The following is a 57671-nucleotide window of genomic DNA, read 5'->3' as shown; positions in this document are numbered from 1 at the left end:
TCCTCGACCACGCAAATGACGCTGTGGTCGCGGCGCTGATCCTCGCAAATCGCGCACGGGCTGTGCTCACACACGTTGCCGCAGATTTCACAGAACGTCACGTGTTCCTGCACGTCGCTAATGGCGTCGATAAGCCGCGTTGACTCGTCACCCGACGTGGACATCAAATAGAACGCGATACGCTGCGCGCCTTTCGGTCCAATGCCGGGCAGCGCCGCGAACGCATCGATGAGGCGCTGTACCGCGCCGTCGTACGCCATGACCATATGTCCTCGTTTCGTTGCGGAATCGATTACCGCATGGATTATTGATGATGGGAATTGGTGGCCCGATTAATCGAGACGCGCCTTCTTGTTGCGCTCGTTTTTCGGATTGTGCGGATCGTTCGCCGCGAACGACTCGACTTTTTTCACATCGAACGCGCGTTTGAAATCGTCGATATTCATCATATTCGACTCTTCAATCGTGCGGTCGCTCATCGAATAGTCGTTCGGGTCGTCAGGAACGTCGTCTTGCGCAGCCGGTTCGGGCTGGGCCTCGTTCGGCTCGCTCGACTGTGCGGCGCGGTAGGACGGCCTGCTCGACTGTGCCGGACCGTTCGCGGAATCCTTGACTTCCGCCGCCGCGTACGGATCGGACGGCGGCTCGGCCGGAGACGTGACGTCGGCGGAGCCGAAAGTGGTGGCGTTCGCGGCGGACATCTGCATGGCCCACGGATCCTCGACGTCGGCCAACGATGCGGGGGCCGGCGTCGAAGCGGCCGCGGGAGCCGGGGACGCGGGAGCTTGCGCCGGGGACGCCGGCTTGTCCTGCGCGGCATTCGGCTGGCTAGCGGCATCCTTGTGCTGCTCGGATGCCTTGCCGGGCATGCTCATGCCGATGTGGACGCCCGGAATATCCAAGGCGTTGATGCTCTGCTTGGAGATCTGCGAACGGATTTCCTGTTGCTCGGAAGCGGGCAACGCACTCCAAGCCGGAGCCTGCGCGCCATCGGCCATCTTCTTGGTCGGGGCGAGCTGAACGTGGGCACCGAACACTTCACGCACCTTGGCGCGCACAATGTCCACGACGCTCGTGGTGCCATTCACGGATTCCTTGGCCACGGCAAGCGCGAACGCGTATTTGCTCAGCGGCTTGTCGAACTTGATCCACAGTTTGCCCGTCTGCATCTGCTCGTTGAGCACAAGGTTGATGCGCGGAACTTTGGTGCGGTTCACATACTCGGCCACATCGTGCGGCAACGCCGCCACGAGACGGTCCCAACGTTCGTCGGGGCTTTGCGTGGACGGGATGATGCCAAGCGCCGACGATTCCGGCGTCTGGCCAAAGGTCGGGAAACCACCCGAAGCGGGCCGTTGTTGAGGCGCGGCAGCTGGAGCCGATGCGGACTGAGCCGGGGCAGGCTGGGCTGGCGCTGGCTGTGCAGGGGCCGGAGCTGGAGCAGCAGCGGAAACAGGCGGCATCTGGGCCGCGGCGGGCTTGGCGGCGGTCTGAACCGGCGCGGATTTCGCAGGAACTTGCTGAGGCGCAACGGTTGGCTGGCTTTCAGCAGCCTTGTGCTGTGCGTTCGCGTTGCCTTGAGCCGCCGGCTGACGCGCGGAGCGGTAGTGCGACACGGGTGCCGCATTGCTGGCGCCGCCGTTCGTGCCGTCTGCGGCACCACTGGCAACCATGGGTTTCAGCTCACGCACGGCCATAAGCTGCGCGGCCAACAGTTCAAGACGCATACGCGGAGAAACGGCGCCGGCCATGTGTACAAGCGTGGCGTCCATCGTCTCGGCCATCGTCGTCAGCGTGCGCAAGTCCAGCTGCTGTTGCTGGCGGCGCAACAAGTCCACCTGCTCTTCGGCATCCTCGCCCAATACGGATTCCGCGGCGTCGCCGCCCAACGCGAGCACGAGCAGATCGCGCGTGCGCGCGAGCAGGTCTTCCACAAAGTGGCGCGGATCATAGCCGCCCACAATCACGTTCTGTACTACGCCATACAGTTTCGCGCCGTCACGGTCGATAATCGCGTCAATCGCGTCGCTAATCAGCGCGTCCGGCGTGAAGCCGAGCAATGCGACCGCCGCATCATACTGGATTTCGCCGTCCACGGCGCCCACCATGAGCTGGTCGAGAATGGAGAGCGTGTCTCGCACGGAACCGCCGCCCGCGCGCATGACGAGCCGCAGCACGCCCGGCTCGGCAGTAATCTCCTCTTTCTCGCACACGTCTTCAATGAACGGTCCCATGATTTCTGGCGGCACAAGACGGAACGGATAATGGTAGGTACGTGAACGGATCGTGCCGATCACCTTGTCGGGCTCGGTCGTCGCGAAAATGAACATCACATGTTCCGGCGGCTCTTCCACAATCTTGAGCAGCGCATTGAAGCCCTGTTGCGTAACCATGTGGGCCTCGTCGAGAATGAAAATCTTGTAGCGATCGCGCGCGGGGGCGAAACTCGCCTGCTCGCGCAACTCGCGAGCATCGTCGACACCGTTGTGGCTGGCGGCGTCGATCTCCACCACGTCCACGGATCCCGGGCCACCGGTGGCCAGATCACGACAGCTGTCGCACACGCCGCACGGATGCGCCGTAGGGCCCTGCTCACAGTTGATGCAGCGCGCCAAGATACGTGCGGAACTGGTTTTGCCGCACCCGCGCGGACCCGAAAACAGGTACGCGTGGGTGAGCTTGTGATTGTCAAGTGCGCGCATCAGCGGCACCGTTACCTGATCTTGTCCAATGACGCCTTCAAATGTGTCTGGCCTGTATCTGCGGTACAACGCCTGTGCCATTCGCACTTCTCCTCAAAGAATGGTGAAAAGTCACCTATCCATACATCTGTTCATCGTGATCACTCAATTTTGTGCGATGCGTCAGACTCGTCGGATGCGCCGAATTGGCCCGACTCGTCAAGCCGCTTGGCTTCCTCAAGCTCTTCACTCACAAAATTGCCCGTCACGGGGTTTCGGCCGTCGCGTTCAATAATGGCGACCACTTGCGCATCCTGCGACTCCTGGTCGAACGACTTCTGCACCGCCGGCGGAACCAGCAGCCTCAAGTTCTCAGGAGAGGCAGATACCTCTACAGGTAATGTACCAACATATTCGCCGTCTGCCGACAGGATCGGCGGTTCGGCGCCTTCTCCCGAATACGACAGTTCCACACGGCGGATACGTTGCCAGCCGAAGCATGGCGTGGAGAGCAACTTGCCCTTGTACAAGCGGCTCACGGCTTTGGCAAGCTCGGGCAGCTTCGGGATATAGCGCATCCACACCATGTCGAGCATGCCGTCCGCAAAGCGCGAGTACGGGGAAATTTCAATGCCACCGCCAATATGACGCGAGTTCGCAATAGTCAACATCGAAGAGAGGATGTCGTATTCCTCCACCACGCCGTCAGACAGCTCGACTTTCACATGGTATCCATACTTTTTAAAGTGCGTAATCTCATGCAGCACGCCAGCGAAGTAGCGTACGGAACCGCCCGGCAAATGCGAGTGCGTCGCATAGTCGTTCACGCACGCGTCGATGCCGCAAGACAGCATGCCCGCAAAATAGCGGTCGATGGGGCGCGGCTTCTGCAATGCGTCTCTCGTGGACGTGTCCACGGCCGTGGAGTCCGAGCCTGGCACGGACGTGACATGTCCCAGATCCACTTCCACCTGGCATCCGCACACAATGGCGCCCACAATGCCTTCCACAGCCGTTTCCAAACGGTTGACGGGCAGCTTGAGGCCGCGCGCGAAATCGTTGCCCGAGCCCATGGCCACAATGCCCAGGGGCTTGTCCGTGCCGCCTACGGCGTTGACGCCGAGCGAGATCATGCCGTCGCCGCCCACGACCACGAGATAGTCATATTCGTCGCGCCACGTGCGGGCGTTGTTCAGTGAGTCTTCGTAGCTGGTTCCTGTAAGGTCTATGGCCGTAAAGCCATGGCCCTCACCCGCCTGCTGAAGTAGTTCGAGTACTTTCGCGCTATTCTTCGCTCCTGCGCCTTTTGCTGCCGACGGGTTACCGATAACCGCCACGATTAAGTGCTCACGTTTCATAATCTTCACGATAATCGCACTAGTCACCCAAATGCTAGAGCCAGCGAACAAGGTGTGACGCACCCCACATGCCCCTTATGCGGCACATGGAACGGGCCCGGCTCGCGAGCGCACGGTTACGCGCGAAACCAGCGGCACACGCGTTCGTACGGTAACGGCCACCTGCACCTCGTCGTTTTCGACAGCGCAATCGTCGAGTTGCGCCTGGTTGTCGCTGGCGATTTGCGCAGCCAGCGAGCACGCGTCCGCGCTGGCATTCATCTGCACGCTTGCGCCCGCGAGCGCCGCGATATCGGCCGCCGTATGCGCCTGCGCTTTGCTGATCAGTACATTGCCGACGGCCGCGATGATCGTGAGCAGCGTGATGATGCCGACTACCAGCCCTACCGCCACTATGCTCGCGCTGCCGCGGTCCGCCGATTTTGCGAGATTCCCGAGTTTGGCGTTCATGGCCGCACTCCCGTCGCCGATCCCGTGACTGAGGACGGCAGTACGCTCCATGGGTCGCAGGTTACGGGGCACTGCGTGGTCACGGTGAACTGCCGTCCGGATTGGTGAACAGTGACGCCGGCCCCGGCTCCCGCAGTGGCGTGCACCATGCCTGTGGCGTCCACATGGGCGTCGTGTACCACGAGCATGCGCGCCACGTTGGCTGCCGCATCCTGACATACGATCGTCCGATTGCTTATGTGCGCCATATACAGCACGAGCGAGGCGACAATAATGACGGCGGGCATGATGACGGCGAATTCGGCCGTAACCGCGCCACGGTCGGCGGCGTACGAGACGCCACAACGCGTATTGCCGGCCATGCGCCCGGCTGTTTCGTGGTATCGGCACCAGTACCGGCGTCGCACTGTTCGCAGCATCATCTACCCCACTTGCAGCGCGTTTTGCACAATGTTCGTAAGCAGTGTGCGCACGGTATCCGATTTGAGCAGCGAGACGAGCACTGCGGCGAATCCTGTGGCCGCCACGAGTACGACGGCGTATTCGGCCGTGGCCGCGCCGCGCTCAGGGGTTTCGGCAAGTGCGCGCATGCGTAGGTCAAGGCGTATGGCCGCCTGGCGCATGCGCTCGCGCAGTGAATGGGGACGGTCTGCCATGAGGTTGCGGTCGATCATGGCGTGTGCAGTGTTCATAGCGATCTCCTTGTCGTTGTGGTCCGATCCTTGGTAGCGCCGGGCCCAAGTCCCGGTGCTTCCACTTTCTTCGCCGCCGCTTTGCCACGCCACTTTCGCGGGGCCTTGTGGTCGGACGGAGGTATGTCGAGATGCCAATGTGCACGGATGGTTCCGAATTCGGTGGAAATGTGGATTGCGGCGGAGTTATGCACATGCCACCGTGGTTGTACACATACTTCGGGTGCACAAGTGAGTACATGGTGTGTGCGAAAGTTATGCACATTTACATGCCCATGGCAAAGGACGCGATGGTCGGAATAACCGCGATGCATAGAAAGGCCGGCAAAAAGCACAGGCCCGTGGGAAGCAGGAGTTTGACCGAGAGTTTTTGCGCACGCTGTTCAATACGCGTACGCTCCGTGGATTCAAGTTGTTCCATGGCCGCGCGCAATGGCGCGGCGGCGCGGATTCCACGTTCCCATGACTCACGCAACGTGGCGCCAACCAGACGCAGGATCCGCTGCGCATGGTCGATATCGGCGGCCGAATACGGCGCCCCGTTTATCAGTTCCGCAAGATGATCGCACGGCAGGCACCACGCGTCTGACCAGGATGACGCGCATACAAGTTGCCGCGCCGCATAGGCGAGGCCTGTTCCGACACCGCCGCCCAGTACTTCCCCCACGCACTGGAGCGCTCGCGGAATCGCGGCGCCCTGTTCCAGCGCTACCAACAGCAATTCGAGGACGAGTGCAGCGTCAGGGCGCCAATTATCCCCCGCATGACGGTCGCGGCCTTGTCCCACCGATTCCAGCCGCGACGCAAGCGGCACGGGTGCAAGCCACAGCCATACGGCCACTCCCGCGCACAGCGCCGCCACGATCACCCATGCCATGTGCATCACGGAGAGCCATCCCGGTCAAGCAGCAGTTTCATCCACCACAATCCGAGCGCGTAACTGCCCACGCCCAGCAACAGACACAGCAGTCCTTGCATGGAACCGACAAGGAACCAAACGGGATTGGCGCCCAACAATTCGCCCAGCAACAGCGTGACGGCGGGCAGTGCGCACAACATATGCACGGTGGCTTTCGGTACGGCGAATGCCGTTCTTGTCAGATCTTCGCTTAATTTGAGCCGCAGGCACGCACGACGCACGGCTTCCACGCAATCGACCGTACGGCAACCCAATACACTGCTTAACGCATAGGCAGCCGCAAGGCCATGCGCGACTTGCGCAACCTGGCGCACGGAATCATGGTCCGCCGCACATCCGGCAATGGCCTCCCGCAAACGGCCCGCATCCAGGCGGCCCGCGCTGTCCGTAATGGAAACAATCGAGCCATGCGCAGGGATCTGCCGCATGATTGCAGACCGCAACGTCATGCCCGACTGCAGGGATGCGGCAATCGAGGCGAGCGCCACACTTAATCCGACGCCCGGCTCCGCACGGCGTGAACGGAAACTATTACTAAACCGCGCCCGGCGCCGCTCCAGTGGAATGGGACGGTCGGGACTCCACCACGCCAATCCCAGTGCCAACGCTAGCAACAGGACACTTACAACCGCGCTTATCTCTGCACCCCCAGACGCACCCACAACCGCACTCACCGCAGCCACCGTTCACAAAAGGCGCGCCACCGCTCATGCATATGGTCGCATACCGCCGCTTCACCCGAGCCGTTCCACACGGCCAGCGGTGCGCCCGCCAACCCTTCCCCGTTCAGCGAGAGCGTGCCGATTTCGGCGATGTAGCGTTGCGAACCGTTGCGCCGCAACATGACGAGCACATCGAAAGCACGGGATGCCAACAGCGCTGTGGCACGCGGCTCAAGCCCGGCCAGCAGGCCCAGCGCCATCAAGCGCGCGGGCACATGGGCCACACCATTGGCATGGATTGTTGTCATGCCGCCCGCATGTCCCGAATTGGACGCGCGCAGCAGGTCCACAATTTCTTCGCCACGGCATTCGCCCACCACAATACGGTCGGGCCGCATGCGCAAGGTGGCTTTCACGAGCTGCGCGAGACTAATGGCGCCCGCGCCTTCCACATTGGCCTGCCGCGTAAGCATCGACACCATGTTGCCGTGGTGCACGGCTCCAAGTTCGCGCACTTCCTCCACCACCACAATGCGCTCGCGCACGGAACACTCCTGCAGCAGCGCCTTGAGCAAGGTGGTTTTGCCGGCGCCCGTGCCGCCCACAATAAGCATGTTGGCACGTTTGGCCACCATATGCCGCAACAGGTCTTCCCATGCGGGCGGACATAAACCGTGGCGCACCAAATGGTCAAGTCGTGAGGCGCGCCGGTCGGGCAAACGGATCGAGATCGCCGCACCTTGCGAGACGATCGGCGCAACCACGGCGTGAATGCGCGTGCCGTCGGGAGCGGAAGCGTCCGCAATGGGTGCGGCTTCATCGAGGCGGCACCCCAATTGTGCGCACAGGCGCACGGCGTATTCACGTAATACGGCTGCGGGCCGCAACGGAATGTCGATATGGGCGCGCTCCATGCCGCGCCCGCAATCAACCCACACTTCCCCGCCGCAGGTCACAGCCACATCAGTAACGGCGGGATCGGCCGCCACGGCGGCCAGCGGACCGAACAACAGGTCGTCCGTAACAACCCCGCAACCAAATGTTTCATGTGAAACATTCATCATGACGTTTCCCGCACTTCCCGTTGCGACATCGCCCGCGAAGACTCGAACGCGTCCATTACCAGCGACGCCAGCCGTTTCACGCCTCCGCGTACCTTGCGCGGTACCGAACCAAGTCCCATACCTTCCAACACGTCGCTACATAGCCTGTTGTCCGCACGAATCGGCCCGCATACATCGCAGCCCATATACCGTTCCGCACGCGCCACCGACAGCACGCCGCGCCCGCGCGCCGATCCCGTGGGCTCCACACCCGCCACGGCAGCGATTCCTCCCCGAAACTCCTCGGCCCCGCGCAGCCACGCCACATGCGCTTTGGCGCGCGCCAGCCCAAGTACGGAAAGTTCGAGAAACACCACATGATGCGCGGCCATAAGCAGCGGTACGGTTTTTACAACGCTGCCGCGGCCCGCGTCCACCACCACAACATTGCCGTCGTCCGCGAGCGCCCGCACTGCGGCTTGCACATCCCACCATTGCGGATGCGGCTCCCTCCATGGCGCAAATGACAGTATGGCCACATCCTGCCATTGCGGCAGTTCCGCGTACAGCGCCCGCCCGTCCAGGGATCCGAGCGGCGCCTGCACTTCATGCCAGCGCTTGCCGCCCTCGCGTTCCAGTCCCAGCAGCACGTCCATGCCGCCACCACTCGCGCAAACGTCGGCGTCGACTAGCGAAATATGACGTTCATCATGTCTCAATTCCAGCGCGAGTTCGCGCGCCAACAACGCCACTGCCGTACTTGCGCCAATCCCTCCGCTCGCGGACGAGCATACGATGACATTCGACCGTTCTGCGGAAGAGTCAGCCGCGCCCGTCACCGACCCCTCCCCCCAAAACGGCCGCACCTCTGCCGGCTCCACCACTACCCGCTTCCGCTCCGCCCACACGAGCCACAGCCGGCACGCGGTCGAGCGTCACCGTGTCGTCATTGACGGACGGCACAAAAAATTGTTGCGGATCGTAAGCCTCACGCGGTACCGCGGACGCCTGCCGCGTTGTTGCATCATTCATAGTCCGATTCAATCGGACCGCACCCCGCTCGGGCAATCCGAGAACATGCGTGTGGTCAACCGGTCCCGAATATGCGAAACCGGTGGAAAACCTTCCCAGTCTTCCACCGGCACCGCTCTGCAGAAGAGCCACAGAGTCGCAGAGTTAGTGTTGTTGAGCTATTAAGCGACCGCTACTCGAGCTTTCCCTGCCGCCACAAATGGGCGGCTTGCTTAAGATCCTTGGCCGTGGCGTGCAAATTCGCGCCCGTATGCAACAGCCGGGCCACTTGCGTGCTCGAAGCTTTCGAATGGCGCGCTTGCACACGCAAACCGAGCACCACAACCTCAATGAACGTGGCCGCACGCGTCAGCGCAACAGCGAAATCCCCCGTAAACGCGCCCGAAAGAATCGAATCGGCCGTGCGCGCGATGTCGGATTCCGTAGGCGCGGCATCCACGCCCACAATCGCGGACGCGCTCGTGGCCACGGGCTCCCCGAGCCGCCACAGGCGCGTCACGCTTTCCTTCTGCCTGCGCATCCACGTACGCAGCATGTACAAGCGCCACAAGGTGCCCGGCAAGGTATCGGGCTGCGCATCGCTCCATAGTTCCGCGACCACATCCACGCCCTCACGATCCACAATCGTCAGCGTGCGCTCCACCACGCGCGCATCGGTCGCATGATGCACGCGATCAAGCAACGCGGCGGCCGTGGCATGGCTGATTTCACTAAGCTGCTGCGGATCCATGCCGCCCACAATGTTGTCGGCAATGGCCGCATCCAGCTGCCCCGGGCGAGACGGCCGCGGCGAACCCGTATGACTGAACGCCGAACCGCTCGACACAATGGAACCGGAACCAACGCGCATGTTAGTAGACAATAGGCTGCACTTTCTGAATATCGATAATCTTCGTCGTGCCCGCGTCCTGTACCACGCTTATGGCCAACGCCGTTCCCGTCGGCATGTAAGGCGACTTGCGCTTGAGCATCTTCTCCAGCGTGGAAGACGAGCACATCGATTGCATTTTAGCGAACATACCACCAATGACGGGCCGGTGCATGCAAATCAGCGCCGTCTGCTCGCCTTGCGCCGTGGCGTCGAGCAGCGTACGGAAATCATGCCACGTGCGCTCGCTGTTGTCCGCAAACGCGTCTTCGGTCATCGATTCGAGATATTCCATGGGCCGCTGCGTTTGCCAGGCGAGCATTTGCACGGTTTGCTGGCACCTGAGCCACGGCGAAGTGATCAGGCGCACGGGATTGAAGCACGCCAATTCCCTATCCAGCGCGTATGCGTGCGCGGCGCCTTTGGGCGTAATCGGACGATTCTCATCGGTGCCGTCCCAGCTTTTGCGCGACTCGGCTTTCGCATGGCGCACGAGCAGCAGCGTTTGCGCGCGGCCCGCACCCTCCTCCAGACGGTCGACGAATGCGGCCAGCACGTCGCGATCGGTGGCGTGCGTCAGGCGTTTGCGCGCCTGCGTGATCGGCAGCCACTCCACATGGTCGATCTCGCCAATATCCGCACGGTGCACGGGACCGAACGGATCGGTCAAATGGCGCGCGTCATTGCGATTGACGACGGTTGCCATCCAATATTTCACCTGCTTGACGGGTTCCGCGGGATCCGACTTGTGCCGCGACTTCTTGCCTTCCGCATTCAGTGGGTACTCGACTTCCATCAAATACGGTCCCAGCTGTACGGATTTGCCGGTTTCCTCACCAATCTCGCGTACGGCGGCGTGACGGAACGACTCATTATTTTCCAGCTTGCCTTTCGGCCAGCTCCAGTCGTCATATTTCGGCCGGTGCACCACGCACAATTCGATGGCGGACATGGGATCCGCCCCGTAATCCGACTCCGCTTTCCAGCGGTACACAATACCGCCGGCCGCTTGCACAATGCGTTTCTCTTTACCCGACATAACCCCTCACCGAGCGTTGATTGTTGCGTTCACTTACAGTTCGAGGTGAGCCGGACTTTCCCGACCCACCTCGACTGGTCACGTCAGTTCGCGTGCGGACGACGCATGTGACGACGGATCAGATATTCCTGGCAGTCCACCAGCGGACGACCTTCCTCATCCTTGGAATGGTGCACATACGTGCCGTCGGGCTGCATGTGCCAGGATGCGGTGGAGTCGGCCATCTGCAGATCCAGATAGTCCAGCAGTTCCTCGATTTCGTCAGGCGACGTGATGCGCACGAGCGCTTCAACTCGACGGTCGAGATTGCGGTGCATAAGATCGGCCGAACCGATCCACACTTCCGGTCCCGAAATCGGGCCTTCGCCGATCTGCGGGCCGTCGGAATTCGCGAACGCGTACACGCGGCTGTGCTCAAGGAAACGTCCCAAAATGGAACGTACGCGAATATTCTCGCTCAATCCCGGCACTCCCGGCTTCAGCGCGCACAATCCGCGCACCACAAGATCGATCTTGACACCGGCCTGGCTGGCGCGATACAGCGCGTCAATCGTCTTTTCGTCGATAATCGCGTTGACCTTGATCTTGATCCACGCTTCCTTGCCGGCGCGCGCCGCGTCTTCCTCGCGCTTGATGCGCTGGATAAGGCCCGTACGCACGGTACGCGGGGCGACAAGCAGGCGATGGAAGCTCGACTTCGGCGCGTAGCCCGACAGCTGGTTGAACAGGCGCGTCATGTCCTGGCCGACTACGGGATCGCAGGTGAGCAGGCCCAAATCCGTGTACTGGCGCGCGGTCTTCGGGTTGTAGTTGCCCGTTCCCACGTGGCAGTAGCGGCGCAGGCCGTCGTTCTCCTGACGGACCACGAGCGAAAGCTTGCAGTGCGTCTTCAAACCCACAATGCCGTACACGACGTGCACGCCGGCGCGTTCAAGCTTGCGCGCCCATGCAATGTTCGCGTCCTCGTCGAAACGCGCCTTGAGCTCCACAAGGGCGAGCACCTGCTTGCCCGCGTGGGCGGCGTCGATCAGCGCGTCAATAATCGGCGAATCGCTTGACGTACGGTACAGCGTCTGCTTGATGGCCAGCACCTTCGGATCGGCCGCGGCCTGTGCGAGGAACGCCTGGACCGAAGTCGAGAACGAATCGTACGGATGATGCAGCAGAATATCGTGCTCGCGAATCGCGGCGAAAATATCTTGCGCGCGGCTTGTCTCCACCTCGGCAATCTGACGGTTCGTCGTCGGCACGAACGGACGGAACTTGAGGTCAGGACGGTCGATGCTGTTCAATTCGAACAGTACCGTCGCATCCAACGGTTCCGGAAGACGGTACACTTCATCATTGCTGACGCGCAGCTGGTCGGCGAGCAGCTGGGACAGGAACGGGCTCGTCGAATCAGACAATTCGAGGCGGATCGGCGGTCCGAAACGGCGGCGCAACAGTTCCTTCTCGATTGCGTTGAGCAGATTCTCGGCGTCGTCCTCTTCCACATCGATATCTTCGTTGCGGGTAACGCGGAACGAACGGGCTTCCTTGATGATCATTCCCGGGAACAGCGACTCAAGATGGGCGATAATCAGGTTCTCCATCGTGATGAAGCCGTAACGGACATCGCTTGCCTCGTCTTCGGTCATATCCTCGACGGGAACAAGGCGGTTCATGTTGTCCGGAATCTTCACGCGCGCGAAATGGGACTTGCCACTGGTCGGATTCTCCACGAGCACGGCAAGATTCAGCGAGTTTCCGGAAATGTACGGGAACGGGTGGGCAGGATCAAGCGCCAACGGCGTCAGCACGGGGAAAACCTGCTGACGGTAGTAGCGCGATAGGCGCTCCTGCTCCGCCACGGACAGCTTGTCCCAGTCGAGCAGCTGAATGTTCTCCTTGGCCAAATCGGGCAGAATATGGTCAATGATGTAGTGCGCGTGGTCGTCCTGCATCTTGTGGGCTTCTTCGGTGATCGCGCGCATTTCCTGGCGCGGGCTCAGTCCGGCCGCCGTGGTGACGGCGATGCCCGAGTCGATGCGGCGCTTGAGGCCCGCCACGCGGACCATGAAGAATTCATCCAAGTTGCTGGCGAAAATAGCCGCGAAATTGGCACGCTCAAGAATCGGAACATCATCGTCCTGGGCGAGCTCCAGCACTCGCTCGTTGAACTTGAGCCAGCTCAGTTCGCGGTCGAAAAAGCGGTCCGGAGGAAGCGGACGCGCGTCTGGTTGCGCATCATTTTTCTCCGGCTTGTCGGTCTCGGCAATATGCTCGGCAATCATGCTGCGGAGCACAGCCTTGGAAGGTGCGTCAAATTTTTGTGTCATACCTCAATACTGTAGGTGTTTTCTAGGTTTGAGCCTACCGGAAAGCCCAATTTTTTGCGGTATTTCCATAATTTTTGCGACATATCGACGAAATAGTTCTGTAGAGGTCTGTGGAGGTTCGCGGGCGTTGTGCATTCCGCTGACCATTACGCTCCAACCGAACGCGCGATATTTGGGCAACACGCCCAAGAGTTCCAAATTTATGTGCAAATGAACACTTCACGATCGATTTGACACGACGAATGCATCAATTTCTTGTGCATTTAGGGGGTGTTCGACACAAAGAATACAAGATGTGAACATTTCTCAAAAAATGGGCGAACCGAGTAGCGCAATGCAGATGAAGCGAGCATAATGGCAACTACAAGGACAACTGAACAGGCAGACCCACAAAAGTATATGGTCAGTAAGATTATTACGTTGAGCGGGTACTGGAAAGACTTACCGTTACAACGAAGGAGTTGTGCAGAGATTCTGCCGCTGTTGAACTTGATAGGAGCCCGCTTCGGCGGGCTTCTTTTTTTGTTTGATTTTGGTACTTTTCCATGACGAGAGAGAAGCATCCCAATAAGCACACCGCTTAGAGAACTTCCTACCCGCATGGAACGGCGTCACGTAAAGTGAACCGTATGACCAAACGAACCAAGCGCCATATGAGTAAGCGCGCCCAGGCTCGTGCCCAGGAAGAAGCACAGTGGCGCGAAGAGAGCGAAAAGGATTACGCGGATTCCAATATTGACGCGCCTCCGCAAACACGCGAGCAGCTCTTGCATGACGCCAGCGTATTCGAGGGAACCGCTGACCGCACCGACATGCACGCCTCGCCATCCGACTTCGAGGACGGAGAGATCCCGGAAAATGGCGAAACCTCCCAAGACTCGCAAGAAACCATCGAAGAGCTCGACGCCGGCGAAACAGACACTCCCACCAGCCCGCTTGAATTCAACGAGCAGCGTGCCGAAGCCGACTTGCATGAGCATCTTTCGCGCGACAAAGACCTCAACATTGACGAAGAGGTGCGCGAGGCGCAGGCCTACTATTCTCAGCTGCTCAACCACGACGGTCAGCTCGACACCACAGTCCTCGACGCGCACAAGAACGAGACGATCGGCCTGTTTGGTTCCCACAAGCAAACCATCGCGCAGGAATACCACCTCACGCGCCGCAGCAAAATCAAGCGTTTGCGCCAAATCGTCAAAATCGCCATGCACTATGACGCCCTCAAGGGCCTGACTCCCGTCTCGCTGCGCCTTATGTTTGAAGCGCTTGGCCCAACCTTCGTCAAGGCCGGCCAAATCCTTTCGATGCGTTCGGAAATCCTGCCGCAGCCGTTCTGCGACGAGCTCGCCAAACTGCGTTCCGACGCCGATCCCATGCCTTACAACGTGGTTATCGAAACGCTTGAAAAGGAATACGGGCGCGACATTGACGAGATCTTCGAGCATATCGACACCACGCCGCTCGGTTCCGCTTCCCTCGCCCAAGTGCACCGCGCCACGCTCAAAACGGGCGAGGACGTGGCCGTCAAGGTCCAGCGCCCGGGTGTGCGCATCACGATGGCCGAAGACGTCTCGATCATGCGCTCGATCGCCAAAGGCGCCACGAAAGTCATCCACAGCTCGCAAATCGTCGACTTCCAGGGCGTCGTGGACGAGCTTTGGGAAACCTTCGACGAGGAGACGAACTTCCTGAGCGAGGCGCGCAATCTGTGCGAATTCAAGCGGTTCTGCAACGGTTTCGCCTATATGGACTGCCCCACGCCCTTCGTCGAATTGTGCACACCGCACGTCGTCGTCATGGAATATGTGGACGGCATTCCGATCGCGAAAACGCAGCGTCTGCGCGAAGCCGGCTACTCGATCAAGGAAATCGGCACGAAACTCGTCGACAATTACGCATCGCAAATTCTCGACGCCGGTTTCTTCCATGCCGACCCGCATCCCGGCAATATCATGATCCGCGGCGGCCAGATCATGCTGCTCGACCTCGGCATGACGGGCCGTCTCGACGCCTCCACGCGCCGAGCGCTTACGCAAATGCTGAGCGCCGTCGCCGCGCAGGACTCGCCAAAATTGGCGAACGCGCTGCTGCGATTCTCGAATACGCCCGCCGACCCCGACGATTATCCGGATCTGTTGGCCGATCTCGACGCGATCGTCAAAGAATACGGAACCGTCGATCTGTCGGACTTGAATATCGCCGATTTTCTGGGTGCGCTCACTTCTCTCGCGAGCCGTCACGGTATTGAAGTGCCCAGTTCGATCACTACTGTCGGACGCGCGCTCGTGACGCTGGAAGGCCTGCTCGACGAATTCATTCCCGACGTCAATATGATCACGATTATCAGCCGCCATATTATGGGTTCGAAATCGGCGAAAACGGTGGTCAAATCGGAACTCAAGTCGCTCGCGATGGAGAGTCACGAGGCGCTGCACAGCGGACTGCGGTCCGTTCATGAAGTGGAAGTCGCGTTGCGCATGCTGACGCGCGGCCAGTTGCGTGTGAGTACGGAATTGGTCGGTTCGGAACAGCCGTTGCATACGTTGAGTGACATGGTCAATCGACTGACGATGGCGCTGATTGTGGTCGGCCTGTTCGTGGGATCGTCGATTGTGTATTACGCGGGCATGAAACCGATTATTTTCGGCATTCCTGTGGTGGGATTCATGGGATATGTGGTCGCGTTCGTGCTGTCGGTGTGGATTGTGATCGACATTATGTCCAAGAATTACAAGGCCCGGAAGAAGGCGCGCGGAAAGTAACGCGCTTATGAATACGTGACGCAATTATGTAATCCGATTGTGTGATTCCACGCACGATATTTGATGAAACGCAATCTTCCGGTATACTGAAATACGCGCTGAACCGTGCATAGCCCCGGGCTCCATTTTTTGCCGCTGCGAGCGGCCTTTGCGCCGACATGGCGCTTTCGCGGTTTGGCGCTTTTTCATGCCATTTTTGCGCTAAGCCTCTTGCATATTCACAGCCATCCCCCAGCCGTTGTGGGTAGCGTTGGATGCAAATGAATTCGAGGAGGTGCCTCTTATGGCAAAATTCATGAAGAAACTGCTCATCGGCGGCGCACTGGCGGCCTGCGCAGGCCTGTGGGCCACGGCCCCTCGCAGCTTTGGCAACAAGCGCGAAAACTACGTGCCGACCATGCCGAATGTGATGTATGCGCATCGCGGCTTGCATGATGCCGGCAGCGGCTACAGCCCGCAATATGAAGAGGGCAATCGCGCTTACTGCGAGCTCGCCCGCAAGATGGCGATCAAGGCCGGTTTCGGCAGCGAGAAGGAGCCGGGCGTCATTGCCCCGGAAAACTCGCTGGCGGCGTTCGCGGCCGCGGCCGAGGCCGGTTTCGGTATGGAACTCGATTTGCAGCTCACAGCCGACGGCCAGGTGGTTGTGCTTCATGATCCGGACCTGCTGCGTGTGGCTGGGGATCCGCGCCGCGTCAAGGACCTTATGTATGACGACCTGACGCGCATCCCGCTGTTCCCGACGTGCGCTCCGGGCGCTTCGAAGGCTCCGCTGCGCGATGGCGCCGAGGAGAACCCGCCGCTCGTGGTCACGCCCGACGAGGCTCCGAAGGGTTACTACCAGCATGTGCCGCTGTTTGAGGACGTGCTCAAGGTGGTTGACGGCCGCGCGCCGATTATCGTGGAATTCAAGTTCGCTGACCTGAACCGTTGGGACGACCGCGACGACGAGCTCATGGAGAAGGCTTCCGACCTGCTGCAGGCCTACAACGGCCCGTATGTAGTCGAGTCGTTCAGCCCGATTGCCATGAACTGGTACAAGAACCACTATCCGAGCGTGTGCCGCGGCCAGCTCGCCATTGACCCATCGCAGCTCGCCAAGTCGAACCCCGTCGACGTGATCGCCGGTTCGCTGGGCCTCAACTGGCTTTCGCGCCCCGATTTCGTAGCCTACGATTGGCGCAACGGCAACCGCAACATCCTCAAGTACGAGCGCAAGCTCGGCGCGCTGTGCGTCGCCTGGACGATCCGCTCCGACGAAGAGCTCAGCAAGTCGCTTGGCAATTTCGACCGCTTCATTTTCGAAGGTTTCATTCCGTCGGTGACGCCGGACGAAATTACGACCGAGTGAGGCATGGTTACGGCCGGACTGCCGTTTGTCGATAATCGCAAGCGGTAGTCGTTGATAGAAAAGAGGTGGCGCATTCGCCGCCTCTTTTTTGTGCGTAAATATACGCAGATTACTTGTAAGTTGCGTAAATATACGCAGATTACTGTTTACCTGCACTTTTTAACCGTTAAATTTTGCGGTTTGCTTCTTAGCCGCGTAAATTTACGCGGTTTGCTGGTTATCTGCGGTTTTCGACCGTTAATATTTGCAGTTTGCTCATTAGCCGCGTAAATTTACGCGGATTACTCATAAACCTACGATTATTCACGTGAAAATCCGCAAATAACGCCTTAACCGCAACTTTCATTCGCGTTCCGCGGCGTGTCTCGACTAAAAACCGCAACTAACTAGTAATCTGACAAAATTCACGTGAATAATCGTCGTCTAACTAGTAAATTGCAGATTTTCACGCACAAAAAGTGCGGATAAGAAGGAAACCGCGGATTTTAACGGTCGAAAAATGCAAGTAAGACGTTATCTGCGTATTTTTACGCGGGTAAGGAGAAACCCGCAGATTTTCACGCACAAAAAGTGGGGATAAGGAGAAGCCCGCAGATTTTCACCCACAATATTGGGTCTTACTACACGAATGGCACCCGAATAAATATAAATACAAATAAATATAAAAAATAACGGACCAGCGCGGCGCAACCACGCTAATCCGTTATGTTCAAGCTATCCGTTATTCAGTAACCGACAACAATCAGTCGATGACACCGTACAGACGGTCGCCAGCGTCGCCGAGGCCCGGCACAATGTAGCTCTGCTCATTGAGGCCTTCATCGACACCGCACACCACGACCTTGAAGTCGATGGACGGATCGATGTTCTCTTCGACGTACTTGATGCCTTCCGGAGCAGCGATGATGCAGACCGCCGTCACGTTCTTGGCACCACGGTCGGCCAGGTAGTGCGTAGCAGCCACAAGCGTGCCGCCCGTTGCCAGCATCGGATCGATGAGGAAGCACTGGCGGCCCGTCAGATCGTCGGGAAGACGGTTCGCGTACGTGATCTGCTGGGTCGGGTGCTCTTCGTCGCGCTTCATGCCGAGGAAGCCCACTTCGGCTGCCGGCATCATGCGCATCATGCCGTCGAGCATGCCGAGGCCCGCACGCAGCACCGGCACGATAATCGGACGCGGCTTGGCGATGGCCTTGCCCACCATTGGGGCAACTGGCGTTTCGATCGGCTTGTCTACGACCTCGAGGTTACGCGTAGCTTCATAGGCCTCCAGCATAACGAGTTCGGAAACGAGGTTGCGGAAAGTGGTGGACGAGGTGTTCTTGTCGCGCAGAATCGTGAGCTTGTGCTCAACGAGCGGATGATCCAAAACTTGAAGTTCCATAGTTCCTAAGATTAGGCGGTCGACTAGAATTTGACATCCCCTTCTGCATTTTGCGACAGACACGCCGCGATTCGCGTCTCAAAATGCAGAAGAAAAAATTTGCCAAGCCCACCTTGCTAAGAGCAAACTATTCAGCATATCTTCAGATTCGCCTGATTAGACTGAGGCCAGCACAAACCAAGGAATAGTTCCTTTACATCCGCAAGAAACCGTTCCATAGACGTGACCGAAAGGGGTCATCATGGCAGATAACAACAACATCCTCGATGGATTCGGTGAAGGCCTGCACAAGGTGTTCCTCGCAGGCGTGGGCGCACTGGCGACCACTTCCGAAAAGGGCAAGGCTCTTGTCAACGAGCTCGTCCAGAAGGGCGAGCTAACCGTCGAGCAGGGCAAGCAGCTGAACGCCGAGCTGTCCCGCAAGGCCGCAGCCGCCAAGGAAGAAGCCAAGAAGAACGCCAGCGCCATGATGTCCAACGTCGCCGACGCCGCCGAAGGCCTGAAGGAAACCGCCAAGGGCGCCGTGAACGAAGCCAAGTCCCGCGCGGCGGATGCCAAGGATGCCAAGGAAGCCAACGAAACCAAGGCAGCCGACGCCGAAAAGTGAGCTTCAGTGAGTTTGCAAGCGAGTTTCGCTTCCGCAAACCGCCAGTAGCCGGAGCCGCCAGCTCTAGCTAGCACATTCGTTTACTACAGCGCAGCCCAACCAAGCACTACGGCTTATGCCGCTCCTCTACTTGGTTGGGCTGCGTTGCGCTTTTTGCCTCGTTTACCTCGGCCGCTCGGCCGCTGTCTTGCGCGCCATTTCCGTAATCTTTGCGATGCGGCGCATCTCTTCGGCCTGTTCGGTCGTCTGGTCGGGCATGAACGATCCATACCGGCGCGTGACAGCCGTACGAATCAGGAAGTCCGCAATTTCCGGGTTCTTCGGCAGCAGCGATCCGTGCATGTACGTGCCGATCACATTGTGCACGCGCGCGCCTTCCGTCCCGTCTTCGCCGTTGTTGCCCATGCCGGGCGCCACATGTCCCAGCGGCTTGGCGCCTTCACGCAGGAACGTCTGTCCGGAATGATTTTCGTAGCCGATAATCGTGCCGAATTGGTCCGACTCTTCCGTGAGGTTGCCGATCATGCGCACTTCCTGGCCCACGGTGTAGGCCGGAATGATGCTGATTCCTTCCAGCTTGCTGCCGTCAATCGTTGCAAAATAGTCGCCGAACAGCTGGTACAGACCGCAGATCATGAGCATCGGAACACCGTCTTGCGCAAGCGAACGCAACAGGTCCGCGCGACGGAAAAAGTCTTCGATAATCTTTTTCTGTCCCGTATCCTGGCCGCCGCCGCCCAGAATAATGTCCGCATGGTCGGGCCACGGATCGTTCTGATTGACCATGTGCACGCGCGGTTCGTATCCGTACAGTGCCAGCCGGCGCTCCACGGTCAGCACGTTGCCCGAGTCGCCGTAAATATTCATATCTTTCGGATACAGCGACACAATGTCGATTTCTCGCGTCATATTACTTTCCTTTTTAGATACGGATATTTACTTGCCGACTCCGGCATCGCTCACGTTCGCGATCGTGGCGAGCGCCGCACGGACCTGCAGCATGGCCGTGTACGTGCAGTAAATATGTTTCGTCGTTCCCGGATTCGACTGTGCGAAGTCGATCACGGTTTTTTCGAGATCCGTGTCGATATGGCGGGTCGGAACTTGGTCGTACGCCAGACGCAACGCCATGTCCCACGCGCGCACGCCGGAAACGGCGGCGACTTCCGTGCCGCGCAGGCTCGTGAAGTCCACGTCCCACAGCCAGCTCATGTCACGCCCGTCGGCGTATTCGTCGTTGATGCAGATCATCGTGTCGCAGTTTTCGGGCGGGAACGAGGCGAGCGAAAGGCGGAAACCCATGGGGTTCTTGACGAGCAGCAGTTCCACGCGCGAGCCGTTGACGTCGATGCTTTCGCCGCGGCCGAATGCGGGCGTCACGTTGCCGAGCGCCACCATCTGGTCGGCGAGCGAGGCGTTCGCGAACGCGCGGGCGCGGTTGATGAACGGGCTGATGGCCTTGCGGCGCAGTACGCGCGTGGCCACGCGCACGTTGGCCGCGTCGTTGAGGTCGGCTTGGATCGCGCGCACGATGGCGAGCGCCGCCGCCGCGTTGTACAGGTTGTACACGCCCTCGAGTTTGACATCGGTGGAGATTTCAGTGCCTTCCACATTGAATGTGGCGCGGTGGTCGCCCACGCGTTCGAGCGTCACGTCGGCCGGAATCTGGTCCGTGACGGTTTCATCGCTGGGCGCGGTGGCCGTGGTGTCTCCCGCCGCGCGGTCGTCGGCCGCCGCCTGGCGCTGGATGGTCGTGGCCATTTCGTCGTCGGACGGGAAGAACGGCTTGAGTTCCGCGGACAGGCCGAACCAGCGCGTTTGCGTACCTTCGGGCACGACTTCCGCGAGCGCCGCGATACGCGGATCTTCACGGTTGAGCACCACGGTTCCCGTGGTCGTTTCGGCCACATGGCTGAGCAGTTTGGCCGTGTTGTCGATTTCGCCGAAACGGTCGAGCTGGTCGCGCATCACGTTGAGCAGCAGCGCGTAGTGCGGCTTGACTTGCTTGACAAAGTGCACCGCGTACGCCTCATCGAGTTCCAGCACGGCGATATCGGCGTCAAGTGCGCCGGCCGCGTTGACTTCCGTGAGCAGCGAGGAGACGACGCCGCGCGTGAAGTTGGAGCCGGTGGGGTTCGTGAATACCTTGAGTCCCAGCGCTTCGAGCATGGACGCCACCATGCGCGTCGTGGTGGTTTTGCCGTTTGTTCCGGACACGAGCACTACGCCGAGCGGCAGTTTGTGCAAGGTGCGGCGCAGGAAGTTCGGGTCGATTTGTTCCACGATTTTGCCGGGGAACGCGCTGCCGCCGTGCTTGGTGATGCGTGCGGCCGTGCGTACGGCTTTGCCGATCAGCGGTGTGGCGAACGCGTGCCACGGGCGTTTGGCCACGCGCTGTTCTTCGGTGCTGGATTCGTTGGAGAGTCCGGCTTGGTTGTTGCCTGCCATAATCGTTCCCTCAATGCTTGGATGGCGTCAATATGACGTGTGATACGTGTGCTGTATTGATAGTAGGCCGGTTACCCGTATGTTCACTGGTAATCTGCCGCGTTTACTGGTAGTCCTGCGGATAGCCGCCGGCCTGGTTCATGTCGTCGAAGCGCGACTTGGCGCCGTTGAACGCGAGCGTGAACGTTTTGGTTGGGCCGTTGCGGTGCTTGGCCATAATGATGTCGGCCTCGCCCGGGCGGTCGTCGGGCTCGTAGTATTCGGGCCTGTGCACCAGGAACACCACGTCGGCGTCCTGTTCGATCGAGCCCGATTCACGCAGGTCGGACAGCTGCGGCTTGCGGTCGTTGCGCATTTCGGATCCTCGGTTGAGCTGGGAAAGCGCCACCACGGGAACTTCGAGTTCCTTGGCGAGAAGCTTGAGCGTTCGAGAAAATTCGGACACCTCTTGCTGTCGGCTTTCCACGGCTTTGCCCGACTTCATGAGCTGCAGGTAGTCGATCACGATGAGCTGCAGGTTGTGCGTCTGCTTGAGTCGGCGGCACTTGGCGCGGATTTCCATAAGGCTCACGTTGGCCGCGTCATCGATGAACAGGTTCGACTGCTGCATGCGGGCCGTCGCGTTACTGAGCGTGTGCCAGCGTTCGATGGAAATTTCCTCGGGGTTGCTGAAGGCGGCGAGCGGAATGTCGGTTTCGGCCGCCATGATGCGCTTGGCCAAATCGCTTGAGCTCATTTCCAGGCTGAACACGATGGTCGTCAGGCCTTGGTGCAGCGCCGCATGGCGCGCAAAATCCACGCCCAGCGTGGACTTGCCCATGCCTGGACGCCCTGCGACCACGATCATTTGGCCCGGCTGCAGGCCGTGCGTGATCTCGTCGATTTCTTTGAAGCCCGTCATCACGCCCGGCGCGATCTTGCCCTGCTGAATATCGTCAAGCTGCTGGAGCATGGAGTCCACGACGTCGTAAATGGGCGCATAGTCCTGACGCGCGTTGTCGGAGCCGAGTTCGTAGGCTTCCGCTTGCGCAAGATTCACAATGTCTTCGGCGTCGGATCCGTCGGCGCTATAGCCAAGCTGCACGATTTTCGTGCCTGTGGCGATCACGCGGCGCAACAGCGCGCGTTCGCGCACGATTTGCGCGTAATAAATGGCGTTGGCGGCGGTGGGGACGGATGCCACAAGATTGTGCAAATAGGAGCTACCGCCCACTTTTTCGAGTACGCCGAGCTCGTTGAGCCGGTTCGCGATGATTACGGCGTCCACGACGCCCTCATTGTCACCATCCACATCCATGATCGTCTGGTAGATCGTCTGATGCTTGGGATCATAGAAATCTTGGGCGTGCAATACTTCCGCGACCTCGCTGATCGCGTTCTGGCTCATGAGCATGCCGCCCAGAACGGCCTTTTCCGCATCGTCGTCATGCGGGGGAATACGGTCAAAAAGTTGGTCGGTAACGGTTCCGTGGTCACCGGAAAGCTGCGAGGAATCTGCCATAGTGCCGAGTATAGATTCACGAATAGATTGTGCGGCCAAATCGCTACTAACTTTTACATTTTGCGACAGACACGCCGGGGTTCATGTCGCAAAATGCAGAAGAGGATCGGAAAGTGGAAGAACAAGTGGGGGGGGGAAACAATCAAAATCGCCGAATCCACGCTCGACACGCTGATGTGGATAACTTTTTCAAAAATCGTCGAGTTATCCACATGGTGGGGAAAAGTCTGTGGATAACTCCCCATGTTTTCCACATGATGGGGAAAGCCCGGTGGATAACTTGGCAAACAGCGAGTATTTTCACACCATTTACAAAGATTCGATTTGGAGATTTCCCAGATTTGTGCTACATCAGCTATACATTACGCAAGTTATCCACATTTTTATGCACATATAGTCATATATGTGCATTACCGGCCGGCCGGTGTGTCGAAAAAAGAAGTTATTCCTTATAAATAAAAACGCCACATATTAATAAAAATATGTGGCGCGTTTGAATATAAATATTCAATTATATTTTTCTAATTAATCATCTTTCGATTATTAATTATTTTCCGCGAAATCGGTAAATTAACTGGTATTAAATCGCGGCAATTCCCGTCTCTCCCGTACGCACGCGGGCGACCATGTCGAGCGTCGTGACCCAAATCTTGCCGTCGCCAATATGGCCGGTTCCGGCGGACTTGATGATCACGTCCACAATCGACTCCATTTCGGCGTCGGAAGTGACGATTTCCACGCGGATCTTGGGAATCAGGTCGACCACGTACTCCACACCGCGGTAGAACTCGGTGTGGCCGCGCTGCTGGCCGTATCCGTTGGCTTCCGAAATTGTGATGCCGTGCACGCCGGCGTCCGCGAGGGCGACTTTGACGTCATCGAGTTTGTGGGACTGAATGATTGCGGTAATAAGTTTCATTTCGTCTCCTTGAGAGTGGAGCTGGAGATGCTGGTGAAATCATAGGCACGTTCGCCCTGGTCGGCCATGTCGATGCCCATGAGCTCCTCGGCCGGCGACACACGCCAACCGATCGTCTTTTCCAGAACGAAGGCGATCACCGTGGTGAGGACGCCCGAGAAGACGATGGCGATCGCGGCGATAACTACCTGGACGAGCAGCTGGTTGAACTTGCCCGAGTAGAACAGGCCCGAACCCACCATCACGAAGCCGAGCATCACGGTGCCGATCACGCCGCCAATGCCGTGGATGCCCACCACGTCAAGCGCATCGTCGTAATCGAAGCGGTACTTGAGATCGCAAGCGAAGTAGGTGACGAAACCGGCGATCAGACCGATCACGATGGCCCAGATCGGGGAGACCACGTCGGCGGCCGGCGTGATGGCGACAAGGCCTGCGACCATGCCGGAAGCCGCGCCCACAGCCGTGAAGTGTCCATCGCGAACCTTTTCCACAAAGCCCCACGAAATCATGGCGGCGCCTGCGGCAAGCGAGGTGGAGACGAGCGCGTAGCCGGCCACACCGTTTGCGGCGAAAGCGGAACCGCCGTTGAAGCCGAACCAGCCGAACCACAGCAGGAACGCGCCGAGCATGACGAACGGAACATTGTGCGGACGCATCGGTTCCTTGCTGAAACCGTGGCGCTTGCCAATGATGAGCACAATGGCGAGGGCCGCGACTGCCGCGTTGATATGGACGACCGTACCGCCCGCGAAGTCGTGGGCGCTGGCGCCGAGGGCCCGGGAAATCGGACCGTCCGCACTCAGGAGGCCGTCGCTGCTCCACACCATGTGCGCGAGCGGGGCGTACACGATGGTGACCCACACGGCCACGAAAATCATCCAGGTGCTGTACTTGATGCGTTCGGCGATGGCGCCCGCGATCAAAGCCACGGTGATCATGGCGAAGGCCGCCTGGAACATGATGTCAATACTGGTCGGATAGTTGGTTCCCGAAAGCGCGGTGGAAGTGAACGATCCGTCCTGCTCCACAATCGTGTCCTTGAGCAGGAATCCCGAGATCGGATCACCGAAGACGCCACCGATGTTCTTGCCGCCGTAGGCGATCGACCATCCCCAGAATCCCCATACGATCATGGTTACGGCCAATGCGCCGGCTTCCAGCATCAAAATGTTCAGTACGGACTTGGCGCGCACCATGCCGCCATAGAAAAATCCTACTGCCGGAGTCATTAAAAATACGAGCGCTGTGCATATCAACATCCACGAAGCGTTGCCTGCATCTATCTGTCCCATACACACCTTCCTCTCTTCCGTGTCTGGAAACGACGTTTCTCTAAGTCGCCGTTGCCCGATAGTCAACGACCGGAAGGTTTACAAATCATTACGCCAGATTACGGCCGTGTAAAACGGATTTCCCGTAATAAATGGCGCTTTTTCGTGAGCCAAGGGGGCGTCAAAAGAGTGATCATATGGCGTAGATCCGCCGTTTTTCCGCTGCCGTTACGGCTTCTGGTTTAAGCTAACGCTTATGGATACAAATACGATTATTGGCATAGTCGTCGTTGTGGTGATTGCGCTCTTGTTGATCCTCGGCTTCGCCTGGATGGACAAGTCCCGCAAGAAGGCAATGCGCGGCTCGCAAGATGCGGCCAAGGCCCGTGCCGACGCCCGTCTTGCCGCCGAACAGGAAGCGGCGCGCAAGGCCGCCGAACAACCCGTTCACTCCCCCGCTACCGAACCCGTGGAATCCTCGGCGCCGGCCCATGCACCGCCGACCGAAACCGCTGAATCGACGGCCGTTGCGCAACGTAACGAACCCGTTACGGACGAATCGAACGAACCATCCGAACGTCCACAATATGAGAAACCTGAGGGACGCAGGGGACGACTGCAGAAGCTGCGCGAGAAGCTGTCCAAGTCGAGCAATCCGTTCGGCAAGGCGCTGTTCTCCATTCTTTCGCAAGACAACCTGACGGAAGCCGACTGGGAAGATGTGGAAGATACGCTGCTGCTGGCGGACGTGGGCGCCGAAGCGAGCGAACAGCTCGTCGACCGTCTGCACACGGACGCGCGCATTACGGGTGAAAGCGATCCGTCGAAGGTCAAGGAAGCGCTGCGCAGCGAACTGCTGAATATGGTCGGCACGAAGACGGACCGCCGTCTGAATGCGGACAAGCCCGACGCGCACCGACCAAGCGTCATCATCATGGTTGGCGTGAACGGCACGGGCAAGACGACCACCGCGGGCAAGCTCGCGCGCTTGTTTGTGGCCCAGGGCAAGTCCGTCATGCTGGGCGCCGCGGACACGTTCCGCGCTGCCGCAGCGGATCAGCTCGAGACGTGGGGCGCGAAGGTTGGCGTGCCCGTAGTGCGTTCCGACAAGGAAGGCGCCGATCCGGCGTCGGTGGCGTTCGAAGCGTCCAAGCGCGCCAAGGAAGAGGATGTGGACGTGCTCATCATCGACACGGCCGGCCGTTTGCAGAACAAGGCCAACCTCATGGACGAGCTCGGCAAGATCCGCCGCGTTACGGAAAAGAACCTGCCTGTGGACGAAGTGCTGCTCGTGCTCGATGCTACGACGGGCCAGAACGGCATGGCGCAGGCCAAGGTATTCGCGCAGGCCATCGGCCTTACGGGCGTCGTGCTTTCCAAGCTCGACGGCTCGGCCAAGGGCGGCATCGTGATTTCGGTGCAGCGCGAACTCGACGTGCCTGTCAAGCTCGTGGGTGTGGGCGAAGGCCCCGACGACTTGGCGCCGTTCGAGCCCGAAGCCTTCGTGGACGGCATTCTCGACTAATTCGAAGAGTTCACACCAATACCAATGGGCCGGCGGGAAACCCCACCGGCCCATTGGTATTTGCAAACAGTTACAAGCAGCTACGAGCATTCACGCCTATTTACGCGTTGGCGGCGCGCAGCTTCGCTTCCTTCTCCAACAGCTTCGCTTCCCTGGCGGCTTCTTTCGCTTCGAGTTTTGCCTCTTTTTCCGCCAGTTTTGCGGCTTTTCGCTCGGCTTTTTCCATGCGCTTGATCTCTTTGGCATCGGGATATTCGGCGTTGCCAAACGCCGCCACAACTTCGATATTGCCGCCGTCTCCGCACTCATACAGCTCGTCTTCAAAACGCAACTGCGGATGCGCCTTCATGTGCGCGAGACCGTTCCACGCCAAGTTCACAATAAGCGCGGCGAGCTCCTCCTTGCCCATGACCTGCTGCATGGCCCAGTACTGGCCCGTGAACACCGTCATGCCCACAAGCATTTGCGCGTAATACTCTACGCCTTCAGTCGGCATATTCTGGCGTGTAAACCATATGCGCAGCACGTCTTCCACGCGCAAGCTGATGTCGCCCCACAGCGACGAGAACGACGCCGACGTGTCGGTGGGCGAATCCCTTACCAGCACTTGGAAGCCCTCGGCATTTTCTTCAATATACGTAAGCAGCGCCAACGCCGTTCGCTCCACAATCTGGCGCGGATGCGCGTCCGAGGGGTCTTCCAAGGCCCTAAACAGCGTCTCGCTCAGCGAGCGCATCTCGCGGTCTACCACCACGGCGTACAGGCCTTCTTTGCCGCCGAAGTGCTCGTACACAATCGGCTTGCTCACTTTGGCGTGCGCGGCGATTTCCTCCACGCTCACCGATTCGAATCCCTTGGACGCAAACAGGGAGCGCCCGACACCAATAAGCTGTTCCCTGCGCTGGAACGACGTCATACGCGAATTGCTACCCATGTCCCCCAGTGTAGCGCCCGACGAATTTCTCCAGCCAAATCCAAGGATTTTCTAAGCATAAACGGCCACAAGCGCGCATTCGGGCGGCTACTATAGTCCCTTAGCATTACCTTCACGTACCATTGAGCAAGTACTGTACGCGGCGCACCAAGTGCCGCAAAGAAAAGACTGAACCAACTAGGGGTACACCACCATGACTGACGAGAAGATCCTCACGTTTGTTGTCCCTGCATACAACATGCAGGGATATGTCAAGCGTTGTGTGCGCACGCTTCTCTCTCCAGAGCATTTGGACGATATTGAAGTGATCGTCGTGGACGACGGTTCCACGGACAGCACCTTGGAAGTGGCGCAGGCCCTCGAGGCTCAATATCCCGATGTGGTGCGCGCGATTCACCAGGAAAACAAGGGCCATGGCGGCGCGGTGAATACGGGTATCGCCAACGCGCGCGGCATGTATATCAAGATTGTGGATGCAGATGACTGGATCGGCGCGGAGGCACTTGAAGAGGTGCTCACCGTGCTGCGTGCCCAGAAGGATTCCGATGATCCGCTCGACATGATCGTGACGAATTACGTGTATGACAAGGTCGGCAAGCGCCATAAGCATGTGGTGGACTACAAGAACGTCATGGAGCCGGACAAGCGTATCGGCTGGGACGATTTGGGACGTTTCGGCATCGCGCAATATTTGCTCATGCACTCGATCACGTTCCGTACGCAGGTGGTGCGCGATTCGGGCATGAAACTGCCCGAGCACACGTTCTATGTGGACTTCATTTACGCGTACGTGCCGTTCCCGTGGGTCAAGTCGATCATGTACATCGACACTCCGCTCTACCACTATTTCATCGGTCGCGAGGGCCAGTCGGTACAGACGGACGTCATGATCCGGCGTGTGGACCAGCTCTACCGTGTCAACAACTGCATGCTGGAAGCCACTCCGGAGCCCGACGAAGTGCCGCGCGGCCTGTACCGCTACATGATCCACTTCCTGTCGATCGAGACGTCGATTACGTCGGTATTCCTGATTTTGAGCCGCAAGCGCGAGAATTACGCACGTCAGAAGGAGCTGTGGGCGCGTATCGACAAGTACTCGCCGATTATCGGCCATGACGCGCGCCGCCAGATTCCGGCGATGGCCATCAATATGCCGGGTCCGCAGGGCCGCTGGTGCGTGCGCGTGGGATATAAAGTCGCCGACCAGATCATGGGATTCAATTAAGAAAATCGATATATTATAATTAAAAAAAATAAAAGGTGACGATTAATAATCGCCACCTTTTTATTAATTAATTATGATCATCAGTTCCAATGATCGGACATTTTGAAACTGTTGTGCATCAAATTGCTCGACGTATACAGCACATCGTACAGCAGTTTCGCGGTGCGCTTTTGCAGAAACTCGCCCATGCGGTCGTTGGCGGCCGTCAGTGCCGCGCGCACGGCGAGCGTATCGCTCAAGTCGACAACGTCCATTTCCATATCTGTCGCCGCGACGTCATGATGGCCGCGCGACTGCACGTCCTCAATATATTGTTCGACGGATGGATCCGTTTCGAAATAATGGGCGTCCGCAAGCGCCGCGATCAAACGGTTCGACCAATACAGGCTCGACGTGTCCACTTCCTTGCCCGGCGTATCGCGCAAGTAGGCTGGCGTGTCGCTTACGTTCGCATAGAACGGCGCTGCCGTTGTGAACGGGCCCGAACCGTACGCGATCCACATGATCGAACGGTACTCTTCAGGAATATAGGGACGGATCTGCATGGCGACCATCTGGCCCGTCCTGTTCACGCCAATCGGACGGTAGCGGTGGCGCGATTCGGGAGTGCCCGTCGTTCCGTACGGATCGTAAGGAGTGCCCTCGAAATGGGAGCTCATGAGGAAGTCCACGTTCTCGATCGTCACTTTGTTTTCGGGCGTCTTGCACCACGGAATATCGTTCGAATCCGGACGGTACTGGGCCTGCGGGGAATCCCAGTCTTCGCCGGAATTCAGGTAGCGGTGCATGTACCAGGAGCGCGGCGTGTTGTAAATATGGTCCTTGGGCGTCGACGTGCCGAACGCGCGACGCGGATTGAAGACGTTCAAACGAGCCGGCGTGGCGCCAATTTCGCGGCCCAGATGATGGCGCGAAATGAATTCGGACAAGTCGGCGCTGCACATGAAGTCGCGCTTCTCGCTGAACGCGTCGTCCATGTCGAAGTAGTCGATGCCGAGCTGGTTGGGGATCACGGCATAGCAGTCGTCGGGAACACGGCGCGCGATCCAGTGGTGGCCGCCGATCGTCTCCACGTACCAGATGTCGTTCACGTCGGAAATGATCACGCCGTTGGATTCATAGGTGCCGTACTGTTCGAGCAGCTTGCCGAGGCGCACGACGCCCTCGCGGGCCGAAGAAATATACGGCAGCACGAGCGTGATGATGTCCTCTTCACCGAAACCGCCCGGAATTTCGGGAGCGTAGTCGGCGTCACCCGGCTCGCCTTGCTGAGGCACGAGCTCGACTAGCGGATCGGCGGCGAGCACGCGCGAGTTGACGGAAATCGTTTCCGTGGCACTCATGGCCACGTTGCGCTCGGAAACGCCGGATTCTGCGAGAATGCCACGGTTCTTGAGCACGTTCGGAACAATGCTGTACTGGCACGGATCGTCGGGGAGCTCCACCTCGACATGCGACAGGACGCTGCGGTAGTGGCGCGGCTGCTGCTCGGGGGTCACCACCACGAACTTCTTCGGGTCGTAGCGACCGGAACCGGAATCGTCATTGCGGGCGATGATGGTGGAACCGTCGTAGCTGGCTGCTTTTCCTACGAGAATCGTAGTGCACGACATAGTGCTGCTGCTCCTTCTTCCAATGTTTTGCTTGATTCCATTGTGCAATCTATTGTTTCGGCCCGGGGCGACACGACTTGATTTTTCGACGCCCTGTTGTATAGTGGCCACTGTTGCCCCTCTAGCTCAATGGTTAGAGCAGCGTCCTTTTAAGTCGTGGGTTCAGGGTTCGAGTCCCTGGGGGGGCACTTTTTTTATGCCTTTTTTCGGGTGCAGTTCAGGCCCCGGCATCTCCTTCTGCATTTTCATTTTCTTGCGCATTTTCTTTCCGCACCGCCGTTCGGGCATCTCCTTCTGCATTTTGAGACATGAAACGCGGCGTGTCTGTCGCAAAATGCAGAAGTATGTGCGAAATCGGCGGACACTACGAGATGTTCAAATAATGAGATATTCGCCCATTCTTCGCTATGCCTATTTTCGGCCAAAAATCTCGCTTTTTGGAAGCCTTTATGAGACTGAGTCCGGCATATGGACTTCTGAATGACACCCTGCACCGGTTCAGTACACTGAATGTCAATCTTGGAGGACACAATCCTGAGCCCGACACTGCCCTACGTAACGGGATAACCAAGAGGGTTATGCGAGGAAACAACGTGCAGAACCGCGTTCGACTTGTTGGGGCAAGCCGTACATCTTAAAGAAAGGGAGTGTTATTCATGGCAGCACAAATCTGGTACGAAAACGACGGCGATCTTTCCGTATTTGACGGAAAGAAGGTCGCGATTATTGGATACGGTTCGCAGGGACATGCGCACGCGTTGAACTTGCGTGACTCCGGCGTAGATGTAGTTGTGGGACTGCGTCCAAATTCCAAGTCCGTTGAATTCGCCAAGGAACAGGGCTTGGAAGTCAAGAGCGTGCCGGAAGCCGTCGCCGAGGCGGATGTGGTCATGATACTCGCTCCTGATCAGTTCCAGCGCGGGATTTGGGCCAACGACATTGAGCCCAATCTCAAGGAGGGCGCGGCTCTCGCCTTTGCACACGGATTCAACATCCATTACGGATACATCAAGCCGTCCGAGGATCATCCGGTCTTCATGGTGGCTCCCAAGGGTCCCGGCCACATTGTGCGCCGCCAATTCACGGAGGGCCGCGGCGTTCCCGTCGTGGTGGCCGTGGAACAGGATCCGCGCGGTGACGGTTGGGATCTGACGCTCGCCTACGCGAAGGCGTTGGGCGCCCTGCGTGCGGGAGCAATCAAGACCACGTTCAAGGAAGAGACGGAAACCGATCTGTTCGGCGAACAGAATGTTCTGCTCGGCGGCGTCAACAAGCTTGTGGAAATGGGATTCGAGGTGCTCACGGATGCCGGCTATCAGCCGGAAATCGCGTACTTCGAGGTGTGCCACGAGCTCAAGATGATCGTGGACCTCATGAATGAAGGCGGCCTGAACAAGGACCGTTGGTCCTGCTCGGACACCGCCCAGTACGGCGACTATGTGAACACCTGCATCGACGAACATGTTCGCGAGCGCATGCAGTACCATCTGCAGCGCATCCAGGACGGTTCGTTCGCACAGGAGTTCATTGAGGACCAGGACGCTGGCGCTCCGAAGTTCAAGCAACTGCAGGAGGAGTACTCGAACGTCCGTATTGAGGAAGTCGGCCCGAAGCTGCGCTCGATGTTCTCTTGGAACGCCGAAGGCGCTAAGGATGCCGATGAGGCGAATTCCTTCACGGGCAAGATCGCACGCGCCCAGGTACAAGAGTGAGCCGAGTGCAACGATATAACTAAATTGGACTAAAAAGGGACGGCTATGCGGCCGTCCCTTTTTATATGCTTCCATAGCTTGGCTGCCTTCTATAGGCCCAGTCGTCTTAAGTTTTCTGGTCCACCGACGGTACAAACGACTCATTACTTCGCCCGATCCGTGGCGGTTGCATACCATCCGCGGTACAACAACACCACCGATCCGGGGCATTTTCATGACCGCATTGTCCATAACGGTACGGAAACCCCACAAAACCGCCCGAATCCATAGCGCCCACGTACCGCGGGCGGTACAAACATCCCTTAAAGCAGGCAAACCCCGTCCCCGCGGTACCATCTGCGGTACAAACCCTCATCGCTTCCCCCAACTTCTGCATTTTGCGACAGACACGCCGGAGTTCACGTCTCAAAATGCAGAGGGAGATGCCGAAAAGAGGCCTAAAAACCCTGGATCCTTATTCTCTTCTGCAAAATGAGACAGACACGCCGGGATTCACGTCTCAAAATGCAGAAGAAAAGCCGAGGCGCCACAGAAACCTCTGCGCGTCCCGGCCACCACATCAAAACCGAGCAATTGCCTTACTTCACATGCTTGATGCGCGTGATCAGCCACGCGGCAAGAAGCACAATCACAATGGCCACAATGAAGACCACCGTGTAGGCTTGCACGGGCGCCTGCTGCGTGTGCGTGGCGTTCTTCACAATGAGCACCACCACGGAGGTAAGCAGCGAGCCGATTACCGTCGAAAGTGTGTTGGCAAGGTTGAGAATGCCCAGATCCTTGCCCGCTTCCTTCGGGTTCGGCAGCACGGCCACATTAAGCGCCTGGTCGATCGCGTCGTAAACGCCGTAGCCCAAGCCTGCAATCGCGGCGAACAAGTACATGCCCGCGGGCGAGCGGAACAGCAGCGGCATCAACGCGCCCACTGCGAACAGGCAGCTGGCCAAGGCCACAGGGATTTTGCGCATGCCGAGCTTGTCCGTAATCGGACCGGCCGTCACGGCGGCGATCAGTGACACCACGAGCGTGATCACGGCCATCGTCGCAATAAGCTGCGCGGCCTTCGTGGTCGCGTGCGGGTCGCCCGCATACACGTAATCCTGCGCAATGTAGAGCTGGTACGTGTTGATCATCCAGTAGCCGCCCATCATGAGCGTACGGCCGACAAGCGCGTAGTAGAAATCGGGAGCGTGGCGCGGCGGACGGAAGCTTTCCACCACCATCTGCGCGGAGATCTTCTTGCGCGCTTCGTTGCGGTTGTTGGCTTCGCGCGGCCACACGACCACCACGAAAATGCCGCACAGCGCGAAGATCGCCATGCCCATCATCCAAGCGCTAAAAATGCCGGCGTTGCCGCGCGCGAGCAGCAGCGCGCCCACGAACGAACCGAGCGTCTGACCCACCGCGATACCGGCACCGTAGAATCCCGAAATCGTACCGCGCACCTTGTCCGGCACACGGTCGCTCATCGTCGCCACATATGGAGCGAGCATCATGTTGTAGCCGGCCTGCGCCACGCACCACAGGAACACGATCATGGCCGTGTTGTTGGCCAACGCGATCAGACCAATCGCGCCGCCTGTAATCAGGCCGCCAATCACGATCCATGGCGTGCGCTTGCCGAATCGCGAACGCGTCAGGTCGGAGAACGTACCGAAAATGATGTTGGCGAGCAACGCCACCACGGAACCGAGCGCATTGATAAGGCCAACCATGGCCACTTTGCTGGTCGGATCAATAATTTCCAGCACACGCGGCAGGATGATCGAACTCAGCGCCACCCACGGAATTGCGCATGCAATGGCGGAGACGGTAAAGCCGATGCCGAGTCGTATAAGTTCGGGCTTCGTGGGACGGTGTCCGTCCGCGGAAACCATCGGGTCGCGCATGTCCATGAATGCGGACGCCTCATCGGGGACGGCCGTGTCCACGCTGGCGAGCGTGGAAAGTCCCGATCCGCCGACTGCGGCCGATCCGTTCATTTTCGTGGCTTGCGTGGTCGGATTTTTGACACTGCTCGTACCGGCCCGCTTTTGCGTCATGTGCATGCCGAGTCGGCCGATGGCGGCCTTGTCTCGTTCGGTAAGGATTTCGTCCGGATCCGGCTTGTCGTCAATGCCGGGGCGCTCATATTCGCGAAGTCCCGGATGCCAGTTCACGGGACGCTGCCGGGGTTGGGACGGTTCAGTAGGTTCGTCGCTCATCAAAATTCCCTTTTTATATATAAAAATTCGTCGTGATGATCGGAATTGTACAAATTGTATTGAGCTTCCGATTTTTGGATGGGGGAGTATCGCAGTTGGAAAACAACCTTTACTACGGTACTGAAGATGTGGACATATATGAGCAGTGCCGGTCGATCTTTGACCGGCACTGATTCATGATTACTTGCGGTAAACGGGGGGATTGGTAAGCAAATCCGCGCTCGTGTGTTCACCGTCGGCGTCGTTCCATGTGAGTGTCGCCACAGGAGCGCCCGCGTCTTGCGTACCCAAGTTCGGCTGGAACGTGAGCGACGTATGGGAATCGCCGTTCGTCCACGTGAGCGTCACGGAATCCTGGCCGTCACGTTCCCAAGTGAACTCGCCGTCGAACGCCGGGCAATCATTGCGGAATTTCGCAAGATCGTTCAGCGCGCGCACGACGGGACGCTTGAGATCCTCGTCAATTTCCGCCACGGAATAATAGTGACGATTGATGTCGCGGCCGACTCCGGTCTCCTTGAGCAGCGTCATATCGTTACGTCCGGCCAGCGCGCCCACATAATAGACTTGCGGAACGCCCGGCAGGAAGAACTGGACGGCGCGGGCGGCCAGATACTGCTGGTCGTTGCAGCCGAGTGCCGAGTAGTACGTGCAGTTCACCTGGTACAGGTCCAGATTCGATGCGGCGGCTCCCGTTGCGGCCTTCGATTCGCCATGCGAATTTTCGGCGATCTTCTCGACGAGCGCGTCCACGGCTTCGTCGGACACAAGGCCCTTGAGCGAGCGGTCCTGCTGGTCGGAACCGATGTCGATCACGCCGATGCCGTCGTGCGTGTCAAGCACGGTGACGGCGTTGTTCGGGCGGATGTCGATCCAGTGGGAGAGCGCGTCCACATCGCCCGTGAACAGCGAGTGCAGCAGCAGCGGCGGCAGCGCGAAATCGTAGACGCGGTCCACTTTGGACGCGATCTCGATCTGCTTCTTGTAGTACGAGTGCACCTCGATGAGGATTTCGAGGCAGCGCTTGGCGCCTTCTTCGCGCAGACGCGAGATGAGGCGGAACGTCTTGGGCGTCATGAAGCAGCTCGTGCCGGCTTCCTTGGCGCCGTAGCCGACGGCGTCAAGACGGATTTGGCTGACGTGCGACTTGCTCATCTGGTCGAAGATGGACATGAGGTATTCCCAGCCCTTGTCCGAATCAGTGTCGATATCGACCTGCTGGGGCGTGAACGTGGTCCATACGAGGCGGTTCGCGTTGCCGAAACGGTAGGGCGTGAACGGCAGGCCCGGGCGCGGACGGTAGATTCCGGCGAGATCCTCTTCGCTGGCGCCGAGCGGGAACACGGAGCTCATCGTGAGAAACATGGGATAGTATTCGGATTCCTCGCCGTTCTTCATGACGTCTTGGAATTGCGCCGATTCCCAGCTCATGTGGTTGACGATGGCGTCGACCATGATGTCGTGCGTTTTCGAGAGCTCGGCAATGTCGTTCCAGTCACCGAGGCGCGGATCGACTTTCGTGTGGTCGATCGGGTCAAATCCCGCGTCGGCTCCATCAAATGGGGTGAAGAATGGCAGAATATGTACGCCTTCATACGCTCCGTTGAATCGCGTACGCAAAATCTCGGTCAGAGAAGCAAGATTGCCGTCCCCCAGCCGGTTCGCGTAGGTGATCATTTGGACCTTGTTCTTCATGTGTTCCCTCCTTGGAACGCTGTCGCGCCTTTGTGACTGCTCTATATGTTGTGGACTCCGACAAGTCCGGTGCTTCGTTGCGCGGTTCCCACGCGCAAGGCAACACTCCGCTTCCGCTACCAATACAGGGCAGTTCGATACGTAGCGAAACCACTCGCGCCGCAAGGATGGTCAGTTCGCGGTAACAAGGGGAAACCGCGGGCGGTTCCGCTGCAATATCGAACCGGTTCGATATTGATAGATATAGTACATCACAACATGGGTACAAATGTCAAGTGGGAGTGGTGTAGAACCGGTTCGATTTAGTAAGATTCCGGATCTCTCAAATCAACTTTTCGAGTTTCCTGATAGATTGCGTCAATGTCATTGAGATTGATGCGGAATTGACTACGGGCATGTGGGATCCATTTCCCATTTTCCAATGTCGCCTTGTCTCCGGGATCGTAAATTACCTTGCCGTCTTTAAAGGCTTGAAGGAATAGACCGAAACTAGTGTTGATTCCTAACGTGATAAGGGATCCGTATTCTACAAACGAATATCCTTCGGGCGCTTCACCACGCAGATACGGAATAACGGCAGTGCCACAAATTGTCGAATCATTGTCCCGCCTATGAGTGGTACAGGCGCTCCACAACTCGCGCCAATCTCAGAACGCAGCCACACCATGCGCCAATCGAACGGTCATTGGACGAACGCCAACACGTTCCACCAATCCCAGCGCAATAAGTCGGGCAACATATTTGCGAACGCTTTGCGTCGAACGGCGCAAGGCGCTCGCCAGCTCCCGGACGGAGCTTGGCGAGTCTGGAACCGCTTGATGAACATCCGCAAGTTCCCGCAACACACTTTCCTCGCTATCGCCCAACTCGTATTCAGCGCTCATCTGCTCCACCCACGCATCCAATTTCGCGGCCTGCGCCTCATACTGGTCCAACTCAACAAACAGCGATTCCTGGGCTTGCCTCACATATTCGAGCATCATCATGATGAAGAAAGTGAGCTCCCGGTAATTCATCGGATTCTCAGTGACATCGAACGCTTTGTAATATCGCTGTTTGTTGGCGGCGATGGTGGAAGATAGCGAAAGAATCGTCGGCAAGCTCAGCACGGGCTGCAAGTTGAGGGCGAGCAAAAAACGCCCGGTACGACCGTTGCCATCGTAGAACGGATGCGTGTATTCAAATAGGAAATGCGCAGCCATCGCCGCCTGCAGCTGCGGCAACGAATCGCTATTCATCACGGAGATCACGGACTGCAGTAGCGTACTGATCTGCACTTCACTCGCCGCGCCACGGTGAACAATGCCGCGCGGGCCCGTAATATCAACCGAATTTTTACGGAACAATTCGCCATCCGGAAGATCAGCCGGCTCGATTTCCCCATCCGTCACTTGATCATAAATATTGCGAATATCACGCAAAGTAGCAGGGGAGCGCAACTCCTGATTTTCCAGCGCAATCCATAATTTCGCGAACTCGCTGAATCGGATGGGTTTATGTTGATTCGACCGTCCCGTTCGTACGGACTGAACAGCTTCCTCGATTTCCTGGCGAGTGCTATGCACGCCCTCAATTTCATTGGTGGCCATCATTTCGTCGACCATATGCGTATTGACGTATTGAGCGCGCACTGCGGCATGGATATGATCCCACTGCACATTGATGCGCTGTTCGTTGCGCTGAATATCGGAAATCAGCATGCTCATATGGCGCGGTGTAGTGAAAAACCATGTGGTTTCGCCGGCAAGAATTTCGAATGCGTCATGCCCCTGCATGCGCGCTTCCCGTTCAGACTGAATGTGCGCACTCGCATCAGTGGACCTGTCGATATGAAATACCGTTTCCAACGGCTTATAGGAATCCGCCATGATTACGTCCCGCCAATGATTATTCCTATCACATTGGCGATCATTATAGCCGGATTCCGAGCATCTATGTGATACTTTTATCGCATAGCCGGCGTCAACAGCCCACAAAACAGCATGAATCGGGCCGCTACTTTATATATTTATAAAATTGTCGTTTCCGCACTCTGCCAAGTGACGGGTACGAGTTCGTCATTCGCTTCCTCACCGTCAATCAGCGCACAGACGCGCTCGACGAGGCCGCGCGCGATGCCCGCGAAATCCTGATGAACGGCGGAAATCTCGCGTCCCGCAAGTTTCGTTGCAAAAGTTCCGTCATAGGCGACGATTTGCAGACGGTTGGGTACGGCAATTCCGTACGAAGCGGCCTTTTGCACGGCCAAAGCCGCGCCAATATCGGAACTTACGATCGCGTCGGCGTCCGCAAATTCGCCCGTTCCATGCGCAACGTCACTCAAGACGCGCTCGACGGCCTGCTCATATCCGGAAAAGTCGCTCACTTCACCCGCGCTCACATAATCGTGCGCAATGCCGGCTTCATCAAGCAGCTCGGCCAGGCGAACGTAATATCGCGTGGTCGGGAACGTCGATATTTTCGTTTTGGCGGTGTTCTCGCGATCGTAAAATTGTCCTTTCGGACCGCCGATCATCACCAAACGCCTTATGCCAGTAGGGATGAGATGGTCCGCAATAAAATCGCCGCCCTCCATATGGTTGGAGTGCACGCTGGGAATAGTACCGCCAAAACGCCGATCGAAGGCAACGACGGGCCGTCCGATCGACGACCAGTACTCGGGATCATGTTTCGTGTGCGCGCCCATGATGATCGCGTCCATCGTACGGCGGCGCAACATGTCGACGTACTCGGTTTCGCCTGTTTCCGCGTCGACCGTGGAGCACAGCATCGTCTTGAGTCCGCGGGCCGCGAGTTCGCGCTGAATATGGGACGTGAGCGTCGCGAAAAACGGATGTTGGATAGTCGGTACGATGACGCCCACCATTCCCGTCCGATTTTGTGAAAGGTTGCGTCCCAGCGCGTTCGGTACATAATGCAGCTCGGCCATCGCGCGTTCGACTTTTTCACGCATGTCCGCGGACACATATCCGGAATTGTTGATGACTAGCGACACACTGCTAGTGGAGACTCCGGCTTTGCGGGCCACGTCACGAATACCGACCATTATTCAACCACTTCCATTGGCGTATTAGTGCACGAGCAGCGAACCGAGCCACCATCCCAGCACAACGCTGAGCAACGGAAGCACAAGCGAGACCACCGCGTAGATGATGCCCGCTACCGTATGGCGGCTATGGGCAAGACTGATTACCTCATTGACCATAGTGGAGTAGGTGGAAAGACCGCCCAAAAATCCCGCCACAAACAGCATGTAGGTGGAATACGGCACCATGTTCAGCACATACGATTGCAATGCGATACCCGCAAAGAAGCAGGCGAAACAGTTGATCATAAGCGTGGCGAGCGGGAAATAATTGTTCCACCAGCGCTGAATGGACGTGTTGAGCATGAAGCGGCATACGGAGCCCAAGCCGCCACATAAACAGACAAGAAGGAACGTCATGATTCGTCGTCCTCCGCATCGTCATGCGCATCGCGATGCCACCATTTCTTACCGTCATCATGCGGTTTCGTGCGCTTTTGCAAACCGTAATACGGCTTGTAGTGCACGTCGAAATTCGTGCGCCGGCCTTCCATGCGCATCACTTGTGGCAGCTCGTCGGTAATGGGGTCGGGCTCGCTTGCCATAACATGCGGTTTCCCGTCCCACCAGTGGCGCTTGGGGTCGTCCGGCATCGGTACGCGCACGCCGATTGCGGGCTTCGCTCGGCCGTCGGGAGTGACCTCCATCATTGCGCGCGCCGCCCGGTTCGCCGTCAACTTTATGACGCTCCATGCGCCAAACCACGCCACGAACAGGCATACGGCCAGCGTGACCAGCGTGTAGACAATAAGACCGCCGTAATTTTGCCGGTCCCATGACAGCAGATCCTCAAGCATCACGGCCGTCATGGTGGACATGCCGCCACATATGCCCATGCCGATGCCACGGCTGGCGAGCTGGCGCACGCGTTTGCGAATCCAAATCGCTTGGGCGCAGAATGTTACGACTCCCGAGAACACGAAGCTCGCGATGACGTTCACGAGCAACGAGTCCAGATGGAATGCGGACCATGTGCCCGCGGTGTCCGGCAAACCGGCCACACCGGGGCAGAGCAAGAACCGGAACGCCGTTCCGATGAAGCCTCCCAGAAACACCACTACATAATTCGCCCAATCCGCCATGGGATTGAACTTGGGTTGTAACCGTTTCATGGGTGCCAGCGGCACTTTTGGCGGTCGCCTTGATGCCGCGGCACCCGTGGGATGCGGTTCGTTCAGTTGCTGTTCCAGCAGCTCATGGTCGTTCATAAGATAAATTTCGGTAAGGTAATCAGTCGTCGATCAAAGAGTGAATCTGGATAATATGATCGCGCTGCGGGCCCGTGCCGATTGCGGAAATGCGGCAGCGGGACAGTTCTTCAAGACGGCGTACGTAACGCTGGCAGTTTTCCGGAAGATCCTCGAAATGGTGGACCTGGGAAATGTCTTCCGTCCAGCCCGGCATCATTTCGTAAATCGGCTTGGCCGCGGCGAATGCGTACTGGTCGGTCGGCATTTCGTCATAACGCTCGCCGTTTACGTCATATGCGACGCAGATCGGAATCTGTTCCAGACCCGTGAGCACGTCAAGTTTCGTCAGCACAATATCGGTCAGACCATTGATCTGCACGGCGTAACGGTTCACAAGCGCGTCGAACCAGCCGCAACGGCGCGGACGACCCGTCGTCACGCCATATTCGTGGCCCTGGGCGCGCAGCCAGTCGCCCGATTCGTCGAACAGTTCGGTCGGGAACGGACCTTCGCCAACGCGCGTCACATACGCCTTCGCGACGCCGATAACGCGCGAAATCTTCGTGGGGCCTACGCCCGTACCCGTGCAGGCGCCGCCCGCGGTCGGGTTCGAAGAAGTGACGAACGGATAGGTGCCGTGATCCACGTCAAGCATCGTGGCCTGGCCGCCTTCGAACAGCACGGTGCTGCCCGCATCCAGCGCGTCGTTGAGGATCAGGGACGTGTTGGCGATATACGGCTTAAGGCGCTGGCCGAGTTCAAGCAGTTCGTCCACCGTGCGGTTCACGTCCACGGCGCGACGGTTGTAAAGCTTGACAAGAATCTGGTTCTTCTGGTGCAAGGCGTTCTCCACCTTGTCGCGCAGATGCTCTTCATTGAGCAGGTCGCCCACGCGAATGCCGATGCGGTTGATCTTGTCCGCGTAAGCCGGGCCAATACCGCGGCCCGTAGTGCCGATTTTGCGCTTGCCGGCGAATCGCTCGGTCACCTTGTCGATCATGCGGTGGTACGGAGCAATGACGTGTGCGGAGTCGCTGACCAGAAGACGCGAGCAGTCGATGCCGCGCGACTCGAGTCCGTCGATCTCTTCAAACAGCACGGCCGGATCCACCACAACGCCGTTGCCGATAACAGGAATGGTGTTCGGGGAAATGATGCCGCTAGGAAGCAGGTGCAAAGCGTAGGATTCATCGCCTACGACAACCGTATGACCCGCGTTGTTACCGCCGTTGAAACGAGCGACATAATCGACCTTCGTGCCGATCAGGTCGGTTGCCTTTCCTTTGCCTTCGTCGCCCCATTGCGCGCCGATCAAAACGATTCCGGGCATGATACCGCCTTTCGTGTAGCTTTCTCCCCGAACTTTTAGATTAGCGTACAGCGTCTACGCCGGAGAGCCGAGTTCCACGAAAAGGCGGTAAGGGGTTGCCCCTTTTTTGCGCGTCTTCAGTACGTTCAGTGCACTCAGCGCGCTCAGTGCATCGCCTTGCCGGCGCTGCCGAGCTGCTCGCAGGCTTCCACGACGCGCTTGGCCATGGAATCCTCGGCTTCACGACCCCACGAGCGCGGATCGTATTCCTTCTTGTCGCCCACTTCGCCGTCAATCTTGAGCACGCTGTCGTAGTGCTTGAACATGTGGTTCGCCACGGCGCGCGTAAACGCGTACTGCGTATCGGTGTCGATGTTCATCTTGACCACGCCATAGGAGACGGCTTCGGCGATTTCTTCAGGCGTCGAGCCAGAACCGCCGTGGAACACAAGCTCGAACGGCTTGTCGGGAATCACGTTCATGCCGTTGGACTTGGCGAGTTCGCCGTTTTGCAGCGCATCCCATACGCCATGCTGAATGTCTTTGAGCAGGTCCGGGCGCAGTTTCACGACACCCGGCTTGTATGCGCCGTGCACGTTGCCGAACGTGAACGCCGCGATATAGCGGCCGTGCTCGCCCAAACCGAGTTTGCGCGCCACGGCGATGCCGTCGGAGACGCTCGAATACAGCTTTTCGTTGATTTCCGCGCTATGGCCGTCCTCTTCGCCGCCTACCGCGCCGATTTCGATTTCAAGAATCGTGTGCGCGGCCTGCGACTTGTCAAGCAGTTCTTCGGCAATGTCAAGATTTTCCGCAAGCGGCACCGTGGAGCCGTCCCACATGTGCGACTGGAACATGGGCTCGTGGCCGCGGCGCACTTCCTCGGCTTCAATGTCGAGCAGCGGACGCACCCAGCTGTCGAGATACTGCTTGGCGCAATGGTCGGTATGCAGCGCGACGGTGATGTTCGGGTATTTGCGCGCCACTTCATGCGCAAACGCGGCCATGGCGAGCGAACCCGTGACACGGTCGTTTACGCGCTGGCCCGAGAAATATGCAGAACCCCCGACCGACACCTGGATAATGCCGTCCGATTCGGCGTCCGCAAAGCCCTGAAGAGCCGCATTCAACGTCTGCGTGCTGGTTACGTTAATCGCAGGGTAAGCAAAGCCTTGTTGGCGCGCGCGATCCAACATTTCGGCATACTGCGCGGGAGTTGCAATAGTCATGGTTCTATTATCGGCGCATACTCGGGCGAGCAGGAAGCTTATTTCACTGACATAGAAATGACAGGAAAAAGTGCAACACAAGGCTGGAGGAGCCAGCCTCATGTTGCACAGCGCAGTATTTAGTACTCCATTTAGTACTCTGGTTCCCACATCGCCTGGTGCACGGCTTCGATCCAGTCGTCCTGTGCAACAGTGGCGACGCCTTCGGCCACGGCCTGCTTGGCCACGGCCACAGCCACGGTGGCCGAGGAAGCGCGCAGGTTTTCCACAGGCGGCAGCAGCGATGCGCCCGGCGTCGTCACGTCCACTTGGCCCGCAGCGGCATTGGCCGCGGCCAGCAGCATGCCGTCGGTCACGCTTGTCGCGCCAGAAACGATCACGCCGAGTCCCAATCCCGGGTACAGCAGCGCATTGTTGGCCTGACCAATGTGGTAGGTGACGCCGTTGTCTTCAAAAGACTTGACAGGAATGCCCACGCACACAAGCGCGCGTCCATGCGACCAAGCGATCACGTCTTGCGGCATGGCCTCGATACGCGTGGTCGGGTTCGACAGCGGCAGGATAATCGGACGTTCCACGCCCTGCGCCATCGCTTCAACCACATCCTGCGTAAACGCGCCGTGGTCCGTGGACGTGCCAATCAAAATCGTCGGCTTCACACGCTTGACGGTTTCCAGCAGTGTGATCTTGCCGTCGTCGCGCTTCCAATCGGCCACTTCCGCCGCCGGGCGCGCGTACGGCTGCTGGTAGTCCGGCAGATTCTTCATATCGTCCGTCACAAGACCGTTGATGTCGATGAGCCACACACGTTCGCGCGCTTCCGCATCGCTTAATCCGGCGCGCATCATGGCCGCGTGAATCTGGTCGGCCATGCCCGTGCCGGCCGTGCCCGCACCGTAGACCACAAGTCGCTGGTCGGCGAAGGTTTCGTGGGTCACCTTCAGTCCGGACATCACGGCGGCCATCACGATCGCGCCCGTACCCTGCATATCGTCGTTGAATACGCGATATTGGTCGCGATATTCGTTGATAATGCGGCGCGCGTTCGACGGGCCGAAGTCCTCGAAGTGCAGCAGTGCGTGCGGGAAGTGGGCTGCCGCGGAACGCAGGTATTCTGCGATAAATTCGTCATATTGTGCGCCGCGGATGCGCGAGTGGCGGTTGCCCAGATACAGCGGATCGTTGAGCAGCGTTTCATTATCGGTACCGCAATCCAAATTGACGGCGACGACTCGGCGCGGATCCACGCCCGCCGCAGCCGTATAGACGGCGAGTTTGCCGACACTGATATCGGTTCCGTTCACACCCCAGTCGCCAATGCCGAGAATCTCTTCCGCATCGGAAACGACAATCAAATCGACATCGTCGGGACCGAGTCCCAAATTGTCGAACGATTCATCGATCTGATCAATATGATCGATACTCAAGTAGACGGCGCGCGTTCCGCGGAAATCTTCCGACCAATTTTCGATCGCTTCCGCAATCGTCGGATCGTAGACGATCGGCAGCAACTCGGCCAAATGATCGACCAGCAGACGGTAGTAGAGCACTTCATTACGGTTGTGCAGCTGGTCCAAATATAAATATTTTTGAATGTTCTGATCGTAACTTTCAAGCTGGCGATAAGCGCGTTTCGCTTGCTGGTCCAGCGTTTCCACGGCGGCCGGCAGGCACCCGACCAAACCCAGCGCGTGGCGTTCCGCTTGCGTGAACGCGGTCGCCTTATTCATTGATGCATTCGTAAGAACTTCAGGTAGATAAGCCATATTCATTCCTTACTTCCAGTTCAACGTCAACTATCTTCTGGCGATGAAGGACTGACACGGCTGCCAATATAACAGGAGCATAAAAAGTGCAACAAAAGGCGCTAGACAGGAAGCCTTTTGTTGCACAATAACCTCATTTATCGGCCAATATGTGTGTCCAGGCGATGCAGGAACGCGGCCATGTCCTGACGGTAGACGGGCGTCATGCCGCGGAATGTACCGTCCTCATAGCCCGTGGAGATGCCCGTACCGGCAAGCCAACCGATTTGCAGTGGCATAAGAAATGTAAAATGGCAGAATATCAACGTTTCTAGACGGGAACCGTTGGAATGAATGGAGCGGATGACGGGAGTCGGACCCGCCTCTAAAGCTTGGGAAGCTTTCGTTCTACCGATGAACTACATCCGCATGTGCTTTACACAGTCAGTCACTGTAGCACATTTGGTACGAAAGTGGGCAAACCGCATATCAATCTTGGCGGTTTGCCCACATATCGTCTGCACTGGCGATGAGTTACGAGACTCTTACTCGTTACTCGGCGTGCGCAAGCGAACGCATCTGCTCAGGTTCGATGACCTTCTTGTGTTCGCGGCCTTCCTGGGCGCCTTCGGAACGCTCGAACGCGTCGATACGCTTCCAGCCGGCGAAGTCAATCGGCTTAATGCCGCGGGATTCGAGCAGGCGGTCGATGGACTCGGGATCGCGGTCGGGAGCCACACGGCCACCCTCGGCAGCCTTGGCCAAATCCTCAAGCATGTTCGTCACGATGAGCAGCGCATCGGACTTCGTGGAGCCGATCAGGCCGACAGGGCCGCGCTTGGCCCAACCCGTGGCATACAGACGCTCGCGGATCTCACCGTCTTCAGCGGACACCGTGATGCGGCCGTCACCGTTCGCATTGGCCAGGTGGGCACCCTTGGCGTCATACGCAATGCCCGTCACTTCTTCCGGACGGTAGCCGATTGCGTGGTACACGGCCTGTACGGGGTACTCTTCGAACACGCCCGTGCGGTGCATCTTGCCGTCGGCACCCGTTTCCGTCTTCTCCACGCGAATGGCCGTCACCTTGCCGTCTTCGCCGAGAACCTCGGTCGGGGCGCTGTTGAAGTGGATGTAGTACTTGCGGTCGGCCGGGTTGCCTTCGAAGTCCGTGTCGCCGTCGTCTTCCATATCTTCAGCCATCTCACGAATGGCGAAGAGTTCTTCGACCATCTGGCGCGTGAGCTTGTCCTTGCCGGCTTCTTCGATCGTGTCGTCGTCGAGTTCGAAATCGTCCTCGTTGATGATGAGCTGTACGCCCGGCAGCTTCTCCATTTCGCGCAGTTCCTGCACGGAGAACTTGGCCTGGGCCACGCCACGGCGGATGAACAGGTGCAGCGTCTTCGCCTTGTTCTTGACGATACCCTCGTATACGTTGTCCGGAATATCCGTACGTTCCTTAAGGTCGTCGGCATTGCGCATGAGTTCACGGGCCACGTCCATGGCCACGTTGCCGCCGCCGATTACGGCGACTTCCTCGGCTTCGAGCGGCCACTCGCGCGCGCCCGTCGGATAACCGTCATACCATTCGACGAACTTGGCGGCACCATATACGCCGTCAAGATCGGCGCCCGGCAGACCCAGCGGCTTGTCCTTGACGGCGCCCGTCGCGAACAGCACGGCGTCGTAACGGTCAAGCAGTTCGTCAATCGTCACATCTTTACCGAACTCGACATCGCAGTACAGATGGATGTTCGGATTGTCGAGCGTCTTCTCGAGAGCGGACGCAATGAATTTAATCGACGGATGGTCCGGCGCCACGCCATAACGCACGAGGCCGAACGGAACGGGAAGCTTTTCGAACAGGTCGATACGGGCCTGCGTGCCAACACCAAGCTCGTCACCGAGCTTCTTCAACTGACGCAGGAAAATGTCGGAAGAATAGACGCCAGCAGGGCCAGCACCAATAACAGCAATACGAAGTTCAGAATCTTGTGCCATGCGTTTTAGGGTATCGCAACGCCAAGAGCGGGCCGGACCGCAAAAGTGACGGTACGGACTCAGCAACATCACGCATTATTCATAGGAAAATCCCATAAAGCGTTTCTACAGTTCGTAATCAGTTGGGTTCGCGGTTGGACGGCCCACCAATTTTCGTAAGGTATTTCGAAAGGAACGTTATGAAGCACGAATATGCAACGTTAAGCAACGGTCTTCAAATTCCGAGCCTCGGCCTTGGCACGTGGCTGATCGACAACAAGGAAGTTGCCGGAGTAGTCCGCAAGGGCGTGGAACTCGGATATCGTCATATCGATACCGCTGAAGCATACGAAAATGAAGAGGGCGTCGGCGTAGGCATTGCCGAAAGCGGCATTGCGCGCGAAGACCTGTTCGTGACCACGAAGGTCGCCGCCGAGCACAAGACGTACGACCAGGCCCGCGACGCCATCGACAAGTCGCTTGCACGCCTCGGCCTCAACTACGTCGACCTGCTGCTCATCCACTGCCCGCAGCCTTGGGACAAGTTCCGCGGCGCCGAACGTTTCTTCGACGAGAACATCAACGTGTGGCGCGCCATGGAAGAGGCGTATAAGGACGGCAAGGTCAAGGCGATTGGCGTGGCCAACTTCCTTGAGGCCGACCTTGACAACCTTATGGCCGGCTCCGACATTGCGCCAATGGTCAACCAGGTGCTCGCCCATGTGGGCAACATGCCGTTCGACCTGATCAACTACTGCAACGACCACAACATTGTGGTGGAAGGCTACTCGCCGATGGGCCATGGCGAAGTGCTCGACAACGAAGCCATCCTGTCGATGGCCGAGAAGTACGGCGTGACGCCGGCCCAGCTGTGCATCACGTACGATCTGCAGCACGGCCTTGTGGCGCTGCCGAAGGCACGCAGCACCGAGCATCTGCGCAACAACCTCGACACGTGGACCGAGGGCTTCGAGATTTCGGGCGAGGACATGCAGTTCCTCGACACCCTGCACCTCAACGAGTACGGCGAAAGCGCCATGTGGCCGTGCTACCGCGCCAACGACTGATAGATAACTAATAGCGCTGACAAATCTTCGTAGGCCTCGCTTCTCCCTCTCTAGTGCGACGCCTGCGATTACCATGAATGGCGAATAGCAAATGCGGCGGCTGCCCGTAACGGGTAACCGCCGCATTGTTATGTGTTGTTTGTGTTGTTATGCGTTGTCGTGGTCGAACATGGCCGTAAGCGCCCACAAAATCGAAATCACGTCAATGCCTTCCTGCAACAATGCGCCCACCACCACAGGAATCAAATTGAACGCCGCGCACAGCATGGCCACAATGGCCAGCGCGATGCCCGTAATCACCGCTTGCAACATGACGCGCTTCGTATGGCGCGCAATGGCGATGGCCTCTGGAACGGCGGCGATCGAATCATCCATAATGACCACTTGTGCGGACTGGGAAGCGGCCGTGGAAGTGCCGTCCGTCATGGCGACACCAATATCGGCCACCGCCAGCACAGGAGCGTCGTTCACACCGTCGCCCACCATCATCGTGACGGGCTTGCTTTGGGATTCACCAACAAACTTTTCCGTAATGCGGTCCCACCACGCCATATGGGCACGGGCGTCCTGAATCGAAGCCTGCTTAACGGCGTTCACCTTGTCTTGCGGCAACAGCTGGGCGCGAATGTCGGTAATGCCCACTTCGCTGGCGATCAGCTCGGCCGAAGCCTCCTTGTCGCCCGTCAGCATGGTCAGATTCGTAATGCCCATGGACTTCAGGCGCGCAATGGCCTTTTTCGCATCCGGACGAGGAATGTCGCGCAACACAATGCGCGCGGCCAGCTTGCCGTCCACGGACACGAAGGTCGCCATTTCATCGGGCTCCAGCTCGGAGGGCCAATGTTCGGGACTGTTCTGGGAATCGGCTTGCGCATTGACGCGGGCGCTTGAAGAGTGGCCGAGCGCACGCTTGTTCCTGTCCTCCGCGGAGGTGGCGATAGGGGAGGAATCCAGCACGAAGGCCAGTCGGCCCACGCGAACCGCATGGCCATCCACTTCGCCGGCCACACCCTTGCCCACGGCTTCCGCCACATGCTCGACCACGGGATAATTCGGGCGACGCGCCAAATTCTTGCCGCTGCCGGAATGGCGTTCGTTCATGTTGCTCAGGCGCTCGCGCGTTTGCCGGCCGGCGCGCGTGATGCCTTTGGCCAGAATATGTACCGAGTAATTCTCCACAACGCCGGCCATCATCAGCAGATCTTCGGCGCTCATATTTGCGGGAGCTGAGCTCGCCTTTTCGATACGCACCACTTGCGGCTGCTTGACCGTCAACGTGCCCGTCTTGTCGAAGAAAATATGATTGACGCGGCCCAGATTCTCGAGCGCATCCTGCACTTTCACGAGAATGCCGTGACGCGCCAAACGGCCCGTACCAGCCACATACGCCACAGGAGCGGCAATCAGCAGCGGACACGGCGTGGCCAGCACCAACACCTGTGCGAAACGCATCGGAGTACCCGACACAATCCATGCCACCGCGGCGATCACGAGCGCGATTACCGTGAACGGAACGGCCAACATATCGGCCGTACGCACTACGGCAGCACGCGAATCCTGTGCGGATCGTACGAGTTCCAGAATGTGCTGGTACTGCGAGTCCTTGGCCAGACGAGTCGCGCGAATCATCATCGTGGAGGCGCCATTTACGGAACCCGACATCACATCCGCGCCCGCATACACGGTACGCGGAACAGGCTCGCCATTGATATTGCTCAAATCAAGCGTCGCGGAACCGCTCAGCAGCTCGCCGTCCACAGGAACGGTCTCGCCCGGCAGCACGACGATCGTATCGCCAATCTTCACCTGATCCACGGGGACCGTAGTGAAATGGCTAGCGTCGGCAGCCTGCGGATTAAACATATTCAAAGTGGACACAGTCAAATCGACGGTTTCCGCGTTAACCTTACGGAAGCCGTCATCTTGAGCGGCGCTCGCCCCATTATCCGCCGTATCAACAGAACCATTGCCAGCATCATTGTTCATGGCTGCACTGGAAGCTGCGCCATTATTGACGCCCGGCAGTGTCACCACATGCGCCTGACGCGGCTCGGCGTTCAGCAGCGCCGTCAACGAACTCTTCGCCTTCGCCTGCGCATACGACTCAATAGCTTCGCCGGACGCGACCATGAGCATCACGACCCACGCAGCCCAATATTGCTGCACGGCGACCGTGGACGCGAGCGCCACCACGGCCAGCAAATCCACGCCGACATGGCCCTCTTTAAGTTCTTCGGCCATGCCCTGAATGGACATGATGATCGTCCAGATCACCAATACGATCGTGATCCACTGGCCAACGCCCGGATCAAACGGCACTTCAAAATTGCCCCACGGGCGCCAAGTCGGAATAAGGGCCAGCGGAATCGCGGCCAAAATAACTATGGGCAACAGCGGCACTTCGCGGCAGATGCCCAGGATTCTCTCGATGAAATGTTTCATCGCATCCCCTTTACGTCGGTATCACTATGAATGCATGCCAAGCCCACGATATGCGACGTAGACGCTCGTGCGCAGTAATATCGGGGTACCCAAAATCGACCATTCAGTAGCCGAATTGATTGGTCCCATGTACCGCGTATGGCACCAAAATTGACGTGACCGTGACGCTTGCCAGCATTTCAACGGTTTCACGCCTTGTTATGAACTTCCGTTCCCCATCGTCAGCTCAGAGTCGGCCGGAATGGGCGCTGTTGTCGGCACTTTGCCGACGCTCTGCGTCCCCTGCGCAACTCTTCTGTCGATACACGGCGTAAAAGATTGCTTATTGTTCAGTTATGGAACTTTTACCATAGCAGAAGTCGGCCGAAAGCGCGTGAAATTTTGCAGTTTATTAGTAATCTGCCGATTTGTTGCGTAAATTTTGGCGGTTCCTTTGTTAGTTGCGTAAAAATACGCGGATTACCCGTTAACTGCAGTTTTCTTGCGTGAATATTTGCAAATAACGACTAATACGACGATTATTCACGTGAAAAACTGCAAATAACGCCTTAACCGCGCTTTTCACTCGCGTTCCGCGGCGCGTCTCGACTAAAAACCGCAACTAACTAGTAATCTGCAAAAATTCACGTGAATAATCGTCGTCTAACTAGTAAATTGCAGATTTTTACGCACAAAAAGTGCGGATAAGAAGGAAACCGCGGATTTTAACGGTCGAAAAATGCAAGTAAGACGTTAACTGCGTATTTTTACGCACCTAATAAAGAAACCGCAGATTTTCACGCACAAAAAGTGCAGATAAGAAGGACACTGCAAAATTTAACGGTCAAAAAAATGCGGACAAGGAGAAACTTGCGTATTTTTACGCAGGATAACGGCACCAAAAATAAAAACTGCACGCAACCAATATGATTGCGTGCAGTTTCATGCAGGCCTAAGCGAGACGGCGGCGATTAAATGACCGTCCGCCAGCTGTCCGCTTTACCACAGACCAAACGGATCGGTGAAGCCGAACTCGTTGCCATTGGAGTTGCCGTTACCGTTGCCGTTCGAATCATTGCCCTCGGAATTGCCGTTGCCATTCGAGTTGCCGCGCTGGTCGTCGCGTTCCTTCTCGGATTCGGAGCGGTTCGAGCCGGTGACCGTGCTTTCTTCCTGGTCGAAGGTCACGTCGAGCGTAATCGTCTTGCCGTCGCGGATCACGGTGAGCTTGGCGGTGGAGCCCATCGCCTCGGCACGCACAAAACCGAGCAGCGAGTACATGCTGCTGACTTCATTGCCGTTGAATCCGACAATCACGTCGCCCGTCTTCAAGCCGGCCTTCGCGCCCGGAGCGCCATCAGTCACGGACTTCACCACGGCGCCGGCGCGCGTCACACCGTCAGCTTCCGCGGTTCCCGTAGCGATCGTAATGCCGAGCGCAACGTGCGTGGCCTTGCCGTCCTTGATGATTTCGTCGGCGATCTGCTTGGCCAAATTCGACGGAATCGCGAAACCGATACCGATCGAACCAGCCTCGCTCGAAGAGGACGCCATCGACGCAATCGACGAATTGATACCGACTACCTGACCGGCCGCATTGAAGGTCGGACCGCCCGAATTGCCGGGGTTGATCGCGGAGTCGATTTGTACGGCGTTCGTCACGATGGTCGTGTTCGAATCGTCGTCCATGACCGTAACGGGGCGATTCAGCGCGGACACGATACCGCTGGTGGACGTGCCCTCGTAACCGAGCGGATTGCCAATCGACAGAATCTGCTCGCCGCTCGCCAAATTATTGGAATCCGCGAACGTGACGGCCTTCAAATTGCTCGGCGGATTCTGCAATTTCAGAACCGCCAAATCGGTGGTCACATCCGTGCCGACCACGTCCGCCGTATACAGGTCGCCGTTGTTAAGCGTGACCTGGATCATCTTTTCGCCGGAAATAACGTGGTTATTCGTAATGATGTAACCCTTTTGCGCATCGATAATCGCGCCCGATCCCTGCGCCGCGCCGTTGTTGAGCTGCGTGGTGATCGAGACGACGCTCGGAGAAACGGCCTTGATGACATCGACCCAGTTCGCGGTTTCGCCGCCTTCGACCTTGGCGGTACCGTTGCCGCCCGTGTTCGTTGAAAGGGACGTCAGCGAGCCGGCCGCGGGAGAGGAGACCCAGCCATTTTCAATGGCCGCGTATCCCACTCCGAGACTCAGAATGACGGCGACCGCCGCGGAGACGACGCCGACCACCACAGGATTGGCGCCGCTTTTCTTCGGCGGGTTCGGAGAGTTGAAATCGGGGGCCGGATTGTTCGGATCTTGCGGATTGAACGGGCCGAACGGGCCGTTGCCCGTCGGCGTGCCCGTTCCGTTTCCATTGTTGTCCGCAGCATTGTTCGCGCCATTTTCCGGTACGAACGGACCGATTCCAGACTGTTCGTACGGATTGGACTGGCCCTGGGCATAGCCGTGAGGCTGCGGATCCTCGACGCGCGGCGCGACGGACGGAGCGTAGTGTGCCGGCTGCGTCGGGAATTGCTGGGTCGGCTGAGACTGCGTCGGAATCGGCTGAGTGGGCTGCGTTTGCGTGGCCTGGCTGTCGAACGCGCCATATTGCGGGGCCAGACGGTAGCGTGCGGTCGGCTGCTCGGCGGACTCCGGTTCCTGCGCGGAATCGGACTGCGGCTGAGCGCTCTGCTGCGGGTTCACAGCGGAATGAACGTCTTTGATGGATGGGTCGGTCGAATGATCATGCTGCATTGCGGGAACGTCATGCGTCTGCGGCCGCTCTGCCGAATTATTGTTCGGCTGGGACGGGGTTCCTAAATTATCGGCCATGCCTACTCCTCTGAACTGTATTCATGCGCTCCATAGAGCCTCTATAGAGCAATGTACTAGTTCAGTAGTTAAGAGAAGTACACTGAAAAATTGCTGAGAGCACAATGGGAGCGAGACAAGATTTTTGTTGGGAATTCGCAAAATCAATTCCTGCTTCTAAAGTTGGCTTCATGACCAGTCTTCTTGAACATCCGCGCGGAGCCGAACCTGGCAAGCCAGGAGACCGCAGCGCATTCTACTTTGAACAGCACACGCGTCTTTCCGATTCGCCGAACGGCCTTGGCAAAAATGGCGCCCGTTACGGTCGAACTGGTGTGATCCACACGCCTCACGGCGATATCCAAACGCCGGCGTTCGTGCCTGTGGCCACGCAGGCCGCCATGAAGGCCGTGCTGCCCGAATCCATGAAGCAGTTGGGCGCGCAATGCCTGCTGTCCAACGCATTCCACCTATTTGAGCGTCCGGGCGAAGATGTGCTCGACGCGGCCGGCGGCCTTGCCAAGTTCATGAATTGGGACGGTCCGACGTTCACCGATTCCGGCGGCTTCCAGGTATTGTCGCTGGGCGCGGGCTTCAAAAAGACGCTCGCAATGGACGTGACGGGACTCAAGTCGGACGACGTGATTGCTGACGGCAAGGAGCGCCGCGCGTTCGTGGACGAGGACGGCGTGACATTCAAGTCGCCGCTCAACGGTTCGCTGCACCGTTTCTCGGCCGAAATTTCGATGGGCATCCAGCACAAAATCGGCGCCGACATCATGTTCTCCTTCGACGAGCTCACCACGCTCATGAACACGCGCCAGTATCAGGAAGAGTCCATTGAGCGCACGTTCCGCTGGGCCAAGCGTTGCGTGGCCGAGCACAAGAGGCTCACGGAAGAACGCCTCGGCAAGCCGTACCAGGCGCTGTATGGCGTGGTGCAGGGCGCCAACTACGAGGACCTGCGCCGCCGTGCCGCCGCACAGATCGCCTCGCTCGACTTCGATGGCGTGGGTATTGGCGGCGCCATCGAGAAGCGCATCATCGGCGAAACCTGCGCATGGATCTGCGACGCGATGCCGGAAAACAGGCCGCGCCACGTGCTGGGCATTGCCGCCGTGGACGACATTTTCGCTTGCGTGGAGAACGGTGGCGACACCTTCGACTGTGTTGCTCCGGCCCGTTGCGGCAGGAATGGCGCCATTTACACGCGTCATGGCCGTTACAACGTCAAACGCGCGGAAAACAAGTTCGCGTTCACGCCGCTTGAGGAAGGCTGCGACTGCTACACCTGTACGCACTACACGCGCGCCTATGTGGACCACTGCCTGCGCGCCCGCGAATTCGACGGTTTCACACTGGCCACGATCCACAACGAACGCTTCTTCGTCAAGCTGCTCGACGACATCCGCGCCTCGATTGACGGCGGCTACTTCGAAGAGTTCCGCGACGAAACCATGGCGCACTACTACGAGAACGGCTCGCGCGGCTGAGGTTGTGGGTCGGATTCGGCCGAGTTCGGTCGGATCCGGCCTGACTCCCTGCACGACACGCCGTGATTGACAAACTTGCGCAATCTTTCATGAGGGTGTAAGTTTGTCGATTGTCTGCGAGCGTGGCGGAATGGTAGACGCGCTGTCTTCAGGTGGCAGTGAGCGTATGCTCGTGCGGGTTCAAGTCCCGCCGCTCGCACCATGAAAAGCCCTCGAGTTTCGACTCGAGGGTTTTTGTTTTGCCATGGCATCTATCTTCTGCATTTTGAGACAGACACACCGCGGTTCATGTCTCAAAATGCAGAAGAAGCAGCCAAAGAGGCCTTTATCTACTCCTCTTCAATCCCGGGCTTGGCGTCGGCACGGTTGCCGCGCGTGCGCACACGCTCCATGATCTGGTAGGCGATCAGCAGCACCGCAAGCCAAATCACGCCCGCAAATACCGCCACGCGGTAGCTGGGGGAGAAGAACATGAGCACGACGACCATCGCGAGGAACGCGATCACAATATAGGGCATCACGCGCGCGAACGGCAGCTTGAACTGGATCTTGTTCAGCGCTTCTTCGCCCTTCAGACCGGCCAGAGCCTTTGGACCATCGCCGTTGCGGACGGCCTTGCGGAACTTGAGTTCCGTGATCATGATCATCGTCCAGTTGATGATGCCCGCAATCGTCGCGATCGACATCAAATAATTGAACGCGAAATCGGGCCACAGGAACACGATCACCACGGCAAGCGCCGTAATCAGCGCACTAATAAGCACGCCCATCACAGGAACACCATGGAAATTGAGCCGTCCCAGAATCTGCGGAGCGTTATGCTGGCGTGCCAGCGAATACAGCATGCGCGAGTTCGAATACAGGCCTGAATTGTACACGCTCATGACGGCCGTCAAGCAGACGAAATTGAGGATGCCGGCGGCAATACGGATGCCGACGGAATCGAAAATCTGAACAAACGGACTCATCTGCCCGTCGATCAAATTCCACGGAACGACGGCCATGATAATGCCGAGCGCCGCGATATAGAAGACGAGAATCCTCCAGATGATGCCGTTCGTCGCCTTCGGGATCGTCTTGGCGGGATCATGCGTCTCGCCGGCCGTAATACCGATCAATTCGGTGCCACCGAAGCTGAACATGACGACAACCAGCGCCATCAGCAGACCCGTCCAGCGGCCGTCCGCCGTACGTTCCATAAGTCCGTGCGGGAAGAAACCGCCGTCAATGGCGAACCAGTTGGCGAACGACGCGCGTACGCCGCTGTCGGTCGGCATATTGAATACGACGAGCACGATGCCGCCGATAATCATGGCGATCACTGCCACGATTTTAATGAGCGCGAACCAGAATTCGAATTCGCCGAACTCGCTGACGCCAAACAAATTGAGCGCCATGATCACGACGAGGAAAAATGCCGCGGATACCCACTGCGGAATGTGGGGGAACCAGTAGTTCACGAACGAGCCGACCACCGAAAGCTCGACCATGGAAACAAGAATGTAGTTGAACCAGTAATTCCACCCTGAAACGAAGCCGGCACGCTTCGACCAGTACCGGGTGGCGTAGTAGCTGAATGCGCCTGCGCGAGGGTCTTCCACGCTCATCTCGCTCATGGCGCGCACGATCATGAAGATTGCGAGGCCGCCGATCAGGTAGGCCAGCAAAATGGAGGGACCGGCCAAGCCGATCGATTCGCTGGAACCGTAGAACAGGCCCGTTCCGATCGCGCCTCCCAGCGCGATGAGCTGGATATGCCTATTCTTCAGCGATTTTTGCAGGGAGCCCGATGGCTTCTGGACTTTCGCAGGTTGCTGCGCGTTCATGTACGCGGGCTCATGCGCGGTTTTCGTGCCGCGCGGCTGTGTGGTGTTCATTTGGAAAATATCTCCGCTCTTACCTGTTCAGCCATGGAACCCAGCCGTTCAAGTGCCGCGAACGGTTGGCCGGCAAGAGCGTGTTCTGTCCCCAATTAAGAAAATAGCCAAAATCGTGCTGCAAGCCGGTGCTGAACAAGTGCCATTGTAGCGGCGTTTATGTTAAGCGGCCGCTTCCGCAACGATTTTTGGAGCGGTAGGCAGGTCCGTGATCACGCCGTCTACGCCCGCGCGGAAATTGGCGCGGATTACCGAAGGCTTCGAGACGGTCCAGGTCCACACTTCCTTGCCCGCATTGTGGATGCGTTCAACGGTTTCCGGAGTGGCCAAATGCTTGGCGAGCGCGAGGGAATCGATATACGGCTCGTTGATGTGCTGCATGATGGCCGAGCGGTGGCCGATAAGCAGCTGCTTGTACATGTGAGGCATCACGTCGTCGAGGCGGTGGAGCACGCAATCGTAGAACGAGTGCACTTCCACGCGGTCCGTAAGCTCGGCGTGCTGAGCCATGAGGTTGCGGAATTCGTTGACATTGGCGTGCGGATCCTTGAATTCCACGAGATAGTACATGCGCGAACCGTAACGGTTGAACACGTCGCTCAGGCGGTGCACATTCTCGCCGTTCTTCAGATGCAGGGCGTCGAGCTGGTCGCTGGACAGGTCCGCGATTCTCTCGTTGATGCCCGCATCGCGGTTGAGCGTGGCGTCGTGGCTGACGTAATAGACGCCATCGCGGCTTTGGCGCACGTCCAATTCAATTTGCGGGCAGTCGGAGGCGAGGGCCGCGTCAAAAGACGCGAACGAGTTCTCGATCACGCCGGGCGTCACAAACCCGCGGTGCGCGAATACAGGCATGCGCTTATGGGTGTCAAGCGGTTGTTTGAGTTCCACCGACACTTCATGGCTTACATGATTGAGCGTGGTGGAGATGCTGGCCAGCGTCATGGCGCGCAGTTGCGCGTCGGCATGCAATTTCACAGGCACTACAAGGCAAAGCACTACGAGAAGGGTCATTGCCATTGCCGATATGCGTCGTGTCATGATGGTTCCGTCCTCTCTCGTCCGTGTTTGTTGTCCAATTTCCATTCTCTGGGAGCGTCGCTGGAAGGTTCCTGAAGATTTGTATAAATATCGCCGCTCGCGAAGTCTCAGGAAAAGGCGGTATATCGCGGATTTTCACGTGACAATACGCAAACGTTTCGTTACTATGAGCAGTAAGGAAACCAATCAAAAACAACGTCC

46 protein-coding genes and 3 tRNA genes (1 of these 49 only partly in view) are annotated in these 57671 nt (G+C 58.1%); 10 read left to right on the top strand and 39 right to left on the bottom strand.

Annotation, left to right across the window (positions count from 1 at the left end; genetic code table 11):
- From recR to BMAGN_RS04005, 14 genes are all read right to left on the bottom strand, one after another.
- On the bottom strand, positions 1–266 hold the start of the coding sequence (gene recR, locus BMAGN_RS04070) for a recombination mediator RecR (protein WP_022860368.1). Its footprint begins 340 nt before the window's first position; only the first 266 of its 606 coding nucleotides appear in the window; it begins with the start codon at positions 264–266; its stop codon lies beyond the left edge, outside the window.
- Positions 267–332: 66 nt separating this feature from the next.
- Positions 333–2783, bottom strand: a complete 2451-nt coding sequence (dnaX, locus tag BMAGN_RS04065) for a DNA polymerase III subunit gamma/tau (RefSeq protein ID WP_022860367.1) — start codon at positions 2781–2783, stop codon at positions 333–335.
- A 59-nt stretch (positions 2784–2842) separates the two neighbouring features.
- A complete protein-coding gene (locus tag BMAGN_RS04060) occupies positions 2843–4039 on the bottom strand; it encodes a diacylglycerol/lipid kinase family protein (RefSeq protein ID WP_022860366.1) in 1197 nt (398 codons plus the stop codon).
- A 75-nt stretch (positions 4040–4114) separates the two neighbouring features.
- Positions 4115–4489, bottom strand: coding sequence for an Rv3654c family TadE-like protein (locus tag BMAGN_RS04055; protein ID WP_022860365.1), 375 nt, complete (start codon positions 4487–4489; stop codon positions 4115–4117).
- The gene (locus tag BMAGN_RS04050; RefSeq protein WP_022860364.1) at positions 4486–4851 is read right to left on the bottom strand and encodes a TadE/TadG family type IV pilus assembly protein; all 366 of its coding nucleotides are present in this window, start codon (positions 4849–4851) and stop codon (positions 4486–4488) included. Before BMAGN_RS04050 ends, BMAGN_RS04055 begins: the two co-directional genes overlap by 4 nt.
- Before the next feature lie 60 nt (positions 4852–4911).
- Positions 4912–5145: a DUF4244 domain-containing protein gene (locus BMAGN_RS04045; protein ID WP_051126669.1), complete on the bottom strand. Its 234-nt coding sequence runs from the start codon at positions 5143–5145 to the stop codon at positions 4912–4914.
- Between the two features lie 301 nt (positions 5146–5446).
- On the bottom strand, positions 5447–6064 hold the full coding sequence (locus tag BMAGN_RS04040) for a type II secretion system F family protein (protein WP_022860362.1): 618 nt from the start codon (positions 6062–6064) through the stop codon (positions 5447–5449).
- Complete coding sequence (locus BMAGN_RS04035; RefSeq protein WP_155802540.1) at positions 6064–6714, bottom strand: pilus assembly protein; 651 nt, start codon at positions 6712–6714, stop codon at positions 6064–6066. Before BMAGN_RS04035 ends, BMAGN_RS04040 begins: the two co-directional genes overlap by 1 nt.
- Before the next feature lie 56 nt (positions 6715–6770).
- Positions 6771–7826 (bottom strand): TadA family conjugal transfer-associated ATPase, encoded by a 1056-nt coding sequence (locus BMAGN_RS04030; RefSeq protein ID WP_193345727.1) that lies wholly within the window; start codon positions 7824–7826, stop codon positions 6771–6773.
- Positions 7823–8644 (bottom strand): CpaE-like family protein, encoded by an 822-nt coding sequence (locus BMAGN_RS04025; RefSeq protein WP_156095725.1) that lies wholly within the window; start codon positions 8642–8644, stop codon positions 7823–7825. The genes BMAGN_RS04030 and BMAGN_RS04025 overlap by 4 nt, the downstream gene beginning before the upstream one ends.
- The gene (locus BMAGN_RS04020; RefSeq protein WP_034250342.1) at positions 8628–8837 is read right to left on the bottom strand and encodes a hypothetical protein; all 210 of its coding nucleotides are present in this window, start codon (positions 8835–8837) and stop codon (positions 8628–8630) included. Before BMAGN_RS04020 ends, BMAGN_RS04025 begins: the two co-directional genes overlap by 17 nt.
- Positions 8838–9009: 172 nt before the next feature.
- Positions 9010–9687: a hypothetical protein gene (locus tag BMAGN_RS04015; RefSeq protein ID WP_022860358.1), complete on the bottom strand. Its 678-nt coding sequence runs from the start codon at positions 9685–9687 to the stop codon at positions 9010–9012.
- Position 9688: 1 nt separating this feature from the next.
- Entirely contained in the window at positions 9689–10744 is a 1056-nt protein-coding gene (locus tag BMAGN_RS04010) for an NUDIX hydrolase (RefSeq protein WP_022860357.1), read from the bottom strand.
- 83 nt (positions 10745–10827) lie between these two features.
- On the bottom strand, positions 10828–13062 hold the full coding sequence (locus BMAGN_RS04005; protein WP_022860356.1) for an RNA degradosome polyphosphate kinase: 2235 nt from the start codon (positions 13060–13062) through the stop codon (positions 10828–10830).
- Positions 13063–13691: 629 nt separating this feature from the next.
- Between BMAGN_RS04005 and BMAGN_RS04000 the strand changes: the two genes are divergently transcribed.
- A complete protein-coding gene (locus BMAGN_RS04000; RefSeq protein WP_022860354.1) occupies positions 13692–15824 on the top strand; it encodes an ABC1 kinase family protein in 2133 nt (710 codons plus the stop codon).
- A 283-nt stretch (positions 15825–16107) separates the two neighbouring features.
- The gene (locus tag BMAGN_RS03995; protein WP_022860353.1) at positions 16108–17175 is read left to right on the top strand and encodes a glycerophosphodiester phosphodiesterase family protein; all 1068 of its coding nucleotides are present in this window, start codon (positions 16108–16110) and stop codon (positions 17173–17175) included.
- A 742-nt stretch (positions 17176–17917) separates the two neighbouring features.
- On the opposite strand, the gene upp is transcribed toward BMAGN_RS03995, so the two are convergent.
- The gene (gene upp / locus BMAGN_RS03990) at positions 17918–18559 is read right to left on the bottom strand and encodes a uracil phosphoribosyltransferase (protein ID WP_022860329.1); all 642 of its coding nucleotides are present in this window, start codon (positions 18557–18559) and stop codon (positions 17918–17920) included.
- A 241-nt stretch (positions 18560–18800) separates the two neighbouring features.
- Here upp and BMAGN_RS07850 point away from each other — a divergent pair, with 241 nt between their 5' ends.
- Positions 18801–19166 carry a phasin family protein gene (locus tag BMAGN_RS07850; RefSeq protein WP_022860330.1) on the top strand — a complete coding sequence of 122 codons (366 nt, stop codon included), beginning with the start codon at positions 18801–18803 and terminating at the stop codon, positions 19164–19166.
- Between the two features lie 162 nt (positions 19167–19328).
- Here BMAGN_RS07850 and BMAGN_RS03980 read toward each other — a convergent pair whose 3' ends face one another.
- The 5 genes from BMAGN_RS03980 to BMAGN_RS03960 form a co-directional block, all read right to left on the bottom strand.
- On the bottom strand, positions 19329–20075 hold the full coding sequence (locus BMAGN_RS03980) for a type 1 glutamine amidotransferase (protein ID WP_022860331.1): 747 nt from the start codon (positions 20073–20075) through the stop codon (positions 19329–19331).
- Positions 20076–20102: 27 nt separating this feature from the next.
- Positions 20103–21617 carry a MurT ligase domain-containing protein gene (locus BMAGN_RS03975; protein ID WP_026502139.1) on the bottom strand — a complete coding sequence of 505 codons (1515 nt, stop codon included), beginning with the start codon at positions 21615–21617 and terminating at the stop codon, positions 20103–20105.
- Between the two features lie 100 nt (positions 21618–21717).
- Entirely contained in the window at positions 21718–23115 is a 1398-nt protein-coding gene (dnaB, locus tag BMAGN_RS03970) for a replicative DNA helicase (protein WP_022860333.1), read from the bottom strand.
- A 580-nt stretch (positions 23116–23695) separates the two neighbouring features.
- Positions 23696–24034 (bottom strand): P-II family nitrogen regulator, encoded by a 339-nt coding sequence (locus tag BMAGN_RS03965; protein ID WP_022860334.1) that lies wholly within the window; start codon positions 24032–24034, stop codon positions 23696–23698.
- On the bottom strand, positions 24031–25329 hold the full coding sequence (locus BMAGN_RS03960) for an ammonium transporter (protein ID WP_022860335.1): 1299 nt from the start codon (positions 25327–25329) through the stop codon (positions 24031–24033). Before BMAGN_RS03960 ends, BMAGN_RS03965 begins: the two co-directional genes overlap by 4 nt.
- A gap of 235 nt (positions 25330–25564) precedes the next feature.
- On the opposite strand from BMAGN_RS03960, the gene ftsY reads away from it, so the two are divergent.
- Positions 25565–26833 carry a signal recognition particle-docking protein FtsY gene (ftsY, locus tag BMAGN_RS03955; RefSeq protein ID WP_022860336.1) on the top strand — a complete coding sequence of 423 codons (1269 nt, stop codon included), beginning with the start codon at positions 25565–25567 and terminating at the stop codon, positions 26831–26833.
- A gap of 100 nt (positions 26834–26933) precedes the next feature.
- On the opposite strand, the gene BMAGN_RS03950 is transcribed toward ftsY, so the two are convergent.
- A complete protein-coding gene (locus BMAGN_RS03950) occupies positions 26934–27767 on the bottom strand; it encodes a TetR/AcrR family transcriptional regulator (RefSeq protein ID WP_022860337.1) in 834 nt (277 codons plus the stop codon).
- 193 nt (positions 27768–27960) lie between these two features.
- On the opposite strand from BMAGN_RS03950, the gene BMAGN_RS03945 reads away from it, so the two are divergent.
- Positions 27961–28992, top strand: a complete 1032-nt coding sequence (locus BMAGN_RS03945) for a glycosyltransferase family 2 protein (protein WP_022860338.1) — start codon at positions 27961–27963, stop codon at positions 28990–28992.
- A gap of 80 nt (positions 28993–29072) precedes the next feature.
- On the opposite strand, the gene BMAGN_RS03940 is transcribed toward BMAGN_RS03945, so the two are convergent.
- Positions 29073–30605 carry a C69 family dipeptidase gene (locus tag BMAGN_RS03940; protein WP_022860339.1) on the bottom strand — a complete coding sequence of 511 codons (1533 nt, stop codon included), beginning with the start codon at positions 30603–30605 and terminating at the stop codon, positions 29073–29075.
- A 115-nt stretch (positions 30606–30720) separates the two neighbouring features.
- Between BMAGN_RS03940 and BMAGN_RS03935 the strand changes: the two genes are divergently transcribed.
- Positions 30721–30793: transfer RNA gene (locus BMAGN_RS03935), tRNA-Lys, on the top strand.
- A 468-nt stretch (positions 30794–31261) separates the two neighbouring features.
- Positions 31262–32317 (top strand): ketol-acid reductoisomerase, encoded by a 1056-nt coding sequence (gene ilvC, locus BMAGN_RS03930; RefSeq protein WP_026502140.1) that lies wholly within the window; start codon positions 31262–31264, stop codon positions 32315–32317.
- Positions 32318–32895: 578 nt separating this feature from the next.
- Here ilvC and BMAGN_RS03925 read toward each other — a convergent pair.
- The 13 genes from BMAGN_RS03925 to BMAGN_RS03875 form a co-directional block, all read right to left on the bottom strand.
- Positions 32896–34521, bottom strand: a complete 1626-nt coding sequence (locus BMAGN_RS03925) for an MFS transporter (RefSeq protein ID WP_022860340.1) — start codon at positions 34519–34521, stop codon at positions 32896–32898.
- Positions 34522–34701: 180 nt separating this feature from the next.
- Entirely contained in the window at positions 34702–36216 is a 1515-nt protein-coding gene (gtfA, locus tag BMAGN_RS03920; RefSeq protein ID WP_022860341.1) for a sucrose phosphorylase, read from the bottom strand.
- Between the two features lie 302 nt (positions 36217–36518).
- Entirely contained in the window at positions 36519–36851 is a 333-nt protein-coding gene (locus tag BMAGN_RS08530; protein WP_238548757.1) for an MvaI/BcnI family restriction endonuclease, read from the bottom strand.
- A 12-nt stretch (positions 36852–36863) separates the two neighbouring features.
- The gene (locus tag BMAGN_RS08605) at positions 36864–38084 is read right to left on the bottom strand and encodes a Fic family protein (RefSeq protein WP_022860342.1); all 1221 of its coding nucleotides are present in this window, start codon (positions 38082–38084) and stop codon (positions 36864–36866) included.
- Positions 38085–38224: 140 nt separating this feature from the next.
- A complete protein-coding gene (locus BMAGN_RS03910; RefSeq protein WP_022860343.1) occupies positions 38225–39262 on the bottom strand; it encodes a LacI family DNA-binding transcriptional regulator in 1038 nt (345 codons plus the stop codon).
- Between the two features lie 24 nt (positions 39263–39286).
- A complete protein-coding gene (locus BMAGN_RS03905; RefSeq protein WP_022860344.1) occupies positions 39287–39661 on the bottom strand; it encodes a fluoride efflux transporter FluC in 375 nt (124 codons plus the stop codon).
- Positions 39658–40509, bottom strand: coding sequence for a fluoride efflux transporter FluC (locus BMAGN_RS07845; RefSeq protein ID WP_022860345.1), 852 nt, complete (start codon positions 40507–40509; stop codon positions 39658–39660). The genes BMAGN_RS03905 and BMAGN_RS07845 overlap by 4 nt, the downstream gene beginning before the upstream one ends.
- 22 nt (positions 40510–40531) lie before the next feature.
- Positions 40532–41821, bottom strand: coding sequence for an adenylosuccinate synthase (locus BMAGN_RS03895; protein ID WP_022860346.1), 1290 nt, complete (start codon positions 41819–41821; stop codon positions 40532–40534).
- 143 nt (positions 41822–41964) lie between these two features.
- Positions 41965–43029, bottom strand: a complete 1065-nt coding sequence (gene fbaA / locus BMAGN_RS03890; RefSeq protein WP_022860347.1) for a class II fructose-bisphosphate aldolase — start codon at positions 43027–43029, stop codon at positions 41965–41967.
- Between the two features lie 131 nt (positions 43030–43160).
- Entirely contained in the window at positions 43161–44795 is a 1635-nt protein-coding gene (locus BMAGN_RS03885; protein WP_026502143.1) for an NAD-dependent malic enzyme, read from the bottom strand.
- A gap of 137 nt (positions 44796–44932) precedes the next feature.
- Positions 44933–45073, bottom strand: a complete 141-nt coding sequence (locus tag BMAGN_RS08280; protein ID WP_022860349.1) for an S-layer homology domain-containing protein — start codon at positions 45071–45073, stop codon at positions 44933–44935.
- A 56-nt stretch (positions 45074–45129) separates the two neighbouring features.
- Positions 45130–45203 (bottom strand) — tRNA-Gly (locus BMAGN_RS03880).
- A 123-nt stretch (positions 45204–45326) separates the two neighbouring features.
- Positions 45327–46775: an FAD-dependent oxidoreductase gene (locus BMAGN_RS03875; protein WP_022860350.1), complete on the bottom strand. Its 1449-nt coding sequence runs from the start codon at positions 46773–46775 to the stop codon at positions 45327–45329.
- A gap of 179 nt (positions 46776–46954) precedes the next feature.
- Between BMAGN_RS03875 and BMAGN_RS03870 the strand changes: the two genes are divergently transcribed.
- Complete coding sequence (locus BMAGN_RS03870) at positions 46955–47821, top strand: aldo/keto reductase (protein ID WP_022860351.1); 867 nt, start codon at positions 46955–46957, stop codon at positions 47819–47821.
- A 147-nt stretch (positions 47822–47968) separates the two neighbouring features.
- Here the strand turns inward: BMAGN_RS03870 and BMAGN_RS03865 are convergent, their stop codons facing one another.
- Together BMAGN_RS03865 and BMAGN_RS03860 are read right to left on the bottom strand one after the other, a co-directional pair.
- Complete coding sequence (locus tag BMAGN_RS03865; protein WP_022860352.1) at positions 47969–50263, bottom strand: heavy metal translocating P-type ATPase; 2295 nt, start codon at positions 50261–50263, stop codon at positions 47969–47971.
- Positions 50264–51241: 978 nt separating this feature from the next.
- The gene (locus BMAGN_RS03860; RefSeq protein WP_026502119.1) at positions 51242–53080 is read right to left on the bottom strand and encodes a S1C family serine protease; all 1839 of its coding nucleotides are present in this window, start codon (positions 53078–53080) and stop codon (positions 51242–51244) included.
- Positions 53081–53250: 170 nt separating this feature from the next.
- Here BMAGN_RS03860 and tgt point away from each other — a divergent pair, with 170 nt between their 5' ends.
- Positions 53251–54552 carry a tRNA guanosine(34) transglycosylase Tgt gene (tgt, locus tag BMAGN_RS03855; protein ID WP_022860229.1) on the top strand — a complete coding sequence of 434 codons (1302 nt, stop codon included), beginning with the start codon at positions 53251–53253 and terminating at the stop codon, positions 54550–54552.
- 116 nt (positions 54553–54668) lie between these two features.
- Positions 54669–54754 (top strand) — tRNA-Leu (locus BMAGN_RS03850).
- A gap of 127 nt (positions 54755–54881) precedes the next feature.
- Here the strand turns inward: BMAGN_RS03850 and BMAGN_RS03845 are convergent.
- Together BMAGN_RS03845 and BMAGN_RS03840 are read right to left on the bottom strand one after the other, a co-directional pair.
- Positions 54882–56378: an amino acid permease gene (locus BMAGN_RS03845; RefSeq protein ID WP_051126663.1), complete on the bottom strand. Its 1497-nt coding sequence runs from the start codon at positions 56376–56378 to the stop codon at positions 54882–54884.
- Positions 56379–56591: 213 nt separating this feature from the next.
- The gene (locus BMAGN_RS03840) at positions 56592–57449 is read right to left on the bottom strand and encodes a glycerophosphodiester phosphodiesterase (protein WP_162176170.1); all 858 of its coding nucleotides are present in this window, start codon (positions 57447–57449) and stop codon (positions 56592–56594) included.
- Positions 57450–57671: the final 222 nt, after the last annotated feature.

Source organism: Bifidobacterium magnum (assembly GCF_000741255.1).
Lineage (GTDB): Bacteria > Actinomycetota > Actinomycetes > Actinomycetales > Bifidobacteriaceae > Bifidobacterium > Bifidobacterium magnum.
This window is presented reverse-complemented; position numbering and strand designations above follow the sequence as displayed.

Bases quoted from the DNA above. Each gene is read 5' to 3' on its own strand.
- ftsY (WP_022860336.1), top strand. From the start codon at position 25,565: ATGGATACAAATACGATTATTGGCATAGTCGTCGTTGTGGTGATTGCG.
- BMAGN_RS03865 (WP_022860352.1), bottom strand. From the start codon at position 50,263: ATGAAACATTTCATCGAGAGAATCCTGGGCATCTGCCGCGAAGTGCCG.
- fbaA (WP_022860347.1), bottom strand. From the start codon at position 43,029: ATGACTATTGCAACTCCCGCGCAGTATGCCGAAATGTTGGATCGCGCG.
- BMAGN_RS03925 (WP_022860340.1), bottom strand. From the start codon at position 34,521: ATGAGCGACGAACCTACTGAACCGTCCCAACCCCGGCAGCGTCCCGTG.
- BMAGN_RS03875 (WP_022860350.1), bottom strand. From the start codon at position 46,775: ATGGCACAAGATTCTGAACTTCGTATTGCTGTTATTGGTGCTGGCCCT.
- BMAGN_RS03995 (WP_022860353.1), top strand. From the start codon at position 16,108: ATGGCAAAATTCATGAAGAAACTGCTCATCGGCGGCGCACTGGCGGCC.
- BMAGN_RS04055 (WP_022860365.1), bottom strand. From the start codon at position 4,489: ATGAACGCCAAACTCGGGAATCTCGCAAAATCGGCGGACCGCGGCAGC.
- BMAGN_RS03950 (WP_022860337.1), bottom strand. From the start codon at position 27,767: ATGGGTAGCAATTCGCGTATGACGTCGTTCCAGCGCAGGGAACAGCTT.
- BMAGN_RS03980 (WP_022860331.1), bottom strand. From the start codon at position 20,075: ATGACGCGAGAAATCGACATTGTGTCGCTGTATCCGAAAGATATGAAT.
- BMAGN_RS03895 (WP_022860346.1), bottom strand. From the start codon at position 41,821: ATGCCCGGAATCGTTTTGATCGGCGCGCAATGGGGCGACGAAGGCAAA.
- BMAGN_RS03945 (WP_022860338.1), top strand. From the start codon at position 27,961: ATGACTGACGAGAAGATCCTCACGTTTGTTGTCCCTGCATACAACATG.
- BMAGN_RS03940 (WP_022860339.1), bottom strand. From the start codon at position 30,605: ATGTCGTGCACTACGATTCTCGTAGGAAAAGCAGCCAGCTACGACGGT.
- BMAGN_RS04050 (WP_022860364.1), bottom strand. From the start codon at position 4,851: ATGGCCGGCAATACGCGTTGTGGCGTCTCGTACGCCGCCGACCGTGGC.
- gtfA (WP_022860341.1), bottom strand. From the start codon at position 36,216: ATGAAGAACAAGGTCCAAATGATCACCTACGCGAACCGGCTGGGGGAC.
- BMAGN_RS08280 (WP_022860349.1), bottom strand. From the start codon at position 45,073: ATGCCACTGCAAATCGGTTGGCTTGCCGGTACGGGCATCTCCACGGGC.
- BMAGN_RS03870 (WP_022860351.1), top strand. From the start codon at position 46,955: ATGAAGCACGAATATGCAACGTTAAGCAACGGTCTTCAAATTCCGAGC.
- ilvC (WP_026502140.1), top strand. From the start codon at position 31,262: ATGGCAGCACAAATCTGGTACGAAAACGACGGCGATCTTTCCGTATTT.
- BMAGN_RS04015 (WP_022860358.1), bottom strand. From the start codon at position 9,687: ATGCGCGTTGGTTCCGGTTCCATTGTGTCGAGCGGTTCGGCGTTCAGT.
- BMAGN_RS03845 (WP_051126663.1), bottom strand. From the start codon at position 56,378: ATGAACGCGCAGCAACCTGCGAAAGTCCAGAAGCCATCGGGCTCCCTG.
- dnaX (WP_022860367.1), bottom strand. From the start codon at position 2,783: ATGGCACAGGCGTTGTACCGCAGATACAGGCCAGACACATTTGAAGGC.
- BMAGN_RS04010 (WP_022860357.1), bottom strand. From the start codon at position 10,744: ATGTCGGGTAAAGAGAAACGCATTGTGCAAGCGGCCGGCGGTATTGTG.
- BMAGN_RS03965 (WP_022860334.1), bottom strand. From the start codon at position 24,034: ATGAAACTTATTACCGCAATCATTCAGTCCCACAAACTCGATGACGTC.
- BMAGN_RS07845 (WP_022860345.1), bottom strand. From the start codon at position 40,509: ATGAACGACCATGAGCTGCTGGAACAGCAACTGAACGAACCGCATCCC.
- upp (WP_022860329.1), bottom strand. From the start codon at position 18,559: ATGGAACTTCAAGTTTTGGATCATCCGCTCGTTGAGCACAAGCTCACG.
- dnaB (WP_022860333.1), bottom strand. From the start codon at position 23,115: ATGGCAGATTCCTCGCAGCTTTCCGGTGACCACGGAACCGTTACCGAC.
- BMAGN_RS03905 (WP_022860344.1), bottom strand. From the start codon at position 39,661: ATGACGTTCCTTCTTGTCTGTTTATGTGGCGGCTTGGGCTCCGTATGC.
- BMAGN_RS03840 (WP_162176170.1), bottom strand. From the start codon at position 57,449: ATGGCAATGACCCTTCTCGTAGTGCTTTGCCTTGTAGTGCCTGTGAAA.
- BMAGN_RS04020 (WP_034250342.1), bottom strand. From the start codon at position 8,837: ATGAATGATGCAACAACGCGGCAGGCGTCCGCGGTACCGCGTGAGGCT.
- BMAGN_RS04030 (WP_193345727.1), bottom strand. From the start codon at position 7,826: ATGATGAATGTTTCACATGAAACATTTGGTTGCGGGGTTGTTACGGAC.
- BMAGN_RS04000 (WP_022860354.1), top strand. From the start codon at position 13,692: ATGACCAAACGAACCAAGCGCCATATGAGTAAGCGCGCCCAGGCTCGT.
- BMAGN_RS04005 (WP_022860356.1), bottom strand. From the start codon at position 13,062: ATGACACAAAAATTTGACGCACCTTCCAAGGCTGTGCTCCGCAGCATG.
- BMAGN_RS04045 (WP_051126669.1), bottom strand. From the start codon at position 5,145: ATGGCAGACCGTCCCCATTCACTGCGCGAGCGCATGCGCCAGGCGGCC.
- BMAGN_RS03910 (WP_022860343.1), bottom strand. From the start codon at position 39,262: ATGGTCGGTATTCGTGACGTGGCCCGCAAAGCCGGAGTCTCCACTAGC.
- BMAGN_RS04040 (WP_022860362.1), bottom strand. From the start codon at position 6,064: ATGCACATGGCATGGGTGATCGTGGCGGCGCTGTGCGCGGGAGTGGCC.
- tgt (WP_022860229.1), top strand. From the start codon at position 53,251: ATGACCAGTCTTCTTGAACATCCGCGCGGAGCCGAACCTGGCAAGCCA.
- BMAGN_RS03885 (WP_026502143.1), bottom strand. From the start codon at position 44,795: ATGGCTTATCTACCTGAAGTTCTTACGAATGCATCAATGAATAAGGCG.
- BMAGN_RS04060 (WP_022860366.1), bottom strand. From the start codon at position 4,039: ATGAAACGTGAGCACTTAATCGTGGCGGTTATCGGTAACCCGTCGGCA.
- BMAGN_RS03860 (WP_026502119.1), bottom strand. From the start codon at position 53,080: ATGGCCGATAATTTAGGAACCCCGTCCCAGCCGAACAATAATTCGGCA.
- BMAGN_RS07850 (WP_022860330.1), top strand. From the start codon at position 18,801: ATGGCAGATAACAACAACATCCTCGATGGATTCGGTGAAGGCCTGCAC.
- BMAGN_RS08605 (WP_022860342.1), bottom strand. From the start codon at position 38,084: ATGGCGGATTCCTATAAGCCGTTGGAAACGGTATTTCATATCGACAGG.
- BMAGN_RS03960 (WP_022860335.1), bottom strand. From the start codon at position 25,329: ATGGGACAGATAGATGCAGGCAACGCTTCGTGGATGTTGATATGCACA.